Source organism: Curtobacterium sp. GC_Cur_3, from assembly GCF_026544205.1.
Taxonomy (GTDB): domain Bacteria; phylum Actinomycetota; class Actinomycetes; order Actinomycetales; family Microbacteriaceae; genus Curtobacterium.
Genome location: NZ_JALNUI010000013.1, coordinates 53,762 through 103,394, shown reverse-complemented (window position 1 = coordinate 103,394; position 49,633 = coordinate 53,762). Strand labels below are relative to the sequence as shown.

Sequence of the window (49,633 nt, the reverse complement as noted above, 5' to 3'; positions counted from 1 at the left end):
GTCGCCCCGACTGGCACGCCGCGACCGTCGCCGCCGTGAGCGCCGAGAGCCCGACCGCGCGCCGTCTGGTGCTCGACGTCCCGACGTGGCCGGGCAACGACCCCGGGCAGCACCTCGACCTGCGGCTCACGGCCGAGGACGGCTACCAGGCCACCCGCTCGTACTCCGTGGCGTCCGCCGGTGACGACCCGAGCGTGACCCTGGCGGTCGACCGGGTCGACGACGGTGAGGTCTCCCCCTTCCTGGTCGACGCGATCGAGGTCGGCGACGCCCTCGAGGTCCACGGCCCCCTCGGCGGGTGGTTCGTGTGGCGGCCGTCCTCGGAGTCGACACGTCCCGTGCAGCTCATCGCGGGCGGGTCCGGGATCGTGCCGCTCGTGGCGATGGTCACGGCGCACGCCGAGGCCGACGACCCGACGCCCTTCCGGCTCCTCTACGCCGTCCGCACCCCCGAGGACGTCTTCTTCCGGCCGGAGCTCGACGCCGCCCGCGCCGCGTCGGCCCCGCTCGACGTCACCGTCGTGTACAGCCGCACGGCACCGGCCGACGCGACCGTCCCGGCGGGTCGGCTCACGAAGGACGCCCTGGCCGCGGCGGTGCTGCCCCCGGAGGACGGCGCCCTGGTCTACGTGTGCGGGTCGACGCCGTTCGTCGAACAGGTCCTCCGGTGGCTCGGCGAGCTCGGGCACGACGTGGCGGACGTCCGCGCGGAACGGTTCGGAGGCAGCTGATGACCCTGCTCGACGGCAACGCCCTGGCCGGTGACCTGACCGACGTGCTCGGAGAAGACCCCACGACGGCACGGCTGCGCTGCACCGGGTGCGGGTCGCTCGGGTCCCTCGGCGAGACCCGGGTGTACCGCACGGCGATGGGGTCGGTCGCCCGGTGCCACGGCTGCGACACGGTGCTCGTCACGGTGGTGTCGGACGGGGTCCGGCGTCGCGTCGGGCTGCCGGGGGTCCGAGCGGCGTCGATCGCCTGATGTGCGTCACCAGCTCGCTTGACGGCGGGTACGCGCTTGCCTGACGGCCCTGGAACCAGAAAACCCCGACCGAGGTCGGGGTTGTCCAGGGGCCGGGTGGAGCCGGTTGTTCCCGAGCGGATGACGAGATTCGAACTCGCGACCCTCACCTTGGCAAGGTGATGCGCTACCACTGCGCCACATCCGCATGCGCTGCCTGACGGCCGCGCTCGGATGACGATACCAGTGTTCAGGGGTGCCGCCGTCGCACGGCCGGTGCCGGGCGTGTCCGTGTTGGATGGGGTGCATGAGCGACTTCGTGAAGGAAGTACCGGCGCACCGCCCGGACGAGCCCGACGCACACGGCGTGGACCTGGTGGACGGCGACGAACCGGCGGTGCGGATCCTGGTCCGTGGTCTCCTGCCCGCCACCCTCGAGCACGACGGCCGCACCTGGGCTGCGACGGACGAACGTCACGACGCCGGGGACGCCCCGGCGATCGCGGTCTACCGCCCGGCCTGAGCCAGGGTCGTCCCGGCTCAGGGCCGCGCGCTCAGAGCCCGGCTCGGGGTTCTGCGTCCTGCCGGACCCCGGCGGCGACGGCGACGGCGCGGACCCGGTCGGTGAGCTCCTCACCGCGGAGGGTCTTCGGGAAGCCCACGACCGTCCGGTAGACCGGCAGGTCGACCGCCGTCCACTGCCCGGTGTCGACGAGGACCCGCAGGGCGTCGACGGTGCCGAACGCGTACCGGCCGGCTGCCGAGGTCTCGCCGTTGCCGACCGACCGCACCGCGGACCGTGGGATGCCGAGCAGCAGGCGCGGGGTGCTCCCCCCGACGTACAGGCCGAGGCCCTGGTGGTCGGCGACGAGCGTGGCGAGACCCCGGCGTGGGACGTCACCGTCGGGCGTGGTCCCGAGCATCGCCGCGGTCCGACGGATCTCCACCACGAGGTCGCGCTTCAGCTGGACCGGAGCCAGGTGTGCGCCGGGGTGCAGCTGCGACAGGGCCGTCTCCCGCTGCCGGGTCCTGGCGTTCTGGATCCCCAGGATGATCTGCAGGACGATGAAGATGCCGGCCGCGTAGAGCGCCAGCGTGCCGATGACCCCCGCCGTCGACATGCCCTGCTCGTGCTCACGCCAGGCGAGGAACCCGAAGCGCAGCACCAGGTACCCCCCGACCACGAGCATCGTGATGAGTCCCCCGCGGCGGCCACTGCTGTTCCCGTTCCCCATCCTCGACACCCTAGGTCGCACGGCGCCGACGGACGCGCATCCTGCACGGGCTCTCAACCGCGGTCTGTCGGCGGCCACGCCACGCACGGCGAGCACCTGGTCGCGCCTCAGCGGTGGGAAGGCCTGACCGTGCTGACCCGCAGGTCCTCGAACGTGCTGGTGAACCCGGACCCGCCGAGCGAGATCAGCCCCACGCGGGGGCTGTCCCCGAGGTCGGCCGTCCACGTCCCACCGCGGACAAAGTGTCGGCCGTCGGCGCTCGTGTACGCGGTGTACTGCCCCTCGCCCGCCACGGTGCGGTGGACGATCCGGAGCGTCGTCGTGTCACCGACCGGGCCGACGACCATGTTGCCGTAGGTGGGTGCTCCTGCCGGCTGCCCGGACACCTGCTTGCCGAACTCCGTCTGCCGCGTGTTGAAGATCGAGTTCGACACGAGCCGGACGTAGTTGCCGTCGTCGCCGTACACGATCAGGCCGCCCTGGACGTAGTTCACGCCGTCGCCGGTGGCCGGGGTGTCGACCGCGACCGTCGTCTGCAGCACCCAGTCCCCGCGCGGTGCCGGCTCGGTGAGCACGGACGCGAGCGGCGTCTGCGGCGGGTGCAGGTCCGCGGCCTGGGTCTGCCAGCGGAACGTGCTGTCCCCGACGGAGTACGTCGAGGCATCGGGCTCGCGCGTCCACGTCAGCTGGGACGGCAGCGTCGAGCCGTCGAACCCGGTCGAGGCCGAGCGGATCAGCCGTCCCGGTTCGTCCACGGGCGCGCTGGTCGCTCGGTAGGTCGGTCGCTGCCCGGGCTGTGCGACCGGCCCCGGCTGCACGGTGTCGGACGGGCCCGCTCCCCCGCGGACGACGGGCCAGCCGCCCTGCCAGTCCAGCGGGTCGATGAGCACGGGACGCTTCGTGTAGGTCGCCTGTCCCGCGTAGTACGGGTCGTTGCGGTCCACGGCGTGGTAGATGATCCAGTCCTGCCCCGCGTAGTCCGTCACCACGGTGTCGTGGCCGGTGCCCACCCAGCGGTTGCCGTTCTGGGCGAGCAGGGGCGAGCCTCCGACCCGGGTGCTGGTGATCGCGACCCCGTCGCGGTCGACGAAGGGCCCCAGCGGGCTGCGCGACCGGGCGACGAAGACGCCGTAGCCCGTGAGCGAGCCGGCGCAGCAGTTCGTCGCCGACCCCATGAAGTACCACCACCCGGCGTGGCGCATCAGGTAGGCGCCCTCGTAGCGGTTGTCGATCGCGATCTGCCGCTCGCTCGTCGGGTCGGAGCGGAGCCCGTCGGCGCTCAGCGTCCGGACGTTCACGCCGCCGAAGTAGCTGCCGAAGTACAGGTAGGTGGTGCCGCGGTCGGTGATGACCTCGGGGTCGAACTCCCACCGGTCCCCGCCGGTCGGCCCTGAGCGCGGTGCCACGACCGGCGCTCCCGAGTCCGTCCACGGGCCCGTCGGGCTCGAGCTCGTCGCCACGCCGACGGCCGATCCGCCGCCGGTCGGACCCGTCGCACTCGGGGTGTCCGAGGCGGCGTAGTACAGGTACCAGGTCCCCGCGCGCCCGTGCGAGCCAGCGCGGTACACGACTTCCGGCGCCCAGATGCCGTTCGCGTCCCCGACCCACGCGGGCTTCGCGCTGAACGCGTCGCCGACGTAGGTCCAGTTCGTGAGGTCCGTCGACCGGTACGTCGGCACCGTGTGCTGCACGAGCGTGCCGTCGGGGTTCTTCTCCGTCGCCGAGAGGGCGTCGGTCGTGCAGTACAGGTACCAGTTCCGGTCGCGCCCGACACCGTGGATCGCGGTCGGGTCGGCGCAGCTCGCGGCCGTCTCCCCGTCCGGCAGGCGGAGCGCCATCGGGTTCTGGTGCGTCGGGGCGGAGTGAGCGCCGCGCGAGGCGATCGACGCTGCGGTGCCGGTGCCGGTGCCGGTGCTGGTGCTGGTGGTGCTGGTCGTGGTCGTTGCGGTGGTGGTCGCGCTGACGGCGGGTGCCGCCACGGCTGCAGCCGGGAGGCCCGGGGTCGCGACCCCAGCCAGTGTCGCGACCGCGATCAGTGCGGTGAGTGTTCGGCGCACAGGGGTCTCGCTCTCTCTCGTCGTTGAGGAGGTGCTTGGACACCGCACGGTGGCGGCGCTGCTGGGCGCGAGCGTACGCCCCGGCCGCAGCGACGACCAGGCGCACTGCGTCCTCCGACCCGGCGCTCCTCCTCGCCGCGCGGAACCACCCGCAACGCGCGGTTGCACCCATGACGCCCGCGATGGGAAGCGGTATCGCGCGTTGGTGGTGGGAACGAACGACCTCCCACGCGCGATCCGACCTGCCGAGCACGGGTCGACGCACCACGCGCGCAACGACCTCCAACGCTCGATCCCACCTGCCGAGCGCGGGCCGACGCACCACGCGCGGAACGACCTCCTACGCGCGGAACGACCTCCTACGCGCGATCCCACCTGCCGCGCGCGGGACGACGCACCACGCGCGGAACGACCCGCAACGCGCGATTCGACCTGCGGAGCGCGGGACGACGCAGCACGCGCGACCTCGCCCGCGAGCGCGGAACAACCCGCAACGCGCGGTGTCACCCATGACGCCCGCGGTGGGAAGCGGTATCGCGCGTTGGTGGTGGGAACGAACGACCTCCCACGCGCGATCCCACCTGCGCAGCACGGGACGACGGACCACGCGGTGAACGACCTCCTAGGCGCGATTCGACCTGCGGAGCGCGGGACGACGCGGCACGCGCGGGAGGACCTGCTGCGGCCGCGGCGGGACGTCGTCCCACTCCCCCCACCCCCGGGCGGCGGACGACGGAGTTCGTCCGGAGGCCTGACGGATCCGGTTGGCTCGGCCCGAGGTTCGCGGACCGGATTCGTCAGCGCGGAAAACGGGATCGGGTGTCCCGTCGCGATGACCCTCGAGTCAGACCCGAAGCGCCTCCGCGCCTGTCGACTCGCGAACGGGTACGGACTCGGGCGTCGGCACGACGACGGGGAGCGTGAGGACGAACGTCGTGTCCTCGCCGGGCGGGCAGAGCAGGTCCCCGCCGTGCGCTCGAGCGATGCCCCGGGCGATGGGCAGCCCGAGCCCGGCACCACCGCTCCGGTCGTCCCGCGCAGCGTCGAGCCGCACGAGCCGGTCGAACACGCGCTCGCGGTCGACCTCCGGGATCCCGGGACCGTCGTCGGTCACGCGCACGACCCCGTGCCCGTCCGCCGAGGTGACGACCACGGTGACGGCGCCGCTCCCGCCCGTGGCCCGCGCCGCGTTCTCGAGCAGGTTGCCGAGGACCTGCGCGAGCCGGTCGTCGTCGCCGGGGACAGTGACGGGACCGTCGGGCTCCACGACCTCGACCCGGAGCGCCGGGGCCCGGAGGAGGGCTCGCGACGCCTCGAGTCGGGCGACGGCACCGAGGTCCACGGGCGCCAGGTCGAGTTCGAGCCCGCGGTCGACCCGTGCCATGAGGAGCATGTCGTCGACGAGGCGTCCGGCACGCCCCGCCTGCCGGACGACGTGGACGGCGAGGTCCTCGCGTTCCGAGGGGTCGAGCGGCGTCCGCACGAGGGTGTCCGCCGCGGCACGGATGCCGGCGACCGGGGTGCGGAGCTCGTGTGCGGCGTCGGAGAGGAACGCGCGCATCCGGGCCTCGGCGGCGAGGGCCTGGTGCTCGGCGCCCTCGACGGCGTCGAGCATCTCGTCGAAGGCCACCGCCACGCGGCCGATCTCGGTGTCACGGCGAGCCGGGCGGAGGCGTCGTCCCCGGTCGCCGTGCGCGATCGACCTCGCCGCCTGCGTCATCGTGTCGAGCGGCCGCATCGTGCGCCGCACCACGAGGACCAGCCCGCCCGCGGCGACGAGCAGGAACACGGCGGAGGCGCCGAGCATCACCCAGCGGAGTTCGCCGAGGACCTCGTCGACCGACCCCGTCCCCGCGGTCAGCCGGATCGTCGAACCGTCACTCAGTCGGGAGACCAGCGTCACGAGCCGCCCCTCCTCGCGCACCGTGGAGGACGTGATCCTGACCTGCCCGGCCGCGGTCGTGGAGCCGGCCGCCCCGTCGGCGGTGGCCGACCCGCTGGCTGGTGTCGAGCCTCCCGGCCCGGCCGGACCGGACAGTCCCGGCGGCTCTGGCGGACCCTTCCGGAGCTGCTCCGGGGTGGGGCCGGCCTCGACCGAACCGCCGTCGCTCGTGGTGATCGTGACGGCGAGGCCCTGCATGGACAGGCGGTCGGCCAGGTCGTCCGCGTCCACGGTGCCCACGAGCGCGGCGGCCGCGGATGCCCGGTCGCGCAGGCGGTCCTCGATCTGGGTGCGGAGGCGCTCGCCGAGCGTCGCCTGCACCGCGACGGACAGCAGGCCGAGGAGCACCGCGAGCAGCACCAGCACGGCCACCACCGTCCGCGCGCGCAGTGACCCCGTCCGGAGCGGCCCGCTGCTCATGCGGCCACCGCGCTCATGCGGTACCCGAGCCCTCGGACCGTGTGGATGAGCCGAGGCCCGTGGGCCTCCATCTTCCGGCGGACGGCGCTGAGGTGGACCTCGACGAGGTTCGGGTCGACGCTGTCGTACCCCCACACCTGCGTCAGGATCTGCGTCTTGGAGAGCGTGCGCCCCCGGCTCTCGGCCAGGAACGCGAGCAGCCGGAACTCCGTCGCGGTGAGCTCGAGCGTGACCCCGGCGCGGCGGACCACGGCGGCGTCCGGGTCGAGCACCAGGTCCGCGACCTCGACCACGGACGGGATCCGGCCCCGGCGCCGCAGCACGGCCGTGACCCGCGCGACGAGCTCGGCCATCGCGAACGGCTTCACCACGTAGTCGTCAGCGCCCTCGGCGAAGCCGCGCAGCCGGTCGTCGACCTCGTCCCGTGCGGTGAGCATCACGATGGCGGCGTCGGACGTGGTCCGCACCCGGCCGGCGAGCTGGATGCCGCTCGCACCGGGCAGCATCCAGTCGAGGACCACCAGGTCGGGCACGAACCGGGCGAGGTCCCGCTGCAGGGCGTCCCCGTCGGGCGCGTCGAGGACCACGAGCCCCTCGTCACGGAGGGAACGAGCCACGGACAGGCGGATGGTCTCGTCGTCGTCGATGAGCAGGACGCGGGCAGGGGTGGACACGGCGGACACGGTGGTCGATCCGGCAATCACCGAGCATGGAGCCACCTGTGCAGCACCTGGGCTTCAGTCCTGCTTCAGATTCGACTTCGACCGTGGTCGTCACCGGCAGGACCGCCGGACCGGCACACCGCCGGACGACGAACTGGAGCGACCATGACCACGAACCACGACCACCACGACGACGACGCCGACCCGACCCGCGAGTACCCCCGCGACGGCTTCGGCCGTGACGCCCAGCCGACCGAGCAGTTCGCCGCGACCTCCGAGCACCAGCCGGGAGGCTCGGCCTCCGTTGCGTCGTCGGCCGCCGGCAGCGAGCGGGGTCGCCGGCAGGGCCTTCGTCGCCGACTCGGGATCGGCGCGGCCGTCGTCGCGGTGCTGATCGGCGGGGTCGGCGTCACCGCGGCGGTCGCCGCGGGCAGCGACGGCGGGGGCAGCAGTGCGATGGGGGCGCCGACCGGTGCTCCTTCCGGAGTGCCGAGTGGGGCACCAACTGGGGCACCGAGTGGAGCTCCCACCGGGGCTCCGACTGATGGCCCGGCCGCCGGAGGGCCGGCCGCGGGAGGGCCGGCCGCGGGAGGGCCGGCCGCGGGCGATGCCGCTGGTGGTCCTGCCGCCGGTGGTCCCGGCGCGACGTGCGGACCGGCCGGTGCGCCGCGTGGCGACGCGGCGCCGAAGCCGGGCGCAGCTGCTCCGGCCGCTCCGAAGGACGGGAGGGACGCGCCGGAGCCGCCGAAGCCGGGCAAGGACGCCCCGAAGCCGAGCGACGCGCCGTCGGCCCCGACCGAGTCCCCGACGTCCGGGTCCTGACCCGGGTCAGTACCAGTCGACGCTGCGCCGGAAGTGCCCGACGAGCACGGGCTTGCCGGCTCGTCGGGCCGCGACCATCGCGAGGTCGATCGCCTCGCGGCGGCCGGCCCGGGAGTCCTCGAACGGCGTCGGGTACGCCGGGTCGTCCGCCGACGCCTCCAGCAGAGGCCACAGGTCGTAGCCGGGCGTGGTGGACACCCTGCCGACCTCCACGATCGCGGCCCGTGGCTCCGTCGCCCAGGTGGTGACGCGGCCGTCGGGCTGCACGACCGCGACCTTCTGCCACACACCGAGTGCCAGTCGACCGTTCTGGATCTGGCCGCCCTCGTGCGTGACCCGCAGGATGTGGTCGGGATCGGGATGGCAGCCGCTCACCTGCGAGTTGCCCGTGACGTAGTACTGCACGGTGGGCGTCTCGTCGAAGAGGTCGGTGCCGTCCGTCGGCCAGTCGGCGTGGTCGCGGTACCGGTCCGTGTCGGCGAACAGCCGGTCGAACTGCTCGGGCGTCGGTCGGGATCGCATGCCGGAACGCTACCGGCGCCCGGCATCGCGCCGCTCGAACCAGCTGTCAGCCTGGTCCAGCTCAGCCTCGGACAGGAGCAGCCGGACCCGCGGCGAGCGGTCCCGGCCCGAGCAGTCGCGTCGTCCAGTCGGCGAGTGCGGCGACCGCGCGGCGGGAGACGACCGCGTGCGGCACCATGCTGGTGAACCCGTGGAAGGCCCCGGGCCAGACGTGCAGCTCGGCGTCGACCCCGGCAGCCCAGAGGCGGCTGGCGAAGGCGACGGTCTCGTCGCGGAACACCTCGGCGCTGCCACAGTCCAGGTAGGTGGGCGGCATCCCGCGCAGATCGGTCGCGCGTGCCGGTGCCGCGTGGATGGAGACCTCACCGTCGCGGTGGTCGCCGAGGTACGCGTCCCAGCCGAACCGGGTCATCGCCCGGTCGGCCACGCCGATGCCGTCGATCTGGTGGGTGGACGTCGTCGAGTCGCTGTCGTCGAGCATCGGCGAGACCAGGACCTGGGCGTGGACAGCGGGCCCGCCACGGTCCCGGGCGAGGAGCGCCGTCCCCGCGGCCAGGCCTCCGCCGGCACTCTGTCCGACGAGCACGATGCGTGTCGGGTCGATCCCGAGCTCCTCGGCGTGGTCGGCGGTCCAGACGAGTCCGGCGTAGCAGTCCTCCACCGGCACCGGGTCCGGGTGCTCCGGCGCCAGACGGTAGTCGATGCTCAGCAGGACCACGTCGTGGGTCAGCAGCCAGTCGTCGTAGGACTCGAGGTTGCCGAGGTGGTGCCCGAACATCATCCCCCCGCCGTGGATGGTGAAGAACGCCGGAGCTGTGCCCGTCCGACCGATGCGCTGGATGACCGCGAGGGCGATCGTCGTGCCGTCGTCGACGGGCACACGAACCGACCGGCGTTCGAGGCCGCGTTGCCGGAGCCGGTCGTCGAGTTCGGCTTCGGACACGTCCAGCGCTCGCATCGCCGGCAGCATCTCGCGTGTGAGCACGAACGGCCCGCGCGCATGGAGACGGTCGAGGAACCCCTGCAGCTCGGGGTCGAACGGGGGACGGGACATCGTGTCGGTCACGGCACACTCCTGGTGATCCAGAAGTGGCGGTCCACCCGGACCACGTGTCGCCGCGGCTGACGACAGCCGCGTTTTTCCCTCGCGCCGACGATACCTCACTGGAAGGCAAGCAGGCGCGAACCGCCGTGAGTCTCACTAGACCGACCCGGCTGTGTCCCGGGACACAGTTCGTCCTCGCGGCTGATGTGCGGGGCCGATCGCGGGGGCAGAGTGAGCCGTGGGATGGGGAATCCGGTCGACCGCGACCGCTGCCGTGGGGGCAGCGGTCGCGGCACGCCTCTCGTGGTCCGCCCGGACCGGGTCAGCCGTTCCAGGCGTCGCGGACGGCGTCGCTCAGACGTGTCCGGGTGTCGTTCCGCTCCGACTCCGACCGGAGCGCGTCGACGCCCAGGGTGCCGTCCCGCAGGGTGAGCTCCGCCCACGTCTCGGAGGGCTGCCCTGCCAGACGCACCTGCAACGCGGTCCCGCTCGGCACGACCGGCTTCAGCGCCGCGACGAGGGCCGGAGCGTCCTCCGCCGTCGGCAGCGTGACCGTGACGGAGGCGTTCGCGTCGGACAGGGACACGCGAGCGGGCAGGAACCCCGTGAGCTGGCGACCCACCGTGACCGAGTCGCCGAACCGCGACGCCGAGCCGCTCAGCAGCAAGCCGTCCTCCCCGCGGTCCTCGAGCGCGGCCTTCGACGAGCCGACCTCGAGGGTCTGGACCGGTGCCGTCGGGGACGCGGCGACGAGCGTCGCCGCAGCGCTGAGCGCGTTGTCGGTCCCGTCGGCGGTGACCGTCACCAGAGCCGGCCCCCTCAGGACGATCGCGGAGACTCCCGGACGGTCGATGGTGCGGGCGAGGCGGTTCGCTTCGCCGTACTCGCCAGGGTCGGCCTTCTCGCCGGCGTCGCCGGAGTCGTCGGTGGTGATGATGCCGCCGTCGACGAGCGCCACGGTGTCCGGTGCTGCCCGCTTGATCAGCGCAGCGGCATCGTCGATGTCCGCGCCGTCGGCGAGGTGGACGTGGATGCGTCCGGGCTGGACGGAGGCGCTGGTCACCGAGTGCGCCGCGCTCACCGCCCGGTACGCGGCGACCTCGGCGGACGGGTCACCGTGGACGTCCTCGACACGGCTGTCGGCGTTGGAGATGCTGGAGTCGGGGTTGTGCCGGCTGAGCGTGCTCTTCTCGGGCTTGTTCCAGGCTGCGGCCGTCAGTGAGACGTCCTTCCACCCCGCCGCGGCGGCGACCTCCCGCACCGCGTCCCAGCCGCGGACGAGGTCCGACGGGCGCTCGACGTCGAGCTGGATCGAGGAACTCCCCCGGCCGGACGCGTCCGGAGCGCTGACGCTGCCGCCGAGCCAGTGCCCACCCGAGCGGAGGTCGTCGACGACGCCGAGGACCTCCTTGCTCTCCGACGCGTGCCGGCCGACGAAGAACCCGAACCCGTCCGCTTCGACGCGTGCCGAGTACGACACGGAGGCTCCGGTGTGCTGCACTGCCCACCGGCCGACCGCGTCCGTGACGGTCTGCAGCTTCGTGTCCGACAGGTCGTCGTCGGTGACGACGAACGCCGTGACGGTGCCGGCGAACGGGAGGTTGTTCGTCCCCAGGCCGGAGACCGACCGCACGCCGTCGATCTTCGCCAGCGCCTGCTCCGCCTTCAGCGCGCCGGCCGAACCAGCGTCGACGTGGACCGAACAGCCGCTGACCATCAACACGGTAGCGACCCCCACAGCGGTCAGCACCGTCACCGAACGTGTCCGTCGTCTCCCCCAGAGCATGGCGGGAGCGTAACGCAGTCGTCTGACCGGACCAGACGGCCGTCCTGGAGGCTCGGTGGCGGACCCGGACCGAGCCTCCCGGCCCTGCCTGGTCGCCTCCACCACCGACCACGCGGTCAGCGCTGAACGGGAGCCGCGTCGCGCCACGATCAGCTCACTCCAGCCGCCGGCGCGGTGGGTGTGCGCCCCGCGTTCGCCGTCGGTCAGCGAGCCCGTGCCCGCTCGTCTGCGTCGACGAGCACCACGGCCGTCTTGGTCCCCCGGCCGTCGAGGCCGAGGAACAGGGTCACGCCCGCGCTCCGTGGTCGCCGTCGAGGGGGTGGATGACGACGCCCCGGACGACGCGGTTCACCGAGCCGTCGGGGAAGGGGTTGTCGGGCGTGCACCCGAGCCGCACGGAGGCGTGCAGGGCGAGGAGCTGCGCGACGGCGACGAGTGCGACGGCGCGGAGACCGTCGTCGAGTCCGTCCACCTCGGGGAAGGCGAGGTCGAGGTCCGACACTGGGGCACCCTCCAGCCCGTCGGCGCCGACGACCACCACCTGACCGGGCCGGTCGGCTCGGAGTTCGCGGACGATGTCGTCGTCGTAGCGCCGCACCGTCGGGTCGGCCGACCGGAGGACGACCACGACCGTCTCGTCGTCGAGCACGGCCTTCGGACCGTGCCGGAACCCGAGCGGGGTGTCGTGGAACGCCGCGATGCCGCCGGCGGTCAGTTCGAGCGTCTTCAGCGCGGACTCCTCGGCCAGCCCGGCGAGGGTGCCACCGCCCAGGAAGACGATGCGCCTCGGCGACACGTCGAGGATGCGCTGGAGGGTGTCCTCGGCACCGAGTGCCCGCTCCCCCGACGCGACGACCCGGTCGAGCGCGGCGGCGTCCGACGGGACGAACGCCAGGAGGGCGGCGAGCAGCATGCTGGAGAAGCTCGACGTCATCGCGAAGCCGGTGTCGTTCGTCTGCGGCGGCATCACGAGCACGAACGAGTCCGCGCGGTCGCGGTGTGCGACGGCAAGCGCACCGGACGGGTCGCACGTGACGACGAGGTGGTGGGCGACGGGTGCCAACGCGTCCACGAGCTCCGTCGCTGCGGCGCTCTCCGGGGAGTTGCCCGACCGGGCGAACGAGACGAGCAGGACGGGGAGGTCCTCGGCGAGCAGGGTCCGCGGTGCCGCGACGATGTCGGTGCTCGCCACGGCGTCGAAGCGGCGGCCGGACCGACCGCGGAGCGACTCGGCGGCGATGCGGCCGACGAACGCCGAGGTGCCTGCACCGGTGAAGACCACGCGGGTGCGCGGGTCCTCCAGTGCTCGGCCGAGGAAGGCGTCGAGGTCCTCCCGTGCCCGGTCGAGGAGCACGGCGAGGTCGCGCCATGCCTGCGGCTGCTGGTGGATCTCGCCGCGGGTGGAGCTGGCGGGGATGGTGACGTCTGCGGTCACGGTCTTCCTTTCCGGTGGTGGCGGGTGGCGGGAATCGTGGGCGCTCAGCCCTTGAGGCCCGCCGACGCCATGGTCGCGACGAACTGCTTCTGGGCGACCAGGAACAGCAGGATGAGCGGGAGCGTCGCGACGACGTTCCCCGCCATGAGCAACGACCAGTCGGTCCGCCGGGACCCCTGGAAGTTGGTGAGGCCGAGCTGGAGCGTGAAGGCGTGGTCGTTGTTGATGGCCACGAGCGGCCAGACCAGGTCGTTCCACGAGCCGAGCAGGGTGAAGATCGCCAGGGTCGCCAGGGCCGGGCGAGCCAGTGGCAGCACGATGCGGAAGAAGACCTGCAGCCGGGTGCAGCCGTCGATCATGCCCGCTTCCTCGAGCTCCGCCGGCAGCGACAGGAAGAACTGGCGCATCAGGAAGATGCCGAACGCGGATGCGAGCCACGGGACGATCGCCGCGCCGAGGTGGTCGACCAGGTGGAGGCGGGCGAACATGACGTACGTCGGGATCATCAGCAGCTGCGACGGGATCATGATCGTCGCCAGGATCGCGAGGAAGCCGAAGGTGCGCCCCGGGAACCGCAGCCGCGCGAAGCCGTAGCCGGCCAGCGAGCAGAGGACGAGGTGCGAGACGATCGCCGACGCCGAGACGATCACCGTGTTGAGCAGCCAGTGCAGGATGTCCGAGTCGGCGAAGAGCCGCGCGTACCCGCCGAGGGTGAACTGCGTCGGGAGGAAGGACGGCGGGAACCTGTTGATCTCCGACGCTGGTTCGACGGACGTCAGGAACATCTCGACGAACGGCAGCAGGAAGAGCAGCGACACCGGCAGGAGCAGCAGGTGCCAGGGGCTGAAGGGCCAGCCGCGCCGGCGGCGGACGGCGCCGTCCGACCGGGACGACACGAGGGCGCCCTGCCGGAGCGGGGTGTCGAGGACCTGGGTCTCGGTGGACATCAGAAGGAGCTCCTTCCCGCGCGGCGCTGCACGAGCGTGACGACGACGGTGGCGACGAGCGTGGCGAAGAACATCCCGTAGGCGATCGCCGAGCCGTACCCGAACTGGAGGTTCTGGAACGCGGTCTTCCAGAGGTAGTAGACGATCGTCTGCGTGGCGTCGAGGGGCCCGCCGCGGGTGGTCGCGTAGACGAGGTCGAAGAGCTGCACGGCCTGGAGGGTCTGGTAGATCGCGACGAACGCGGTGACCGGGCCGAGGTGCGGCCAGACCACCCGCCAGAACGTCTGCCAGGCGTTCGCGCCGTCGATCCGGGCCGCCTCGATCACGTCTCCCGGGACGTCCTGCAACGCCGCGAGGTAGATGACGGTCGTGAACGCGGCCTGGCCCCAGAGCGACATGATGACGATCACGAGCATGGCCTCGCCGCGGTCCTCCAACCAGCCCTGCTGTGGCAGGTGCAGGACCCGCAGCACGTTGTTCACGATGCCGAACTGCGGGCTGAAGAGGTACGTGGTCAGGATGCCGGTGGCGGCTGCCGACGCGACGAACGGCACGAATATCGCGGTGCGGTAGAGCCCGATGAAGCGGATGCGTCGGTTCAGGGCGACTGCGAGCGCCAGTCCGAGCAGCAACGAGGCCGGCACGAACAGCACGGTGTAGAGGACCGTGTGCACGACGGCGGCGCGGACGCCCTCGTCGGTCACCAGGTCGGCGTAGTTCTGCCCACCGATGAACGTCGCCGGGCTGAAGCCGTCCCAGCTCTGGAACGACAGCACCAGGGCCCACACGCCGGGGAAGACGGTGAGTCCGAGGACGATGAGGAGCGCGGGGCCGACGAAGCCCCACCCGGCGAGTCCTTCGCGGACGGACGCGGCGGACCGACGGCGACGTCGGGCCTTCCCCGGGTCGTCCGGGCGCTTCGCGGGTTCGGTGGGGCGGAGTGCGAACGTGGTCATGGGTCCTCCTAGCCTTGGCGGAGTGCCTTGTCGGCGGCGACGCTCGCCTGCCGGAGTGCGGTCTTCGGGTCGCCCTCGCCCTGGAGGACGTGTGCGACGGCGTTGCCGAACGCCTCGGACAGGCCGTTGTAGCCCGGGACGGTCGGCCTGGTCTGCTTCGCGTTCGCGGAGTTCGCCTGCATGGCGTCGAGCCCGGGGAGCGCCTTCGCCTGCTTCCGGAACGCCTCGCTCGTCGCCTCACTGGAGCGCAGCGGCAGGTTGCCCACGGCGACGTTGAAGCGTTCGTCCTGCTCCTTCGCCGTCAGCCACTTCGTGAACTCCGTCGCCCAGTGCGCGCGGTTCACGTCGTGGTTGTCGAAGAGGGTCCAGAGGTCGGGCCCGGACACGGTCTGGTGGTCGCCGTCGGTCCCCGGGAGCTGGACGACGCCGTAGGAGGTGCCGGCGGTCTTCAGCGCGGAGAGCTCCCACGGTCCGGAGGTGATCATGCCGATCCGGTCGCTCTCGAACAGCTGCGCGAACTTCGTGTCCGTCTGGTCGAGGTAGACGCTCTTGTCCTTGACGGCCATGTCGCGGAGGGAACCGAGCGACTTCACCCCGGCCGGGGAGTCGAACGCGGCCCGCTTGCCGTCCTTCGACAGGATCGAGCCGCCGTCCTGCCAGAGGTGCGGCCACATCTGCCAGGTGGTCTCCTCGCTGCCGGACACCGAGTACCCGTAGCCGAACGTGTTGCTGTCCTTGTCGGTGAGCTGCTTCGCGGCCTTCCGGAAGTCCGCCCACGTCCAGTCAGCCGTCGGGTACGCGACGTGGGCGCGGTCGAAGACCGTCGTGTTGTACAGCAGCGAGATGTTGTCCACCACCGCCGGGAACCCGATGACCTTGCCACCCGTCGGCTGCGCGGTGTTGCGCGCGGCGGCGGTGAACTCGTCCCAGTGCACGCCCGGCTCGGCGACCGTGTCCCGGAGGTCGAGCGTGCGGTCCGACCGCTCGAGCTGGCTCGCCCAGGACCCGAAGGTGTACGAGATGTCGGGCGAGTCGTTGCCCGCGAAGGACGCCGCGAGCTTCTGCAGGAGCTCGTCCGTCGACGAGGCACCCGGGGACATGTCGATCGTCACGTTCGGGTGCGCGCGCTCGTACTCGTCGACCAGGGCCTGCAGCAGCTTCTCGGCCTGGTCGCTCTGCCCGGACCACATCGTGAGGTGCACGGGCGCGGACGTGTCGAGCGTGGTCGCGCCCGGGGTGGCGCAGCCGGCGAGTGCCGACGCGGTCACCGCCAGGACGGCGGCCGCCCCGATCCACCGTGCGCGCCGGCGACGGCCGGCCGCGGCCCGGCGGGTTCCTGTTCTGGTCACTGCGGACTCCTTCGTCATCGCGTCAGAGGAGGTCGGCCAGCAGCCGTCGCGGGAACACGACACTGCCGGCGCGGATGGAGGCGACACGGGTCATGCTCAGGAATCCTGGAACCTCAGGGGTGAATCGACCAGCATTGCGAGCGAAACGATCAGAATGACTGACCGCTACGCTCGCTCTCATGTTCGACGACTCCGTCTCCGCGCTCGCGTCGGCGTCCCCGGCCTCGGGCTCGGGCAAGCGGTCCCGCCGCATGCTCGCGATCCTCGAGCTCCTCACCGACCAGGGCGCCGTGACCCTGCAGGACCTCGTCGCCACACTCGGGGTCTCCCCGGCGACCGCCCGCCGCGACCTCGCCGACCTCGAGCAGCAGGGACTGCTGGCGCGGACGCACGGCGGCGCACGCATCGCGGTGCCGACGTCGGAGATCCCGGTCCGCCTGCGGGAGGGGCAGTCGCGCGGCCTGAAGCAGCAGATCGGACGGGCTGCGGCCGCACTCCTTCCCGACGGTCCCTTCGCCGTGGCGATCGGTGGCGGCACCACGGCCGCGTCGGTCGCCCGGTCCCTGGTGTTCCGGAACGGACTGACCATCGTGACCAACTCGCTCACGACCGCCAGCGAGATCGGTGCCCGACCGAACCTCCGCGTCGTGATGACCGGGGGCACCATCCGGCCGCACTCGTTCGAACTCGTGGGGGTGCTGGCCGAGAACGCCTTCGCGGCCATGAACGTCGGCGCGGCGATCGTCGGCATGGACGGGGTGAGCGCCGTCGGCGGTGCCACCACCCACGACGAGACCGAGGCCAGGACGAACGCGGCGATGATCGCCAACGCGCAGCGGACCATCGTCGTGGCCGACTCGTCGAAGATCGGCCGGACGACGCTCGCACCCGTGGTCGGCATGCGTGGCGTACACGACCTCGTCACGGACGACGGCGCCGACCCGGCGGAGCTCGAGCGGATCACCGACCTCGGGGTGCGGGTGCACGTGGTCGAGCGTCGCTCGCGGGCGACGGACTGATGCGGCGCACCACGACGACGACGTCGCCGTCGGCTCCCGTTCCCGCTCCCGGGCGCGCCCCTCGTCATCGGCTCGACCTCCTCTGGCGCTCGAGCGCGCTGGTCCTGCTCCTCGCGTCCACCTGGCTCATCGTCGGCGCCGCACTGCACGACGCGAGCACGGCCGTCGTCTCGGCCGGTCGGACGGTCTTCACCGTCGGCCGACTGTCCGCGCTGAGCTGGTGGACGACGGCACGGGCGACGAGCAGCGCCGCGAGGACGCCCGCGCCCGACGTCCGCAGCGGTTCCGGACCGTACCGCTGGTGGCAGCTCGTCCTGCTCGCACTCTCGGGTGTGAGCGCCTACACCGTGTGCTCCACGGTCGCGATCGCGTTCGCCGGACCGGTTCTCCCGACCCTCGTCCTGGCACTGACCCCGGCCACCGTGCTCATCGCCGAGAGCGTCATGACCCGCGCCGCGCCGTCCCTGTCCACAGGCATCGGCACCGTGCTCGCCATCGGCGGCGCCGTGCTGTACGTCCTGCCCCGCCTGGACGGCACGCTCGGAGGAGACGTCCTCATCGGTACCGTCTCCGCGCTCGCCGCGATGGGGTCGATGGCCTTCTACGGTGTCTTCTTCGCGCGGGTCAACCGTGGACACGTCGGGCCGATGGCGCCGCGGATCCTGCCGGTCTTCGCGGTCGGCAGCATCCCGCTGGTGCTCTGGGCGGCCACGGCGGTCGTCGGCGGAGACCGGGTCAGCTGGAACGTCATCGGGATGCTCGCCGTGCTCGGCGTCGTCGTGTACGTGCCCGTCTACCTCCTGCAGCACCGCCTGATCCTGACCGCGGGGGCGTCCTGGTCGGCGCTGCTCGGCCTGGCCGTCCCACCGCTGGTCGGGGTCGGGTCGGCGCTGCTCCACCTCGCACCCGTCCCGATGGCCGTGCAGCTCGCCGGCATCCTCGTCACCGTCCTCGGCATGGCCCTCGTGATCCGGGTCAGGCGCGCCCCTGTGCCGGAGACCGCCTGACCCGGAGGTCCCTCCTACTTCAGGAGCCCCTCCTTGGTCAGCCAGTCCTTCGCCGCGGTCGTCGCCTGGGCCTTCTCGCTCCCCTCCACGCGGTTGCGCAGCGCGATGAGGTCGTCCGTCGTCAGCTTCGCGGAGATCTTGTCGAGCACCGAGGCGAGCTTGGCGCTGTAGATGTCCTTGTTCAGGAACGGCAGGACGTTCTGGGCCGCGATCAGGTTCTCGGGGTCCTTGAGGACCTGCAGCTTCTCCGTCGTCAGGTCGGGCGACGTCGTGTAGATGTCAGCCACCTGTACGGTGTCGTCGACGAGGGCCTTGACCGTGTCGGGCCCGCCGTAGTCCTCGATCGACTTGAAGGTCACCTTGTCGACGCCGTACGTCGACCTGAGCCCGGGGATGCCGTACGGCAGTGTGCCGAACTGCGGGTTGGCGCCGAGCGTGAACGGCTCGATCTTCGACAGGTCGGCGATCGACGTCAGGCCCTTCTCCTTCGCCATCGCCTGGGTCACGACGTAGGCGTCCTTGTCCTGTGCCGGCGACGGTTCGAGCACCTGGAAGTCGCTGGGGACCTCCTTCTCGAGTGCCGCGTCGACGTCCGCGGTCGTCTTCGCGGCGGCCTTGGTGTCATAGAAGAACAGCAGGTTGCCGTTGTACTCCGGCATCAGGTTGATCGACCCGTCCTTGAGCGCGGGGATCGTGGTCTGCCTGGGGCCGAGGTTGAACTTGGTCGTCACGTCGAAGCCGGCGTCCTTCAGCGCCAGCGCGTACATGTTGCCGAGGATCTCGCTCTCCGGGAAGTTGAACGAACCGACCACGATCGGCGTGCCACCGGATCCGGAGCTGCTGGCCGGATCTGCCTTCGTGGGGTCGGAGGTCGAACATCCCGAGAGCGCCACGATCGCTCCGATCGCCACCGCCCCCGCGAGGATGCGTGTTCTGGTGCCTGCTGTGGACATCAGTGGTTCCTTTCGTCGAGGGTGGGTACGGTCACCGCGCGGCGCCGGAGGGGCAGTGCGCGGACGCGTGTGCGACGGCGGCGGGTCTGGCCGTGCAGGCCGCGTCGTGTGAGGAGCTGGACGAGCGCGAACAGCCCGTCGATCACCAGAGCGAGCGCCGTCACGAGCAACGCTCCGCCGAGGATGAGGTCGTTGTCGTTGAGGCTGATGCCGGTCGAGATGATCGCTCCGAGGCCGCCGAGCGAGACGTACGACGCGATGACGACCGTCGCGATGACCTGCAGGACCGACGCGCGGATCCCACCGATGATCAGCGGGAGCGACAGCGGGACCTCCACCTTGAGGAGGATCTGCAGCTCGGTCATCCCGACGGAGCGCGCAGCGTCGACCGTCACCGGGTCCACGGACTCCACCCCCGCGTACGCCCCGGCGAGGATCGAGGGGATCGCCAGGACGACGAACGCGATCACGGACGCGATGAAGGCGGTCTGCGTGAACGGCACGGTGAACCCGATGACGACGAAGAGCGTGCCGAGGAGGCCGAGTGTCGGCAGCGCGCGCATGGAGCCGCTGAAGGCGATCACGAAGCCGCGCCCCCGGCCCGTGTGCCCGATGTACAGCCCCAGTGGCAGCGCGATCACGGCGGCGATCGCGACCGAGACGACCGTGTAGAGGAGGTGCTCGACGATGCGGTCCTGGATCGGCAGCGGACTCTGGAGTCCGGCACGGTAGTTGGCCGGGTCGAGGAGCCAGGCGACCGCGCTGAGGAAGAACTGCATGGTCAGGCCCCTCGCTCGACCGTGACGAGTGCCGCTCGACGCCGCGGCTGTCGCGGAGCCCGACGCGACCACGGCATCAGGACGCGACCGATGAGCACCAGGACGGTGTCGAAGACCAGGGCGATGACGAGGCTCGCCACCACGCCGACGAGGATCTCCTCGAGGAACTGCCGCTGTCGCCCGTCGGTGAACAGGAAGCCGATGTTCGCGGAACCGACCAGGGCACCCACCGAGACCAGGGCGACCGTGCTCGCGGAGACCACCCGCATCCCAGCGAGGAGGACCGGCCCCGCCAACGGGAACTCGACCGCCCAGAACCGCGTCCACGCCGAGAAGCCCACCGAGGTCGCCGAGTCGATGACGTCCGCCGGGACAGCGGCGAACGCGTCGGCGGTCAGGCGCACCATGATGGCGACCGCGTAGACGGAGAGCCCGACGACGATGTTCACGGGGTCGGTGATGCGGGTCCCGAGCAGGTAAGGAAGGATCACGAAGAGCGGCAAGGACGGGATCGTGTAGAGCAGACTGCCGCCGCCGACGATGACCGCTCGGACTGCCGGCCAGCGGTTCGCCACCCAGCCAAGCGGCACCGCCACGGCGAACCCGAGGACGACGGGGACCGCAGCGAGCGCGGCGTGCGTGACGGTGAGGCCCCAGATGAGACCGAAGTTCGCGATGATCCAGTTCAGCTCAGCATCCCAATCCGCATCGGACAGCCGCGAGCGGGACCGTCGTTCCGCCGGAATGCTGCTTGACCCTCAGGGTAGCCGCGAAGCGCGGATCTGGCCGAGGAGGATTGCGAGCTGCTCCAGACGCCGCCCGTGCCGTCATCAGGTGGCTGTGGACGCCTGGTCCGACAGGATCCGGCCGGCCCGTCGTCGGGCGGCCCGATCACCAGCAGGATGATGTGTCCGCAGGCACAGGCCACCCCTCTGGCTGGCCTGTCGGCCCCGGGGTCGCGGCACAGTGGTGTCCATGTGGAGAATCCGGTGGGTCGCGGCCGCTGCTGTGGGGGCAGCCGTCGCGGCAGCCCTCTCCGGATGCTCCGGCACCGGCTGGTGCGCCCCGTTGGACCCCGGACCGTCAGTGACAGCGCAGTACGAGCCGACGTCGGCTCGTCTCGAGGCGCTGCCCGGCGTGACCCGGGTACGCGCGCGGTTCTGGCAGCCGGATGACTCCCACTGTGCCTCCCGCAAGTACCTGCGAACGGCGCCGTGGTCAGCGGACTTCACCGTGCACGTCCGATCCGGGTTCACGCTGGAGCAGGTCCGCGCGGTCCGCGCGACACTCGGACCGTCAAGGGGAACGGTCAGCGCGGCTGCAGGCGGCGACCTCTCCGCGTGGGAACTGGAGCTGTCCAACCCGTCCGGTGCGACACCGTCACCGACTGCTGCGCCGCTGCTGGTGGACGACCAGGGGTACGGGGTGGCGACGGAGGCAGCGGCCCTGCCCGGGGTGACCGTCGCGCAGGTGGACGGAGGCTCCACGACCGTCCGCGTTCAGACTCCAGGATCGGTGATGGCTGCCGCGGCCTGGCTGCGGGCGCACTTCGATGACCCGGCGGACACGTGGGTGTACGTCGGGACGGCGAGGAACTGGTCGATGTCCACCGGCGTGACGGGACTGTTCGGAGCGTCGGACACCACCATCGCCACGGCAGCGCGGGTCGTCTCGGCCCACCCGGGCGTCCACCGGATGGAAGTCAGCGGAACAGGGGTGACAGCGGTCGTCGCGACGAGACGGCAAGCGCAGCAGGTCGTCGCCGCGTTCGAACAGACACCCCGGGACGAGGACGGGCAGACCGTGTCCGTGTGGTGGCCGGACGGCAACGGGACGGAGGTGTCCGGTGTGGTCGGCTCTCGCCGTTGACCTGTCGGAAGGCCGTGCCACGCTTGGCTCCATGACGACTGACCTGGTGTCCCTGGCCCATGATGTGGCGACCCGCGCGCATGCCGGGCAGGTGGACAAGGTCGGCCGGCCCTACATCGAGCATCCGACCGCAGTGGCGGAGCGGCTCACCACCGACGACGAGCAGGTCGTTGCGTTCCTCCACGACGTCGTCGAGGACACCGACATCACCCTCGCCGAACTCCGAGCGATGGGGTTCACCGTGGAGCAGGTCCTCGCTGTCGACGCGGTGACGAAGCGCCGTGGCGAGACGCTCGAGCAGTCGATCGCTCGGGTCGTCGCCGATCCGTCGGGCATCGCGCTCCGGGTGAAGCGCGCCGACGTGAGCCACAACGCTGACCCGAGTCGGCTCGCGACGGTCACGGGCGAGGACACCCGCGCACGACTGCAGCAGAAGTACGAACGGACGGCGGCGCTGCTGGGGACGACGCTCGGCGACGTGCTCGACGAGTTCGGAGTGCCGCGGTAGAGCGACGTGTCACCGGCCGTCCAAGCCGCTCGTGCGCTCTCGTCGGTCGAGTTCGGTGAGCATCGCCGCCGTGTTCCGCAGGACCTTCGGGGTCTGCACGAGCGTGACGACGAGCATCACGACGAAGAACGCGGCGGCCAGCCAGAACAACGGACGGCCCGCCACTGCGAGCGAGGCCTCGAGCACGAGCGCGACGACGAACACCGCCGGCCCGAGCCGCCGCTGCCGCCGGTACAGCTGCTGGTAGTGCGTGAGCGCCTGCCGCCATTGGTCGACATCGGCGTCCGCCGGGAGTTCGCCGCGGCGGATCGCCCTCCCGAGGACGCGTTGGTCGGCAGCGGCGCCGATGCCGCGTCGTTGCCGTCCGAGCCAGAGTCCGAAGAAGACGCCGAAGAGGGCGCCGGTGATGAGGCCCCCGAGCGCGCGGATGCCCGCGGGAGTGTCCGACGGCATGAAGATGAACGTCGACAGGTACCAGGACCCGCCGAACGCGACAGCGAGGACGACCATCACCGACCACAGCGGCCACCTGCTCATCCCCTGCATGAGGCCAGCCTGCCACTCACTCACTCACTCGCCTCGGCTGTCGGCAGGACCGACGAACGTCCGCGAGAGCCGGCTGCCCCCCCCCCCCCCGAAGTCAGTCGGCGAATCGCCGGATGAGGTGTGCCGGCGTGGCCGCGATGACGGACTTGACGAACCTCGGGCCTCGCCACCACTCGTCGGCGCGGACGTGGAAGGCGTTCCCGTCGGCGTCGACGACGGTCACACCGCCGTCACCGCGCGTACCGACGACAGCGGCTTCGCGCAGGTCGAGGATCCTCGCCTCGCTTCCGCGCGGCTTGATGACGAGCTCATGGCCGTGGATCTCGACGTGGACGGATGCCCAGCCAGGGAGGAACGCATCCCGGTACGAGTTCCGGCTGCGCTTCGGGAGCCGGACACCCTGCTGGAGCGGCCGTCCCGGTTCGGACGAGCGATGACTCAGCCCGTGGCGCTGTGCGAGCGTCGGGAGGTCCACCTCGGCGTCCTCATCGACACAGACCACGAGCGTGGACAGCGCTGGTGTGAGCGCTGCGCGGAGTTCGTCCACCTCGACCGTCGAGACGGCGGTGTCGAACCGGACAGGACGTCCGACCCCACGCAGCCGCTCCGTCATCGACGCCCAGATGAGAGCGTCGGCCCGGGCAGCCTGGTCGAGATGGTTCAGCGCACGGGCGGCGTCGATGGCCGCTATCGTCTGATCGCTCGGGCCCTGTGCTGCAACCCGGTGGAGGGTCTCGATGACCAGGTCGGTCGCTCGAGCCGCGTCATCTGACTCCGTCTCCGCGACGACCGCCACCACGGCCGTCTCGCGGTCGACGTCGAGCGTGTGTGCTTCGACGGCATAGGCAAGGCCAGCCGTGATCCGGAGCGACGCGAACAGCTCGTGTTCGACCACAGCTTCGAGCAGCCTCGCCACGGGAGCCGCGACCACGACCGAGGCCGCGATCCCGCTCAACTGGGACGCAGCGAGCACGCGGTCGCGCGTCGATCCCGTTCCGTTCCCGACCGGCCCCGCCGGCTCCCCGGACGGCAGTCGGAGATCGATGGCTGAAGCGGGAGCGCGGCCTCCGGCCACGGTGACCACGGCGTTCTCCGCCACGAAGCGTTCCGCGACCCATCGGCGGAGCTCCGCGGCGGTGGTCGCTGCCACCGCCGCTGAGCCAGCACCTGCCCGTCCGAGGCCCGCCGGTCCGAACCGGACCGTGTGCACCGACGCCACCTGCTCGTGGTAGCGGAGTCGGTCCTCGCCCGCGAGGATCTTCCGTTCGTGGGTGACGTCGTCGTCCGACACCTCGAGGAGGCCACCGATCGAATCGGCGAGGCGTTGCAGGGCCGTCATCGCCTGGTCAGTCGTCGTCGCTTGGACCTCGAAGACGGTGACGTGGTCAGCCGTCGTGGCGTTGTGTGGGAGCGCAATCGGCAGAGCGCCACGAACGGCCAGGTGCTCCACGAGATGCGTGATGCCCGCCACCGTGACTGGTTCGTCGCAGGACCCCACTCCGAACGCGAGCCGGGCGACGACGACGCCGTCTGCTGGTTCGTGGAGGACGGAGACCGGACGTTTCTGTTCAAGCACATCGAAGTGTCGCATCCCGGCGCGCACCACCGACGCGAGCACGCGGGGTGTGGCTCAGGGAGCGTGCTCGGCGTACCGCCGGTCGAACGCACGAGTGTCGTACCGAGCGAGCTGTCGGCTGGTGCCGTCGAGGAACGCCGGGAGTTCCGGCAGCGGCAACCACGTGCCGTCCAACGGCTCCGGCGCGAACACCCCGTCGTGTCCGCCCCGGAGCAGCGCCTGCACGGCGGCGTGCTTGGGGTGGAAGATCTTCGAGACGTGGACGTTCGCACCGCCGAGTCCGCGCACCTGGTCGAGGGCGTCCCGCTTGCTGGTCGCGACGAGCACGACGGTGACGCGGAACGGATCAGACATCGACACCTCCACAGCGATGCGGCCGTCGGGCAGCGCAGTCGAGTACTGGGCGAAGGGCTTGCCGGTCCGGGACACGTCTCGATCGTACGGACCGCCCGGCTGCACGCGGCCGACGCCCGACCGAACCTCCTGCAACGACGAAAGCCCCCGGCCGGACCTGGTGGTCCTGCCGGGGGCTTCGTGGTGGTGGGCGATACTGGGATCGAACCAGTGACCTCTTCCGTGTCAGGGAAGCGCGCTACCGCTGCGCCAATCGCCCAGAGAGTCCCTGCAGACCGAGGTCCGACAGAGTCTTGGAGGTGGGGACGGGATTCGAACCCGCGTGGACGGCTTTGCAGGCCGCTGCCTAGCCTCTCGGCCACCCCACCATCGAGGTTCACGTCTCCGTGAGTACCCGAACGGTGGGATACCCTCTGGTGAGAAACTGGCCCCCGGGGGAACCAGTACTCGAGCGGATGACGAGATTCGAACTCGCGACCCTCACCTTGGCAAGGTGATGCGCTACCACTGCGCCACATCCGCATGTCGTTGTCCGCTCTCGCGGCGACTCGTAAACACTATCCGACTCGGGGCCCTTTCTCCAAAATCATTCCCGTTCACCGGGCGTGTCCCCCGGGTTCATGCGGATCGGGGCCCTCGCACGGTGCTCGGTCGCTCAGGTGGAGCGCCGCAGACCACTCCGTGCGAGCTCGTGGGGCAGCACGGAGTGGCCAAGCTCGCACCGAGCGGAGCAGCGCGGACCAGCGCGGAGCAGCGCGGAGAAGAGCCGAGCAGCGCGACCAACCCCGCGAACCGCGACGCGCGCGACGGCGACACGCGGTTCGGCACACCGCCGCGCATCCGCTACTATCGATCCGCACGCAAGTGCGAGGGGCGATTGGCGCAGTTGGTAGCGCGCTTCGTTCACACCGAAGAGGTCATCAGTTCGAGTCTGGTATCGCCCACGTACCCACCCAGTGCCTGAAGAACACCATCAGGGCTGAAGAACACCAAGAGAGCCCGACGCAGCCGCGTCGGGCTCTTTGCATCCCACGACCAACCAGACCACGACCAACCAGACCACGACCCGACCGACCACCAGGGGCAGCATGACCGACGTCGACCTCGAGTACGCACGGGTCCGTGCCGTGCTCGACCGTCCGACGCTCCGGCTGATGTCCCGCCCGACGAGCGGTGTCGTGCTCGCCGTCTTCCGCACGGTGTTCGACCGCGACGTGCAGTACGTCCCCGCCGACCGGATGCACCTGCAGGTCGAGGAACACGTCACCCGCCTGCAGGCCACGGGCGCCCGGGTCCCCGCGAGCGAACAACCAGCACCACAAGTACAAGTACAAGTACAAGTACAAGTACAAGTACAAGCACAAGCAACCGACGAGAACCGCCCCAACGGCCGCGCCCTCTGCCGCGAGTGGGTCACGGCGCAGTGGCTCGTCCGCTCGAACTCCCCCGACGGTGACGAGCAGTACTCGTTGACGTCCCACGCGCTCGAGGCCCTCAGCCTCGTCGACGCACTGTCCTCCGACCGGGCACTCATCAGCGAGAGCCGCCTGGCGATGATCGTCGATGCCGTGCACCGCTGGGCTGCCCGCGCCGAGCCCGACCCCGCGGTGCAGATCCGCCGCTTGGACGCCCAGATCGCGGAACTCCAGGCCGAGCGCGACCGTCTGGCCTCCGGCGACGAGCCCGCCGTCGTCGACGCCGACCGGATGCGCGACGGCTACACGAACATCACCGACCTGATCCGGCAGCTGCCGAGCGACTTCAAGCGCGTCGAGGAAGCGGTGGCGTCGATGCACCGCGAGATCGTCGAGGACTTCCGCAACGAGGTCCGTCCGATCGGCGAGATCCTCGACGACTACCTCGCCCGCACGGACACCCTGATGGAGGCCACCCCCGAGGGTCGGGCCTTCGAGGGCGCCTTCGAGCTGCTCCGCGACGACGCCCTGCTCCTGCGCCTCCGCGACGACATCGCGACGATCCTCGAGCACCCGTTCGCCGCGGGCCTCACCAGCGCGGAACGCCGGACCTTCCGCAACACGGTCAGCATCCTGCGCCAGGGCATCGAGGACGTGCTCGCCCAGCGGCGGCTCCTGACGGGCACGCTCCGCGACCAGATCGTCGCGCACGACGTCGTCCGGGACCGCGAGCTCGACGCCGTCCTGCGCAGTGTCAACCGTCGGCTCGCCGCGCTCATGGACGGCGGCGGCGCCCGGGACCGCGTCCCGCTGGAGCTCCTGCCCCCGGTCGCCGAGGTCGGCACCCTGCGCGAGCGCTTCTACGACCCCGACACCGAGGCGGTCCCGCCGCTCATCGAGGAACCCGACGACGACGTCTTCGAGGAGCTCGACGTCGAGTCCCTCCGACGCCACGGCGGCCCGCTGCTCGCGGAGCTCCGCACCGTGCTGCGGTCGGGCACCGCCGAGTCGAGTGACCGCGCCTTCCACGGGCTGCCGCCCGAGCACCGCCGCCCCGTCGAGCTCTTCGGCCTGGCACACCTGCTCACCGGGCGCCCCGACTTCGAGACCGCGGCCGCCACCGTCCCGCACCACACGGTGCGCCCGGACGGCACCGCGGTCACCTTCACCATGCCGACGGCGGACCTGGCAGCACCGGTCCCGTCCGGCGACGACGACGACGACACCCTGGAGGCCCGGTGACCGACACGACGCCGGCATCCGTCGACGAGACGGACGAGTTCGACGGCATCGACCCCTTCGACGACGCCGCCTCCGTCCCCGAGGACGACCGCGACGAGTCGAGCTTCGCCCTCTTCGAGGGCGACGAGGGTCGGCTCGACGACCCGCAGCGCCGCGCGCTCGTCGCGCTGCTGCGGCACTCGTACGTCAGCGCGCGGACGCACGCCGACGAGTGGCGGGCCGTGCTCGACGCCGAACACCAGCTGCGGTCGCGCCTGAACGACCTGTTCCTCGAGCTGCACGTGGACCGGGACCGCGAGGTGGCGTGGAAGCGCCAGGCCCGGTCGGAGAGCCAGCGCCGGGGCTTCCCGACGCTGCTCCGCGACGTGCCGTACACCCGCGAGGAGACCATCGTCCTCGTCTGGCTCCGCATGCGCCTGCGCGCCGACGGCCGGCCGGGCCCCGACCAGGTGGTGGTCGACCGGTCCGAGATCCTCGCGCACGTGGCGGGGTTCCGACCGGCCACCGCGACCGACCGCACCCGCGACGAGGGCCGCGTGGCGAAGGCCGTCGAGCGGCTCGTCACCGCCCGGGTGCTGCTCAGGACGAGCGACCCCGACCGCTTCCGGATCGCGAGCGTCGTGGAGGTCCTGCTCCCCCTCGAACGGCTGCTCGAGCTCGACACGTGGTTGGCGAGCGCGACCACCGGGGGCGGCGACGCACCTGACGGACCCGGGCCGAGCCTCCCGGCCGACCTCGACCTGGACCTGGACGCCGAGACCGACGACACCGAGGAGGAGTCCGCGTGAGCGACCACCGGATGGACAGCGGCGGCATCCCCGCGCTGTTCGACACCGTCGCGCAGTGGCGCGCCGAGTCGATGCAGGTCGTCAACTGGGGCGGCTTCCACGGCCACCGGCAGATCGAGCTGTCCGGCACCGCGACGCTCATCTCGGGCGCCTCCGGAACGGGCAAGTCCACGCTGATGGACGCCTACCTCGCCGTGATGATGCCGTCGGACGTGCCGTTCAACGGTGCCTCGAACGACGCGACCACCGGTCGGGCGCGCAGCGCGGACCAGCGCAACCTGCTCACGTACCTGCGCGGCAAGGTCGACACCCGTCGCGACCCGGAGTCGGGCAGCCTCCGCGACGTCAACCTGCGCGGCGACGACACGACGACGTGGGGCGCGGCTGCGGTGACGTTCCGCAACGACGACGAGCGCCAGTTCACGGTGCTGCGCGCGTACATCGTGCCGAAGCGGGCGCGCGGGGTCGGCGACATCCAGATGACGATGGCGACGGTCGACGACGCCTTCGACCTGCGGCGGCTCGAGGACTTCGTGCCGTCGCGCTTCAGCCACCTCGAGCTCACCGGCCGGGTGCCGGGGCTCGTGATCCGCGACACCTACCAGGAGCTCGCGTACACGCTGCAGACGCGGCTCGGGATCGGCGACTCCGGCGGGGGCAACCGTGCGATGCGCCTGCTCGCGCGGATCCAGGCCGGGCAGCACATGCCGACGGTCGACTCGCTCTACAAGTCGCTCGTGCTCGAGACCCCCGGCACGTACGAGGCCGCCGACCGGGCGCTGGCGCACTTCGCCGCGCTCGACGACGCGTACGAGGCGATGGACACCGAGGAGCGGAAGGTCCGCATCCTCTCCCCCATCACCGAGCTGCACCTGGAGATCGAACGTTCCCGGGCGGCGGCCGACGCCCTCGGTGGGATCGCCACCGGGTCCGAGGTCTCCCCGTTCGCGCACTGGACGGCGTCGCGGAAGCGCGAGCTGCTCGACGACGAGGTCGCGCGGAACGGCCGGGAGCGCACGGCTGCCCGCGCCGAGGTCGAGGCGGCATCCGCCCGGCACGCCGCCGTTGAGATCGAGCTCCGCGAGGCCGAGGCCCGGCTGCGCGACTCCGGCGGCAACGCCCTCGCGCAGCTCGAGGACCGGATCGACCGCCGCACGCGGGAGCGCGACGTCGTCGTGCGCGCCCGGTCCACCTTCGACGACCGGACGGACGTGCTCGGGGCGCCGGTGACGTCCGAGCAGGAGTTCGTCGAGGCGCAGCGCGCGTCCCACGAGTTCCTCGGCACCTTCGCCGCAGCTCGTGACGACCTCGACGCCCGGCGCGACGCCCTGACGCGCGAGGAGTACCCGCTCCTCGACCGTGAGCGGTCGCTGCGCCAGGAGCGCCAGTCGCTCGAGCACCGCCAGGGCGCGATGCCGCTGCCGATGCACGAGGCCCGGGTCGCGATGGCGCGCGCCGCCGGGATCGACCCCGCCGACCTGCCCTACGTCGCCGAGCTGCTCGACGTGCTGCCCGGTGAGGAGCGCTGGCGCACGGCCATCGAGTCCGTGCTCGCGCCCGTCGCCCGCACACTGCTCGTCGACCAGGACCGGCTCGACGACTTCAGCGCCGCGATCGACGCCCTGCAGCTGAGCGTCCGCGTGCAGTTCGAGGGCGTGCCAGCGGGTCCGCACCTCGACGTCGACGGCGACCCCGCGATGGTGTCCGGCAAGCTCGCCATCAAGGACTCCCCCTTCAGCACCTGGGTGCGCTCCCGGATCGAGTCCGACCGGATCGACGCCAGGTGCGTGGCGTCCGCCGCCGAGCTCGGTGGCGGTGGCCGTCGGGTGACCGAGTCCGGACAGCTCCGGGACGGCCGACGCGGCGCGCACGGCGACCGGCGCCAGGCCAACGTCATCGGGTTCACGAACGAGGCACGGGTCGTCGCGGTGGAGGCCGAGCTCGCCTCGATCGCCCAGGACCTCGCGACGCTCGAGGCCCGACGCACCGACGTCGCGCAGGACATCGCCGCGCTCGACGCCCTCCGTGCGGCGCACCAGCACCTGGTCGACACCACGTGGGACGGCATCGACGTCGCCGGCGTCGACGCGTCGCTGGCGCGGCTGTCGGCAGAGCGGGACGCGGTGCTCGCGGCCGACGACGGCCTGCGGACGCTGCGGGCCTCGGTCGCCCGGCTCCGTGGCTCGCTCGACGAGGCCGCTGACCGCCGGGCCGCCGCACGCCTGTCCGTGCAGCGGCTCGAGGACCGGCACGGCGTGCTCGTCGACGGCCAGGACGCCGCCGCGGAGATCCTGTCGCGCTTCGACGACGCCCCGGCGGCGCTGCCGGACGACGAGCAGGCGCGCCTGCTGGCCGAGACGTTCGAGGAGGTCGGCGCCCCGTCGGGGATCGACGGCTTCGACGACGCCACGAAGCGCCTGCGCCGTCGACTCGAGGAGCGGCTGACCCAGGCGCTCGACGGGGCCGCCTCGGCGTCCCACGCGCTGACCCTGACGTTCCAGCGGTACCAGGACGCCTGGGCCGACCCGAACCTCGGCACCGGGGTGGCGTCGTACCCGGACTACCGCGCGATCCTCGACCAGATCGTCGCGACCGGCCTGCACGCCCGTCGCAGCGAGTGGCGCCGACGACTGTCCCAGTGGAGCGGCGAGGACCTCGTCCCGCTCGCCGGGGCCTTCGACCGGGCCGTCGTGGAGATCGAGGAGCGCCTGGAGCCCGTCAACGAGATCCTCCGCGACCTGCCCTTCGGTGCGAACCGGGACCGCCTGAAGATCGTCATCCGCCGGGTCACGCGCGAGGACGTCTCCCAGTTCCGCCGGGAGCTCCGGGCGCTGTCCGCGTCGGTCGACACCGAGCTGACCGACGACGTGCTGGAGACCCGGTTCCGCCGACTCCGGCGCTTCATGGCCGTCATCCGGGTCGAGCCGGACGCCGCCCGCGGCCGGACGACCCAGCGCGACGCGGTGCTCGACGTCCGCCGGCACATGGAGATCACGGCGGTGCGCTACGACACCGAGGGCAACGACCTCGGCGTGTACTCGTCCCTCGGCGACAAGTCGGGCGGCGAGACGCAGGAGCTCGTGGCGTTCATCGTCGGGGCGGCACTGCGCTACCAGCTCGGCGACGAGACCCGGCCACGGCCGCGGTTCGCGCCGGTGTTCCTCGACGAGGCGTTCATCAAGGCGGACTCCGAGTTCGCCGGTCGTGCCGTGACGGCGTGGCTCCGGCTCGGCTTCCAGCTCGTGGTGAGTGCGCCGCTCGACAAGGTCACGGCGCTGGAGCCGTCGATGGAGCGCCTGCTCTCGATGCGGAAGCACCCCGACACGGGCCACTCGTCCGTGACGGAGATCCGTCGGGAGCCCGCGCTGGTGTCGTCGACCGCGTGAGATCGCACTTCGTGTCGCCTCGTCGTCCGGCGAGCCGACACGAAGTGCGATCTCAGCGGGGCAGGGGGCGCACGGGGCGCACGGGGGCGCGCGGTACGGTCGACGGGTGATGTGGAACCGGAAGAAACGCCCCGCGGCCGAACAGCAGCACGGGGCGCTCGGCATCGGCGCCCTGGTGCGGGTGGTCGACGCGGCGTCCGGCGGGGAGCAGTGGGTGGACTCGATCGGGTCGAGCGACGTCGTCGGGGTCATCGTCGCACCCGGCGGCAACCAGCTGGTCGGCTACCCCGGCGTCGGGGAGCCGCTGTCGTGGACCGTCGCCTTCGACGAGCACGTGTACACGAAGGACGGCCGCGGCCCCTTCGAGCGCGCGACCGTCCTGAGTCGTCAACTGGTCCCGGTGGAACCCGAGCAGGCTGAGGCCTAGTACTCGTCCCCACCGCTCTTGAGCATGGCCGCCATGGCCATGCAGGTCCCGACGCCACCGATGACGCCGATGCCGATGATGACTGCGCCGACGAGTTCGAGCATGGTGGTCTCCTGGTTCCGCGGGGCCGATGAGGTTCGTGTCCAGGCTACCGGAAGCACTCGAGGATGCCGCGCAGCAGACGCCGCACGGGCGTGGTCGTTGGAGGGTTCCCACGAGCCGCCGCGCACCGGCAGCAGCGGGGGTTGTCGTGCCGGTACCGCTCTCGTGCGGCTCACGGCCAGGGTGCATAGCGTGGCGTGCAGGAACGTCGTCCTGCGCGCCACCGCGCGGGCGACACCGGACAGTGCAGTTCAGGAGGCACCCCCGATGGTCGACATCGCACCCGACACGAAGCAGACCGACCGTGCGCAGCGCGCCACGAGCCCGAAGGCCGACGCGACCGGCGACCCGGCAGGCGGGACACCGACGGCCGGCACCGACCGTGACGTCCGCATCGACGTCGACCTGCTCGCGGAGCACCTGCTCGGACGCTGGGCCGAGGACCGCAGGATCTCCCGTCGGCTGGTGCTCGACCCCGCGCTGCACAAGACCGAGGGGCTCGGCACGATCGAGCACCGGCAGCGGGCGTTCGAGCAGCTGCAGATCCTGGTCGACGCCGGGGCGATCCAGCGCCCCTACCCGCTCGAGCTCGGCGGCCAGGACAACCACGGCGGCAACCTCGCCGCCTTCGAGGAACTGACGACGGCGGACCCGTCGCTGCAGATCAAGGCCGGCGTGCAGTGGGGCCTGTTCGGCTCGGCGGTGCACCACCTCGGCACGGCGAGGAACCACGACGAGTTCCTGCCGGGCATCATCCGCTTCGACGTGCCCGGCTGCTTCGCGATGACCGAGACGGGTCACGGCTCGGACGTGCAGAGCATCGCCACGTCGGCGACGTACGACCCGGAGACGCGGGAGTTCGTCGTGCACACGCCGTTCCGCGGCGCCTGGAAGGACTACATCGGCAACGCCGCCCTGCACGGCAAGGCAGCCGTCGTGTTCGCGAAGCTCGTCACGCAGGGCGTCGACCACGGCGTGCACGCGTTCTACGTCCCGCTCCGCGACGACGACGGGGAGTTCCTGCCGGGCGTCGGCGGGGAGGACGACGGCGTCAAGGGCGGCCTCAACGGCATCGACAACGGGCGGCTGCACTTCGACCACGTCCGGATCCCCCGCACGAACCTGCTGAACCGCTACGGCGACGTCGCCGAGGACGGCACCTACAGCTCCCCGATCGACTCCCCCGGTCGCCGGTTCTTCACGATGCTCGGCACGCTGGTGCAGGGGCGCGTGTCGCTCGACGGCGCGGCCGTGGTGGCGCAGAAGATCGGGCTGCAGATCGCCCTGACCTACGGCATGGAGCGTCGGCAGTTCCCGACCGGCGGCGGCACCGAGGGCGTGCTGCTCGACTACGGCCGGCACCAGCGCCGGCTCATCCCCCGCCTCGCCACCGTGTTCGCCCAGTCCTTCGCCCACGAGCAGCTCCTCCGCACGTTCGACGACGTCTTCAGCGGCCGCCTGGACACCCCGGAGCGCCGCGAGGACCTCGAGACCCAGGCGGCGGCGTTCAAGTCCCTCTCGACGTGGTCAGCGCTCGACACCCTGCAGGAGTGCCGCGAGGCCTGCGGCGGTGCGGGCTTCCTCGCCGAGAACCGGCTCACCAGCCTGCGCGCCGACCTCGACGTCTACGTGACGTTCGAGGGCGACAACACCGTGCTGCTGCAGCTCGTCGGCAAGCGCCTGCTCACCGACTTCCGGAAGAAGGCCCCGAAGGACGCGGCCTCGACCGCGAAGTTCGTCGCCGCGCAGGTCGGCGCCAAGCTCGCGGACGCGTCGGGCATCCGCCGCCTGGGCCAGACGGTCGCCGACCGCGGGTCCCTCGCCGCGAGCGTCACGGACCTCCGCGACGCCGGCACGCAGCGGACGCTGCTCGCCGGTCGCGTGGACACGATGGTCGCCGAGATCGGCATGCGGCTGAACACTGCCGGCAAGGACCGCGCCCGCGCCGCCCTGCTGCTGAACCGCTCGCAGCACGAGCTCATCGAGGCCGCCAGGGCCCACGCCGAGCTCATGCAGTGGGATGCCTTCACGGCCGCGATCGACGAGGTCCCCGAGGGCGACACCCGCCGCGTGCTCGTCTGGCTCCGTGACCTGTTCGCCCTCGGGCTGCTCGAGCAGCACCTCGAGTGGTACCTCGTGCACGGGCGGCTCTCCGCGCAGCGTGCCCGTGCCGTCTCGGCGTCCATCGACCGCCTGGTCGCCCGGCTCCGCCCGCTCGTGCCGCAGCTGCTCGACACGTTCGGCTACGAGCCCGGACACGTCCGCGCCCCGATCGCCCTCGGCGAGGAGCGCGCGCGCCAGGAGGAGGCCGCCGCGTGGTTCGCCGCGGAGCGTGCCGCGGGACGGCTGCCGGAGCAGGAGAAGAAGCCCCGCCCGTAGGGTCCGGCGCTAGGCGCTCGGGTCGTCCGTGGGGGCGGGCGACCCGCCGAGCGCCGCACGCAGCCGTGCTTCGGCGTCGTCGGACGCCGAACGGGTGGCCTCGACGTTGGCCTCGGTCACCGCGCGGACCACTTCCTCGCGCTGGATCTTGACGCCGCGGGGGGCATCGATGCCGATGCGGACGCCGTCGCCTCGGGAGTCGAGCACCGTGATGACGATGTCGTCCCCGATGAGGATCCGCTCGCCGACCTTCCGCGTGAGTACCAGCACCGGACCAGCCTAACCACGATGCCGGTGTGGCTCGTCCAAAGCGCGGCGCTCGGCCGACGGGACGCCGGTTTCCCATGCGGGACGTGACGGATCCGGTCGGCGAACCCCGACGATCGTGAGCCGGATCCGTCACGGCGCGAACGGAACCCCCGGTCACCGAGCGAGGGCACCGGGGCCGCCGAACTGCGACCAGCCGACGACGAGCGTCAGCGCGGCCGGACCGGCAGCCCGAGCTCGTGCACACTGTCGGGCGTGGTCGTCTCCCGGGTCCCCACGGCGAGCACCCCGGCGACGGGCACCACCGCGGCGACGGCGTGCACCATGACGAGCGAGTCCTCGTGTTTCCGCCCCGCGTCGACGACGACCCACACCTGGTCCGGCGCCAGGCCCTCGAGCGCGGCGTGGTCGTCCCACGCGACGGCACCGAGCAGGGCGTGGCCCGCGCGGACCCCGTCGGCCCGTGCGAGGATCCCGCCACGGCGGTCGAGGGCGTCGGTCTCCCGCAGGTCGTGCCGCGCGGCGAACGCGGCACGGGCGGCATCCACGTCGGCGCCGCGCCCGACCAGGAGCACCAGGTCACCGTCACCCGACAGGACCGGCGGCACCGGAGGCCGCCCCGCGGCCAGCGCACGCCGTCCGCGACGGGTGGTGAGGTCGTGGACGGGAGCCGCGCCTCCAGTCCGTCCGGCCAGGAGGACCGGCGTGGCATCCAGGGGCGGGCGCGACCCCGAGACGGGGTCGGGGGCGAACGGGAGGGCCTCGGGAGCTGCGACGGGCGCGGGGCCGGTCGCCGGGCCGATCGCGAGGACGGGGACCGGGCCGGTCGGCGCGGCCGGGGCGATCCCGTCGGCTGCGAACCCGTCGAGCACGGACGCGAAGGCGTCGGCGCGTGCCTCGCGCGTGCCGTCGCCGCTGGCGATCCGGGCCTCGGCTTCGTCGGCGTCGGCGAGGAGCGCGGCGATGCCGATCCGGGTGGCGGGACCGTCGGCGATGGCGACCCGGGCGGTCGGCACCTCGTCGGGCTCGAGCACCTCGACGGTGGCCTCGACGTGGGCACGGCGGAAAAGGCCACCGACACCGCCGCTGGTGACGCGCTCGGCGGCGATGATCCTGGCTCCGGCGCCGAACTCGGCTCGGACGGCGTCGCGGACGTCGTCGAGCGTCGCGCCGCTACGCTGCAATCGGGTCGGCGGCACGGACCACTCCCACGGTCTCGATGGTGGAGCCCGCCGCCGTTGCCTCCTGGTAGGAGAGCACGGGGAGGCCGTCGGACTGGGCGGACACCATGCGGTGCACGGCCGGGCGGAGCTGCGGGGCGCAGACGAGCACGGCGGACAGGCCCTGCTCCTCGACGCTCATGACGGCGTCCCGCACGGAGCCGAGGACCTGCTCGATGCGGTGGGCGTCCAGGACGATCTGCGTGCCCTGCTCGGACGGCCGGAGCCCCTCGAGCATCGACTGCTCGAGGAGCGGGTCGATCATGATCACGCGGAGGACGCCCTGGTCGAGGTGTCGTGCCGGCAGCGCGGGACCGAGTGCGGCGCGGGCGGCCTCGACGAGCCCCTCGGGATCGGTGGACACCTTCGCACGGAGCGTCAGCGCCTCGCAGATCCGGCCGAGGTCGTTGATCGGGACGCGCTCGACGAGCAGCCCCTGCAGCACCCGCTGGAGCTCGGCCATCGAGAGCATGCCGGGGACGAGCTCCTCGACGGCGGCGGGGTTGACCTGCTTGACGCCCTCGGCCAGGACCTTGACGTCCTCGCGGGTGAGCAGGCGGGCGGCGTTGTCGCCGATGACCGCCTGCAGGTGGGTGACGAGCACGGACACGCGGTCGATCACGGTCGCACCGGTCATCTCCGCCGCGTGCCGGAGCTCGGCGGGGACCCACTTGCCGGCCAGGCCGAACACGGGCTCGACGGTGGCGTCGCCCGGCAGGCCGTCGAGCTGGTCGCCGAGGGCCAGGACGCTCCGCGCGGGGGCGGTGCCGCGACCGGCCTCGACGCCGGCGATCCGGATGGCGTACGTCGACGGCGGCAGCTCGATGCTGTCCCGCGTGCGGACGGGCGGCACGACGATGCCCATGTCCATCGCGATCTTCCGGCGGAGGGCCCGGACGCGGCCGAGCAGGTCGTCCGAGGCGCCGGAGACCATGTCGACCAGGTCCGGGGCGAGCTGGATCTCGAGAGCGTGCACGCGCATCTGCTCGACGAGGTCCTCGGTCGTGTCACCCGACGGTGCCGCGGCGGCGAGGGCCTGCTGCTCGGCCGCGGTGGCCTCGGCCTTCGCGGTGTTCTGCCCGATGCGCCAGCTCGTGAACAGCAGCGTCGCGCCGACGAGCAGGAACGGCACGATCGGCATCCCGGGGATGAAGCCCATCGCGATGGCGGCCACGCCGGCGATCATGAGCGCGTTCCTGGACTGGCCGAGCTGCTTCGTCGCGGAGGCGCCCATCTCGCTCTCGGCACCGGAGCGGGTGACGATCATGCCCGTCGAGACGGCCATCAGGAGCGCGGGGATCTGGGTGACCAGGCCGTCGCCGATCGTCAGGATGCCGTACTTCGACAGCGCGTCCGTGACCGAGAGCCCGTTCTGCAGCATGCCGATCGCGATGCCGCCGATGAGGTTGATGACGATGATGAGGATGCCGGCGATGGCGTCGCCCTTGACGAACTTCGACGCACCGTCCATCGCGCCGTAGAAGTCGGCCTCGGCGGACACCGCCGCGCGGCGCTCCTTGGCCTCGGCGTCGGTGATGAGCCCGGCGTTCAGGTCCGCGTCGATCGCCATCTGCTTGCCCGGCATCGCGTCGAGGGTGAAGCGCGCCCCGACCTCGGCGACGCGCTCGGCGCCCTTCGTCACGACGACGAACTGGATGACGATGAGGATGAGGAAGATCACCGCGCCGATGATGATCGACCCGGAGACGGCGACGTGACCGAACGCCTGGATGACGTCGCCGGCGAAGCCCTCGCCGAGCACGAGCCGGGTCGACGCGACGTTGAGCCCGAGCCGGAACAGCGTCGCGACGAGGAGCAGCGACGGGAACACCGAGAAGTCCAGCGGCTTCTTCACGAACAGCGTCGTGAGCAGGATCACCAGCGCCAGCAGGATGTTGCAGATGATCAGGAAGTCCAGCAGGAACGACGGCACCGGCAGGATCAGCAGCAGGATGATGCCGACGATGAGCACCGGGACGGCGAGCTTCGGCAGGTCCTTGAGCTTCATGCGGGGACTCCCTGGGTGGTGGACGCGGCGGGCGTCGGGTTCGTGGTGGGTCGGGGCGTGCGGAGCTTGCGGGGTCTGAGGTCCCCGGTGAGCGTCGCGGGGTCGAGCACGGTGGCGACCTCGTCGGGCGTGGTGGGCCGGGGCGGTGCGTGCGTGCCGGCCGCCGCTCCCCTGGCCTTGAGCGCCATCACGAAGGACAGCACCCGGGCGACGGGCGTGTAGAGGTCGACGGGGACCTCGTGGCCGAGCTCGCACGCGGCGTGCAGGGCGCGGGTGAGGGGCACGTCGCGGACGATCGGCACGCGCGACTCCTCGGCGCGGGCACGGATGACGTCGGCGACCGGCCCGGCCCCCTTCGCCACGACCCGCGGCGCGGACTTGCCCGGCTCGTACTTCAGCGCGACGGCGTAGTGCGTGGGGTTCGTCATCACGACGTCCGCGTCACCGACGGCCTGGATCATCCGGTTGCGGCTCATCGCGAGCTGGCGGGAGCGCCGCTGGCCCTTGACGTGCGGGTCGCCCTCGGCGGACTTGTTCTCGTCCTTGACCTCGCGCTTCGTCATCATCGTGCGCTTGCGGTTGCGGCGGATGACCACGAACACGTCGAGCGCGGCGAGCACCAGGCCCGCGACGATCGCGGCGCGGAGGAGCGTCCCGGCGCCCTCGCCGGCGGCGCTGAGCACGGCCGACAGGGGCAGCGATCCGCTCGTCATGAGCACGGGGACGAGTCCCTGCACGGCGAACCAGAGCACGAGGCCGACGACGGCCGTCTTCACGAGGGCCTTCACGCCGTTCCAGAGCGCCTGGGTGCCGAAGACCCGCTTGAGGCCCTGCACGGGGTCGAAGTGCTCCGGCGTCGGGGCGATGGAGCGGAAGTGCACGCCGCCCTGCGCGACGGCGGTCGCGGCGACGGCGACGAGCACGACGAGGAGCAGCGGGCCGAGCGTCGCCGCCAGCGATCCCATCGCGTCCTCGAAGACCCCGCGCATGGTGCCGATCGACGGGTCGGCGATGACCGTCTTCACGGCGTCGAGCTGTTCCTGCCCGGCACCGGCGGCACGGCCGATCGTGGCGGGGATCATCAGCGCCGCGACGGCGATGCCGATCCACGCGCCGAGGTCCTGGGACCGGCCGAGCTGGCCCTTCCTGTGGACCTCCTTCATCCGCTTGGAGGTGGCCTTCTCGGACTTCTCACCGCTGTCGGACACGGGTCACCCCCTCCCGGTGATCGCCTGCACGGCGTCACCCGTCAGGCTGGACACGACGGAGGGGAGCGCCATGAAGAGCGCCCCGGCGAAGATGACGGTCAGGCCGATCTTGATCGGGAAGCCCATCTGGAAGGCGTTGAGCGCGGGGGCGACGCGGGTGAGCAGCCCGAGGCCGACGTCGGCGAGGAACAGCACGACGACGAGCGGGCCGGCGATCTGCAGCGTCGCGAGGAACATCTGCGACAGCGCCGCGACGAGGAGCCCGGCGACGCCGCCGAACGCCATCGTGCCGACGTGCCCCGTGCCGTCGACCAGCGGCACCGCCTCGAACGAGCGGACGATGCCGGCGACGATGAGCTGGTACCCACCGCTCGCGAAGAGCAGCGCGAGCGCCGCCATCTGGAACAGGCGCGTGAACTGCGCGCCGTTCACCTGCGACTGCGGGTCGTACGCCTGCGCGAGCGTGAAGCCGCCGAACAGGTCGATGAGCGCGCCGGCGGACTGCACGGCGGAGAAGACCAGGTAGACGAGGAACCCGAGGACGAGTCCGACGCCGAGCTGCGTGACGAGCGCGACGAGGAAGGCACCGGTGTCGAGCGAGGTGTACCCGGCGGTGACGCGCGGAGCGACCCCGACGGCGAGCCCGAGCGCCAGGATGAGCTTGGCCGTCGCGGGGAACGCCTTGTACGAGAACGGCGGCGCGATCATGAAGAACGCGATGAGCCGGACGCCGGCGAGCATCGTGCCCTCGAGCCCGTCGAAGTCGATCGCGAGCTCCATCAGGCGGCCCCGAGCAGCTTCGGGATCTGGTCGAATGCGAAGTGCGTGAACCCGATCATCTCGGAGATCATCCAGTTGCCACAGACGACCAGCGCGACGGCGACCGCGAGGGCCTTCGGCACGAACGACAGCGTCACCTCCTGGATCTGGGTGACGGACTGGAAGAGCGAGATCGCGAAGCCCACGACGAGCGACGTGATCAGCACGGGCGCCGCGAGCTTGCCGGCGACGACGAGTGCCTGGAGGACGAGGTCGATGACCGCCTGCTGGTCCATCAGTGCACCACCTGGTAGCTCTCGATGAGCGACTTGATGATGAGCCCCCATCCGTCGACGAGCACGAACAGCAGCACCTTGAACGGCAGCGAGATCATCACCGGCGGGAGCATCATCATGCCCATCGACATCAGGGCCGCGGACACGACGAGGTCGATCACGAGGAACGGGATGAAGATGACGAACCCGATGATGAACGCGCTGCGGAGCTCGGAGATGATGAACGCGGGGATGACGGTGGTCATCGGCACGTCGGCGAGCGTCTTCGGGTTGTGGAGGCCGGCGGCGCGGGTGATGAGCGCCACGTCCTCCTCGCGCGTCTGGTGCAGCATGAAGGTGCGCAGCGGCTTGGTGCCGATGTCGACGGCCTGCTGGAAGTCGAGATGTCCGGCGAGGTAGGGCTGCAGCGCGTCGTCGTTGATGTGCCCGATCACCGGGGCCATGACGAACAGCGAGAGGAACAGGGCCAGGCCGGCGATGACCTGGTTCGGCGGGATCGACTGCAGGCCGAGCGCGTTCCTGGTCATGGCGAGGACGACGAAGATCTTCGTGAACGACGTCATCATCAGCATCAGCGCCGGGGCGACGCTGAGCAGCGTGATGCCGATCAGCGTGACGACGGCGGACGAGGGTGCCCCGTCCGGGCCGTTCACGTTGACCGAGAAGCCGCCGCCGGTCGGGGCGGAGGGGGTGGCGGGGGTGGTCGGCTGGACGACGCCGGCCGCGTGGGCGCCGGTCGCGGTGAGCATCAGGAACCCGGCCACCACCGCCACGCCGAGGATCGCGAGCAGGACGAGCCTGGCACCGCGCGCGGCGGTCACCCGGCCCGCCGGGAGCGCAGCGCGGCGGCGGCCTGCCGCCAGGTGTCGGCGGACAGGAGCGAGCCCTGCAGCTGCGCGGACGTGGGGACGACGGTGCGCTGGGGGCGACGGTCGCGGTTGCGCGGACGCATCGGGAGCGGCTCCGCCGCCGGGGCGGACGGGAGGCTCGTGGCGGCCTGGTCCTGCAGCGCGAGTTCCTGACGGAACGCCTCCGCCGACGGCGTCGGGACCGAGGTCGTGGTCGGAGCCGCGGTCGTGCTCGGGGTGGGAGCCGCGGCCGCACGGACGGGCAGCTGGACCGGTCCGGTGACGATGGTGAGCTCGGGCGCGGGGGCCTCGCCGCTCGTGAGCAGGCTCACGCCGTGCTCGGTGACGCCGAGGACGAGGCGCTCGCCCTCCACGTCGACGACGACCACGCTGGCCTTGCCGCCGATGCCGGTGCGGCCGACGACCTCGATCGCGGCGGAGCGACGACCCCTGGCCTTCGCCCGGCCGAACTGCCCCTTCGCCATGCGGCGGTGCAGCACCCACATCAGGGCGAGCACGACGCCGAGCGAGAGCGCGACGCGGAGGGTGATGACGAGGGTGTCCACGCGGGTCAGACCGTCTCGGCGACGTCGAGGATCTTGGTGATGCGGACGGCGTAGTCCTGGTCGACGACGACGACCTCGCCGTGCGCGATGAGTCGGCCGTTCAGCAGCACGTCGGCGGGCGCACCGGCGGAGCGGTCGAGCTCTACGACCGCGCCGGGCTCCATGCCGAGGACGTCGCGGACGGACATCCGGGTCCGGCCGATCTCGACGGTCAGCGTCATCTCGACGTTGTTGATCCGGCCGAGGTTCCCCGCGGGGATGCCGAGGGCGGGCGCCTGGGTCGTGGCACCGACGACGCCGTTCTCGCGGATGCGCACGGCGAACCAGCCGCCGGGCACGCCGCCCGCGGTGAGCTCGAACACGACGGTGTCGGGGTCGGCGAAGAGCGAGGCGGCCGACTCACGGCGGGCCTCGCCGAGGACGCCGACGCCGAGGACCGACGACGCGGCCTCGAGCGACGGGCGGAGCACGTCGGTGACGTCGACCAGGCCGTGGTCCGTGCCGCCGGCGGCCGTGATGCCGTCGAGGTCGGTGAGGACCAGCGCGAGGTCCGCGGAGAGCTCGCCGACGTACGACGCGACCACGCCGTCGACCGCGGCCTGCATGCCGGCGGGGGTCGCGCCTCCCGGCAGGACCGATGCGTGCAGCGGGACCGTCGTCGGGAGCTGACCGACGAGTGCCTCGGCGGCGCCGGTGTGGAGGGTGGTGGTGGCGGTCATGCGGGCTGCTCCGATGTGGTGGTGACGACGATGCCGGCGAGGCGCGAGCCGTTCGAGCCGACGGCGGCGGTGCCGACGGGCTCGCCGTCGACCGCGATGGTGAGGGGACGGTGCTGCGGGTGCGGCAGCGGCAGGACGTCGCCGACGGCGAGCCGCAGCACCTGCGACGGCAGCACGGTGGCGGGCGCGAAGTGCAGGGCGACGCCGACGGGGACGCCGGCGAGCTGCACGTCGAGGAGTGCGCGGGCGTCGGCGGACGACACCGTCGCCGCGGCCTCGCCGAGCTGCGGCAGGACGGCCTCGGCGGGCAGGGCCAGCGTGCCGGGGGCGACGCGCTCCCCCACGCGGATGTCGAACGAGGCGACGATCATCAGGTCGCCCTTCTGCGCGGCCTGGGCGAACTGGCTGTTGTACTGGAAGCCGCTCACGCCGACGTCCTGCGCGAGCAGGCCGCCGAACGAGTAGCGGAGGTCGTCGAGGGCGTCCTCGACGAGCTTGCGGACCAGGGCCTGCTCGATCGGCGTGAAGGTGCGGTCGGGGGCGGGCAGCGGGCGCGAGGCACCGAGCGCGTGCGACACCCAGGTCAGGGCGGCGTCGAGCGGGACCTGCAGCACGCCCTTCGGCGCGGTGTCCACGATCGGCAGCAGCGCCATGCCGGTCAGTGCGGGCAGGGACGCGGCGTACTCGTCGTACGTCATCATCTGGACCTGCTCGCACGTGACCTGGCTCACGACGCGGACCTTCGCGGTCAGCTGCGTGCCCCACTGTCGGGCGAACGTCTCGAAGGCGAGCTCGAGGACCCGGGCGTGCTCGCGGGCGAGCGTCGAGGGGCGCGCGAAGTCGTACACCTCGGGCGCGGGCAGGGTCTCGGTCACGGAGGCGTCTATCGGCCGCCTGAGTGTCCTCCGTCAGTGCTGTACCCCGTAGTGGGGCGGCGGGTGCTCAGTGGCCGGCATCGCTCCCGGTGTCGCCGTGGGTGTCGGCCGCGGCGGTGTCCTTGGTCGTCGTCGTGGTCTTCGTCGTCGTGGTCTTCGTCGTCGGGGCGGCGGCGGCACCGGTGCCGCCGGTCCCGCGGGCGTGGTCCTGCGCCGCGGCCAGCGCCGGCATCAGCGAGCTGACGTCCTGGTCCTGGTTCGACAGCACCACGATGTCGACCCGGCGGTTCAGGGCGAGGTCCGCGTCGGTCTCCCCCTTGGACAGCGGGCGGCTCGACCCGAACCCGACGCTCTGCACGTGGTCGCCCGGCATCCCGCCGCGCTCGACCAGGTCCCGCAGCACCCCGGTCGCCCTGGCCGAGCTGAGCTCCCAGTTCGTGGCGTACGGGGCGGTCGAGTTCCGCTGGTCGGCGTGCCCCTCGATGCTGACGTCGTGCCCGGCGGTCTTCAGCACCGGGGCGATGGCGTCCATGATCGTCTTCGCCTGCCCGGAGAGGTCCGCGCTGTTCGTGCCGAAGTACGTCTCGCTGCCGACCAGGCGCACGATGAGCCCGCGGGCGTCGACGGTGAACGTGACGTTGGCGGTCTGACCGGCCTTGTCGAGGTTGCCCGTGATCGCCTTCTGGATGGCCTTGAGGTCGTCGAGCTCCTGCTCCGCCGCAGCGAGGTCCTTCTTCGTCGCGGTGACGGGTACCACGGTCGAGGCCGGGTCGACGTTCGTGTCCTTCGCGCCGGACGCGGCCGTCGAGTGGTCCGCCTGGGCCTTGTCCGTGGAGTAGCCGGAGCCGTCCTCGACCTGGTCCTTCGTCACGACGGTGCCGCTCGCGGTGTCGACCTTCTGCGACTTCACCTCGCCGAAGCCCGTCGCCAGGGAGTTCTTCAGGGCGATGTACTTCTCCTGGTCGACCGTCGACATCGCGAAGAGCACCAGGAACATGCACATCAGCACGGTGATCATGTCCATGTAGGACGCCATCCACCGCTCGTCGGGGTGCTCGGCGTCGTCGTGACCGCCCTTCTTCCGACCACGCCCGCGGCCACGGGGGTTCGCGCTCATCGTCAGGCCGCCAGCTGCTGGTCGTCGGCCGTCGCGCCCTTGGCCGCCTTGCCCTTGCCGCCGGTCTCGTTGCGGGCGGCGGGCGGGACCATGGCCTTCAGGCGCTCCCCGAGCAGGCGTGGCTGGCTGCCGGCCTGCACCGCGAGCAGCCCCTCCATCAGGAGGGTCTGCCGGTCGGACTCGAGCTGCGCGAGCTTGCGGAGCTTGCCGCCGATGGGCAGCCACATGAAGTTCGCGGTGAGCAGGCCCCAGAGCGTCGCCACGAAGGCGCTCGCGATGAGGGGGCCGAGCTCGTCCGGCTTGCCGAGGTTGGCGAGCACGTGGGTCAGCGACACGACGGTGCCGATGATGCCGACGGTCGGGGCGAACCCGCCGAGGCCCATGAAGAACGAACTCGCGCTGCGCATCGGGGCGGCGTTCGACTCGATCTCGTCCTCGAGCAGGATCCGGAGCTCGTCGCCGTCGGTGCCGTCGGCGATGTTCTGCAGCGCCTTCTTCATGAACGGGTCGTCGTGCTTGTCGGCCTCCTGCTCGAGCGCCAGCAGGCCGTTCGAGCGGGCGACCTCGGCCAGACCCACGACGTCCTCGATGACGGACGCCGGCGGGGTGACCTTACCGGTGAAGGCCTTGGGCGCGGCCTTGAAGCTCGCGATGGCGTCCTTCAGCGTGGTGCTCGCGATGCCGGCGCCGATGGTGGCGCCGAACACGAGCATGATCGGCGCGGGGAGGAACAGCCCGCCGAGCTCGACGTGCTCCATCTCGATCATGCCGAAGAGGGCGCCGAAGGCGAGGAGGATGCCGACGATCGTCGCGATGTCCATGTCAGCGACCCCCGTCCTGCGTCCGGGCTGCTGCGTGCAGGGCGGGCGCCGCGTGCAGGGCGGCGACGGGAGCGAGCGTCGGCTGCGGCCCGGTGACGGTGCGCGGCTCGGTGCCGTAGGCCATGGTGACGATGCGGGCGCGGTACGCGGCGATCCGCTCGATGACCTCAGCCATGGACTCGCGGACGATGTACTTCGCGCCGTCGACCATGATGAGGGTCGTGTCCGGCGTCTCCTGGATGCGCTCCACGAGGTCGGGGTTGACAGCGAAGCCGCTGCCGTTGAGTCGTGTGACGACGATCATGGGGTCCGTCCCTGGGGTGTCTCACCTGCCACCGTCCGTGGGGCAGGTCGTCCGACCACCCGTCCGTGGGTGGTCAGTGCGCTCTATCGGCCGTCGCCGTGTCCCCGTTAGTGCCCACAGACGGGAGGCTCGTTGCGGGAGCGTGGGGAGCCTCCCGTCCGGCAGTTCCCGGGTGGGTGCATCCGGACAGGCACTCCGGGCGGTAGTGGTGGTGGGTGTCGATGACGACGCCCACCCGACCCGGCCCTGAGGGCCGACCTGGAGGCACACCATGCGCAAGAACCTCGTGACCGGCATCGGCGCCGGCGCACTGCTCGCGGCGTTCGCGATCGCGGTCCCCGCGACCGCGGCGACCGCTGCACCTGGCGACGCCACGCTCAGCGTCCTGCACGCCGTCCCCGACACCACGGTCGACGTCTGGCTCGACGGCGCCCGGGCGATCGACGACTTCACGCCCGGCACCATGGCCGGACCGATGTCCGTCGCCGCCGGAGCCCACACGCTCGCGATCACGGCGAGCGACGCCACCGACGACTCGAAGCCGATCATCGGCCCGGCCGACGTGTCGTTCGCCGCCGGCAGCAACTCCACCGCGGTGGCCCACCTGAAGGCAGACGGCACCCCGACGGCGACCGTGTTCACGAACGACACCTCCGCGGTCCCCGCCGGGCAGGGCCGTCTCGTCGTGCGGCACGTCGCAGCGGCACCCGCCGTGGACGTCCTCGCCGGCGGGAAGGCCGTCGTGTCGAACCTGTCGAACCCGGACGAGCAGGCGCTGGTGCTGCCCGCCGGCACCGTGTCCGCCACGGTCGCGGCGACCGGGACGACCGCTCCGGTCATCGGCCCGGCCGACGTCGCCGTCACCGCGGGTTCCGACACGATCGTGTACGCGTGGGGCAGCCTGGAGGACAAGAACCTCATGCTCGCCACGCAGACGATCAGCGGCCTCGGCGGTGACCCGAACGGCGTGCCGGCCGGCAACGCCGGACTCGTCGCGACCAACAGCACGGAGACCGCCCCGCTCGTGATCGGCGGCGCTGGCGTCGTCCTCGCCGGCCTGGCGCTCCTGGTCCTCCGACGTCGCGCCAGCGCCGTCCGAGCCGCACGGCGCTGACCGTGCACCACCGGGTCGGGGCGGCGGTGGCGGTCCCCCTCGCCGCCACCGTCGCCCTGGCCTGCCTGACCGGGTGCTCGTCGGCGGACCGTGTCCCCGGCGGGCGCCCGCTCTCGGGGGACGGTGCGTCGTCCGCTCCGGCCGTGCCCGTCGCGCCGACGCCGGCGCCGTCGGCGTTCTCGACCGCCGTGCCCCTGCGCGACGCGGCGCTCCCGACCGAGGTGCCGGCCGTGGTCGCCCCCGTGCGTGTCGCCGTCCCGAGCCTCGGCATCGACCAGGCCGTGCGACCGGAGGGCGTCGACCCCACCGGCGCGATGGCCCTCCCCCCGGACCCGGCCGTCGCCGGCTGGTGGCGCTTCGGCTCGACCCCGGCCTCCGCGGTGGGCTCCACCGTCCTCGCCGCCCACGTGGACGCGGTCGGGTACGGGATCGGCCCGTTCGCACACCTCGTGGACGTGCCGGTCGGCACGCGGGTCACCGTCACGAGCGCGGACGGCACCACGATGCGGTACGCCGTCGCCACGGTCGACCTGCTCGCGAAGACCGGCGTCCCCTGGGCGAGCGTGTTCGACCACGACGGACCCCGGCGTCTCGTGCTCGTCACCTGCGGCGGCACGTTCGACACCGCCACGCACCACTACCGCAGCAACCTCGTCGTGACCGCGACGCCGCTGTGACCGATCCCCGACTCCCCACCACGACCCGGCCGCGCGCCCTACCATCGGGGCAGGGGTCCCGAGCGGCCCCCGGAAGGCACCACGACGACGTGACGACCAACCAGCCCGACGAGAGCGACCTCGCCGACGCCTTCGGCAGCGGTGACGAGCGCGTCCTCCGGGCGGTCTACGAGCGGTGGTCGTCCCTCGTGTACACGCTCGCACTGCGCTCGCTCACCGACGTCGCGGCGGCCGAGGACGTCACCCAGCAGGTGTTCGTCCGGGCCTGGCGAGGGCGGCACACGTACCGTCCCGACACGGCCCCGCTCGGCGCCTGGCTGGTCGGCATCACCCGGAACTGCGTCGCCGACGCGCTGGCCGAACGGGCACGGCAAGAACGGCTCGCCCACGCCGTCGCCGACGAGGAACGGAGCGCTCCCGCCGAGGACCCGCACGACGGGATGGCGGAACGCGTGCTCGTCGCCGGGGAGCTCGACCGGCTCGAGGACGTGCCCCGCACGGTGATGCGACTGGCGTTCTTCGAGGAACTCAGCCACCGTGAGATCGCGGAACGGCTCGGGCTGCCGCTCGGCACCGTCAAGAGCCACATCCGTCGAAGTCTGGCTCGGCTCCGAACACGTCTGGAGGTGATCGAATGAACCACATCGACGAGGAGACCCTCGCGCTGCTCGCCATCGGCGACGACGCGCCCTCCGGTGCGGCCGCCGAGCACCTCGCGGCGTGCCCGGCCTGCCGCGCCGAGCTGGCCGACCTGCGGCACGTGGTGACCGTGGCGAAGTCCGCGCAGGACGTCGAGCTCGCGCAGCCGTCCGCCCGGGTGTGGGACCGGATCGCGACGGACCTCGGGTTCGACGACCGGTCGGCCGTGCCGGCAGCGGAGCTCGCGCCTGCGGCTGCGGTGGCTGCTGCGCCTGCTGCTGCTCCTCCTGCTGCTGCTGCTGAGCACCTGGTGCCGCGTCGCCGGTCCCGGGTGCGTCGGCGCACCGCGCTGCTCCTCGCCGCGGCGGCGGCCGTCGTGGGACTCGTGCTCGGCCTCGGCGGTGGCTGGTACCTGTTCACCGGTGGCCCGGGCAGCGGCGACACGGTGGTGTCCCGCACGGCGCTCGACCCGCTGCCCGGCTGGTCCGGTGTCCGCGGGTCCGCCGAGCTCGAGCGGGACGGGGACGGTCGACTCAGCCTGGTCGTCGACCTCGACCACCGGGCGGCCGACGGCGCAGCACCCCTCCGCGAGGTGTGGATGATGCGCTCCGACCTCAGCGGGCTGGTCAGCGTCGGGTTCCTCGACGGCGACACCGGCCGGTTCGTGGTGCCGTCGGGCGTCGACCCGTCCCGGTACCCCGTCGTGGACGTCTCCGCCGAGTCCGACGACGGTGACCCCACGCATTCGGGCGACTCCGTCGTGCGAGGCACCCTCCACAAGCGGGCCTGACGCCCGGGTTCGGACGCGTGGGCTCGGCCGCGCGTGCGCCGACGCGCGGGCGCGGTGCGCACCTCGCACCGTGCGCGCTCGCTCGGCTGGTGCGAGGTCGCGCACTCCGTGCGGCCCTGTCCCCGCGCACGGGGTGCCCAACCTCGCACCACGTGCGACGAGCCACCGCCGACAGGTCCACGCAAGGGGGGACGGGCCGTCACCCGACCGGGTGAACCGACCCGGTCCTCCCGGCCGTTGCCCAGGCCGACCACAGCACCAGCGCAGGTCGGGAGCGCTCCATCGAGGCATGGCCAGATCCCTGCTGACCGTCCCCCTGTCCCTCACCGTCGTCGCCGCCGCGCTCGCGTGGATCGTGCTCGGTCCGGCCGCCGCGCTCGCGTTCGTGGCGCTCGCGCTGCTCGAGATCGCGATGGCGGCCGACTCCTCCGTGCCGATGGCCGGCATCGCCGGGCGCCTGCACTCCCCCGCCAGGCGATTGTTCCTGTCGCTCGGGATCGTGGCCGGCGTCCTCGCGATGCGGCTCATGCTGCCGCCCGTCGCGGTCGTCGTGGGTTCCGCCGAGGACCCGACCGCCACCGTCGGCGAGGCCGTCTTCGCCCCTGGCGCCTTCGCCGCCCACCTGCAGGAGGTCCGGCCCGCCCTCGCCGCCTTCGGCGCCGCGTTCATCTGGCTGGTGTTCGCGGAGTACCTGTTCAACACGGACCGCGCGTCGCGACGGTCCTGGCTCGGCCGCCTGGAGGCTCGACTCGCCGCCGTCGCGCGCCCTCGCGTCTGGTCGCTGGTCACCGCCACGGCCGGGGTCGCGCTGACGAGCGTCCTGGTCGCCTCCGCCGCCGCGTGGCAGTCGTCCGAGGTCGTGCCGGTGGTCCTCGGCGGCGTGCTGGGCATCGGCGCGTACCTCGGGTCGAAGCGG

General features: G+C 72.1%; 48 protein-coding genes and 5 tRNA genes (1 of these 53 only partly in view). 19 read left to right on the top strand and 34 right to left on the bottom strand.

The window, feature by feature from the left end:
• Both OXR63_RS08955 and OXR63_RS08950 read left to right on the top strand, forming a co-directional pair.
• Positions 1-731 (top strand): ferredoxin reductase (locus OXR63_RS08955; RefSeq protein WP_276589242.1); only part of this gene is annotated, 731 nt, incomplete at its 5' end.
• Positions 731-982, top strand: coding sequence for a DUF6510 family protein (locus OXR63_RS08950; RefSeq protein ID WP_267422076.1), 252 nt, complete (start codon positions 731-733; stop codon positions 980-982). The genes OXR63_RS08955 and OXR63_RS08950, both read left to right, overlap by 1 nt.
• Positions 983-1,097: 115 nt before the next feature.
• Here the strand turns inward: OXR63_RS08950 and OXR63_RS08945 are convergent.
• Positions 1,098-1,169 (bottom strand) — tRNA-Gly (locus tag OXR63_RS08945).
• Between the two features lie 99 nt (positions 1,170-1,268).
• Between OXR63_RS08945 and OXR63_RS08940 the strand changes: the two genes are divergently transcribed.
• Positions 1,269-1,484: a hypothetical protein gene (locus OXR63_RS08940; RefSeq protein WP_267422074.1), complete on the top strand. Its 216-nt coding sequence runs from the start codon at positions 1,269-1,271 to the stop codon at positions 1,482-1,484.
• A 31-nt stretch (positions 1,485-1,515) separates the two neighbouring features.
• On the opposite strand, the gene OXR63_RS08935 is transcribed toward OXR63_RS08940, so the two are convergent.
• The 4 genes from OXR63_RS08935 to OXR63_RS08920 form a co-directional block, all read right to left on the bottom strand.
• Positions 1,516-2,196 carry a hypothetical protein gene (locus tag OXR63_RS08935; RefSeq protein WP_267422073.1) on the bottom strand — a complete coding sequence of 227 codons (681 nt, stop codon included), beginning with the start codon at positions 2,194-2,196 and terminating at the stop codon, positions 1,516-1,518.
• Positions 2,197-2,303: 107 nt separating this feature from the next.
• Positions 2,304-4,175 (bottom strand): family 43 glycosylhydrolase, encoded by a 1,872-nt coding sequence (locus OXR63_RS08930; protein ID WP_267422072.1) that lies wholly within the window; start codon positions 4,173-4,175, stop codon positions 2,304-2,306.
• Positions 4,176-5,097: 922 nt separating this feature from the next.
• Positions 5,098-6,615, bottom strand: a complete 1,518-nt coding sequence (locus OXR63_RS08925) for a sensor histidine kinase (protein ID WP_267422071.1) — start codon at positions 6,613-6,615, stop codon at positions 5,098-5,100.
• Positions 6,612-7,289, bottom strand: coding sequence for a response regulator (locus OXR63_RS08920; protein WP_267422070.1), 678 nt, complete (start codon positions 7,287-7,289; stop codon positions 6,612-6,614). Before OXR63_RS08920 ends, OXR63_RS08925 begins: the two co-directional genes overlap by 4 nt.
• A gap of 153 nt (positions 7,290-7,442) precedes the next feature.
• Between OXR63_RS08920 and OXR63_RS08915 the strand changes: the two genes are divergently transcribed.
• Positions 7,443-8,099, top strand: coding sequence for a hypothetical protein (locus tag OXR63_RS08915; RefSeq protein WP_267422069.1), 657 nt, complete (start codon positions 7,443-7,445; stop codon positions 8,097-8,099).
• A 6-nt stretch (positions 8,100-8,105) separates the two neighbouring features.
• Here the strand turns inward: OXR63_RS08915 and OXR63_RS08910 are convergent, their stop codons facing one another.
• The 7 genes from OXR63_RS08910 to OXR63_RS08880 all read right to left on the bottom strand — a co-directional run bounded on the left by OXR63_RS08910 (position 8,106) and on the right by OXR63_RS08880 (position 16,139).
• Positions 8,106-8,621, bottom strand: coding sequence for a hypothetical protein (locus OXR63_RS08910; RefSeq protein WP_267422068.1), 516 nt, complete (start codon positions 8,619-8,621; stop codon positions 8,106-8,108).
• 61 nt (positions 8,622-8,682) lie between these two features.
• Positions 8,683-9,687, bottom strand: coding sequence for an alpha/beta hydrolase (locus OXR63_RS08905; protein ID WP_267422067.1), 1,005 nt, complete (start codon positions 9,685-9,687; stop codon positions 8,683-8,685).
• A 301-nt stretch (positions 9,688-9,988) separates the two neighbouring features.
• Positions 9,989-11,383, bottom strand: a complete 1,395-nt coding sequence (locus OXR63_RS08900) for a hypothetical protein (protein WP_267422066.1) — start codon at positions 11,381-11,383, stop codon at positions 9,989-9,991.
• Positions 11,384-11,738: 355 nt separating this feature from the next.
• Complete coding sequence (locus OXR63_RS08895; protein ID WP_267422065.1) at positions 11,739-12,887, bottom strand: SIS domain-containing protein; 1,149 nt, start codon at positions 12,885-12,887, stop codon at positions 11,739-11,741.
• Positions 12,888-12,931: 44 nt separating this feature from the next.
• The gene (locus OXR63_RS08890) at positions 12,932-13,834 is read right to left on the bottom strand and encodes a carbohydrate ABC transporter permease (RefSeq protein ID WP_267422062.1); all 903 of its coding nucleotides are present in this window, start codon (positions 13,832-13,834) and stop codon (positions 12,932-12,934) included.
• Positions 13,834-14,790 carry a carbohydrate ABC transporter permease gene (locus OXR63_RS08885; protein ID WP_267422060.1) on the bottom strand — a complete coding sequence of 319 codons (957 nt, stop codon included), beginning with the start codon at positions 14,788-14,790 and terminating at the stop codon, positions 13,834-13,836. The genes OXR63_RS08890 and OXR63_RS08885 overlap by 1 nt, the downstream gene beginning before the upstream one ends.
• A gap of 8 nt (positions 14,791-14,798) precedes the next feature.
• Positions 14,799-16,139, bottom strand: a complete 1,341-nt coding sequence (locus OXR63_RS08880) for an extracellular solute-binding protein (protein ID WP_267422058.1) — start codon at positions 16,137-16,139, stop codon at positions 14,799-14,801.
• Between the two features lie 179 nt (positions 16,140-16,318).
• On the opposite strand from OXR63_RS08880, the gene OXR63_RS08875 reads away from it, so the two are divergent.
• Positions 16,319-17,158: a DeoR/GlpR family DNA-binding transcription regulator gene (locus OXR63_RS08875; RefSeq protein WP_267422056.1), complete on the top strand. Its 840-nt coding sequence runs from the start codon at positions 16,319-16,321 to the stop codon at positions 17,156-17,158.
• A complete protein-coding gene (locus tag OXR63_RS08870) occupies positions 17,158-18,165 on the top strand; it encodes a DMT family transporter (RefSeq protein WP_267422054.1) in 1,008 nt (335 codons plus the stop codon). Before OXR63_RS08875 ends, OXR63_RS08870 begins: the two co-directional genes overlap by 1 nt.
• Positions 18,166-18,179: 14 nt before the next feature.
• Here the strand turns inward: OXR63_RS08870 and OXR63_RS08865 are convergent, their stop codons facing one another.
• Genes OXR63_RS08865 through OXR63_RS08855 form a run of 3 tightly spaced genes read right to left on the bottom strand, consistent with a single transcriptional unit; the run spans position 18,180 to position 20,493 of the window.
• Positions 18,180-19,118 (bottom strand): ABC transporter substrate-binding protein, encoded by a 939-nt coding sequence (locus OXR63_RS08865; RefSeq protein ID WP_267422052.1) that lies wholly within the window; start codon positions 19,116-19,118, stop codon positions 18,180-18,182.
• Positions 19,118-19,897, bottom strand: a complete 780-nt coding sequence (locus OXR63_RS08860) for an ABC transporter permease (protein WP_267422051.1) — start codon at positions 19,895-19,897, stop codon at positions 19,118-19,120. The genes OXR63_RS08865 and OXR63_RS08860 overlap by 1 nt, the downstream gene beginning before the upstream one ends.
• 2 nt (positions 19,898-19,899) lie before the next feature.
• Complete coding sequence (locus OXR63_RS08855) at positions 19,900-20,493, bottom strand: ABC transporter permease (RefSeq protein ID WP_308202157.1); 594 nt, start codon at positions 20,491-20,493, stop codon at positions 19,900-19,902.
• 490 nt (positions 20,494-20,983) lie between these two features.
• On the opposite strand from OXR63_RS08855, the gene OXR63_RS08850 reads away from it, so the two are divergent.
• A complete protein-coding gene (locus OXR63_RS08850; protein WP_267422050.1) occupies positions 20,984-21,766 on the top strand; it encodes a hypothetical protein in 783 nt (260 codons plus the stop codon).
• Positions 21,767-21,797: 31 nt separating this feature from the next.
• The gene (locus OXR63_RS08845; protein ID WP_267422049.1) at positions 21,798-22,274 is read left to right on the top strand and encodes a phosphohydrolase; all 477 of its coding nucleotides are present in this window, start codon (positions 21,798-21,800) and stop codon (positions 22,272-22,274) included.
• A 9-nt stretch (positions 22,275-22,283) separates the two neighbouring features.
• On the opposite strand, the gene OXR63_RS08840 is transcribed toward OXR63_RS08845, so the two are convergent.
• The 6 genes from OXR63_RS08840 to OXR63_RS08815 form a co-directional block, all read right to left on the bottom strand.
• Positions 22,284-22,811, bottom strand: coding sequence for a hypothetical protein (locus OXR63_RS08840; protein WP_267422047.1), 528 nt, complete (start codon positions 22,809-22,811; stop codon positions 22,284-22,286).
• A gap of 103 nt (positions 22,812-22,914) precedes the next feature.
• Positions 22,915-24,411, bottom strand: a complete 1,497-nt coding sequence (locus tag OXR63_RS08835; protein WP_267422045.1) for an insulinase family protein — start codon at positions 24,409-24,411, stop codon at positions 22,915-22,917.
• Positions 24,412-24,450: 39 nt separating this feature from the next.
• Positions 24,451-24,825 (bottom strand): hypothetical protein, encoded by a 375-nt coding sequence (locus tag OXR63_RS08830; protein WP_267422043.1) that lies wholly within the window; start codon positions 24,823-24,825, stop codon positions 24,451-24,453.
• A 109-nt stretch (positions 24,826-24,934) separates the two neighbouring features.
• Positions 24,935-25,009, bottom strand: a tRNA-Val gene (locus OXR63_RS08825).
• A gap of 35 nt (positions 25,010-25,044) precedes the next feature.
• A tRNA-Cys gene (locus OXR63_RS08820) sits at positions 25,045-25,118 on the bottom strand.
• An 82-nt stretch (positions 25,119-25,200) separates the two neighbouring features.
• A tRNA-Gly gene (locus tag OXR63_RS08815) sits at positions 25,201-25,272 on the bottom strand.
• A gap of 349 nt (positions 25,273-25,621) precedes the next feature.
• On the opposite strand from OXR63_RS08815, the gene OXR63_RS08810 reads away from it, so the two are divergent.
• The 6 genes from OXR63_RS08810 (at position 25,622) to OXR63_RS08785 (ending at position 34,489) form a co-directional block, all read left to right on the top strand.
• Positions 25,622-25,694: transfer RNA gene (locus tag OXR63_RS08810), tRNA-Val, on the top strand.
• A 144-nt stretch (positions 25,695-25,838) separates the two neighbouring features.
• The gene (locus OXR63_RS08805; protein ID WP_267422041.1) at positions 25,839-27,407 is read left to right on the top strand and encodes a DUF3375 family protein; all 1,569 of its coding nucleotides are present in this window, start codon (positions 25,839-25,841) and stop codon (positions 27,405-27,407) included.
• Positions 27,404-28,195, top strand: a complete 792-nt coding sequence (locus OXR63_RS08800; protein ID WP_267422039.1) for a DUF4194 domain-containing protein — start codon at positions 27,404-27,406, stop codon at positions 28,193-28,195. The genes OXR63_RS08805 and OXR63_RS08800 overlap by 4 nt, the downstream gene beginning before the upstream one ends.
• Positions 28,192-31,581 carry an ATP-binding protein gene (locus tag OXR63_RS08795; protein ID WP_267422034.1) on the top strand — a complete coding sequence of 1,130 codons (3,390 nt, stop codon included), beginning with the start codon at positions 28,192-28,194 and terminating at the stop codon, positions 31,579-31,581. The genes OXR63_RS08800 and OXR63_RS08795 overlap by 4 nt, the downstream gene beginning before the upstream one ends.
• Positions 31,582-31,687: 106 nt before the next feature.
• A complete protein-coding gene (locus tag OXR63_RS08790; RefSeq protein ID WP_267422031.1) occupies positions 31,688-32,008 on the top strand; it encodes a hypothetical protein in 321 nt (106 codons plus the stop codon).
• A gap of 369 nt (positions 32,009-32,377) precedes the next feature.
• On the top strand, positions 32,378-34,489 hold the full coding sequence (locus tag OXR63_RS08785) for an acyl-CoA dehydrogenase family protein (RefSeq protein ID WP_267422028.1): 2,112 nt from the start codon (positions 32,378-32,380) through the stop codon (positions 34,487-34,489).
• Positions 34,490-34,498: 9 nt separating this feature from the next.
• On the opposite strand, the gene csrA is transcribed toward OXR63_RS08785, so the two are convergent.
• The 13 genes from csrA to OXR63_RS08720 form a co-directional block, all read right to left on the bottom strand.
• Positions 34,499-34,759 (bottom strand): carbon storage regulator CsrA, encoded by a 261-nt coding sequence (csrA, locus tag OXR63_RS08780; RefSeq protein ID WP_267422025.1) that lies wholly within the window; start codon positions 34,757-34,759, stop codon positions 34,499-34,501.
• Between the two features lie 206 nt (positions 34,760-34,965).
• Complete coding sequence (locus tag OXR63_RS08775; protein WP_267422022.1) at positions 34,966-35,955, bottom strand: hypothetical protein; 990 nt, start codon at positions 35,953-35,955, stop codon at positions 34,966-34,968.
• The gene (locus OXR63_RS08770; RefSeq protein WP_267422020.1) at positions 35,930-37,984 is read right to left on the bottom strand and encodes a flagellar biosynthesis protein FlhA; all 2,055 of its coding nucleotides are present in this window, start codon (positions 37,982-37,984) and stop codon (positions 35,930-35,932) included. The genes OXR63_RS08775 and OXR63_RS08770 overlap by 26 nt, the downstream gene beginning before the upstream one ends.
• On the bottom strand, positions 37,981-39,192 hold the full coding sequence (locus OXR63_RS08765) for an EscU/YscU/HrcU family type III secretion system export apparatus switch protein (RefSeq protein WP_267422017.1): 1,212 nt from the start codon (positions 39,190-39,192) through the stop codon (positions 37,981-37,983). Before OXR63_RS08765 ends, OXR63_RS08770 begins: the two co-directional genes overlap by 4 nt.
• 3 nt (positions 39,193-39,195) lie before the next feature.
• On the bottom strand, positions 39,196-39,972 hold the full coding sequence (locus tag OXR63_RS08760; RefSeq protein WP_267422014.1) for a flagellar biosynthetic protein FliR: 777 nt from the start codon (positions 39,970-39,972) through the stop codon (positions 39,196-39,198).
• A complete protein-coding gene (fliQ, locus tag OXR63_RS08755) occupies positions 39,972-40,247 on the bottom strand; it encodes a flagellar biosynthesis protein FliQ (RefSeq protein WP_071275559.1) in 276 nt (91 codons plus the stop codon). The genes OXR63_RS08760 and fliQ overlap by 1 nt, the downstream gene beginning before the upstream one ends.
• Positions 40,247-41,068 (bottom strand): flagellar type III secretion system pore protein FliP, encoded by an 822-nt coding sequence (fliP, locus tag OXR63_RS08750; protein ID WP_374116098.1) that lies wholly within the window; start codon positions 41,066-41,068, stop codon positions 40,247-40,249. The genes fliQ and fliP overlap by 1 nt, the downstream gene beginning before the upstream one ends.
• On the bottom strand, positions 41,065-41,661 hold the full coding sequence (locus OXR63_RS08745) for a FliO/MopB family protein (RefSeq protein ID WP_267422013.1): 597 nt from the start codon (positions 41,659-41,661) through the stop codon (positions 41,065-41,067). Before OXR63_RS08745 ends, fliP begins: the two co-directional genes overlap by 4 nt.
• A 5-nt stretch (positions 41,662-41,666) precedes the next feature.
• A complete protein-coding gene (gene fliN, locus OXR63_RS08740) occupies positions 41,667-42,380 on the bottom strand; it encodes a flagellar motor switch protein FliN (protein WP_267422012.1) in 714 nt (237 codons plus the stop codon).
• Entirely contained in the window at positions 42,377-43,255 is an 879-nt protein-coding gene (locus OXR63_RS08735; RefSeq protein WP_267422010.1) for a flagellar motor switch protein FliM, read from the bottom strand. The genes fliN and OXR63_RS08735 overlap by 4 nt, the downstream gene beginning before the upstream one ends.
• A gap of 67 nt (positions 43,256-43,322) precedes the next feature.
• Positions 43,323-44,372 carry an OmpA/MotB family protein gene (locus OXR63_RS08730; RefSeq protein WP_267422007.1) on the bottom strand — a complete coding sequence of 350 codons (1,050 nt, stop codon included), beginning with the start codon at positions 44,370-44,372 and terminating at the stop codon, positions 43,323-43,325.
• A 2-nt stretch (positions 44,373-44,374) separates the two neighbouring features.
• Entirely contained in the window at positions 44,375-45,193 is an 819-nt protein-coding gene (locus OXR63_RS08725; RefSeq protein ID WP_267422006.1) for a motility protein A, read from the bottom strand.
• 1 nt (position 45,194) lies between these two features.
• Complete coding sequence (locus OXR63_RS08720) at positions 45,195-45,497, bottom strand: flagellar FlbD family protein (protein ID WP_194625765.1); 303 nt, start codon at positions 45,495-45,497, stop codon at positions 45,195-45,197.
• A 271-nt stretch (positions 45,498-45,768) separates the two neighbouring features.
• Between OXR63_RS08720 and OXR63_RS08715 the strand changes: the two genes are divergently transcribed.
• From OXR63_RS08715 to OXR63_RS08695, 5 genes are all read left to right on the top strand, one after another.
• On the top strand, positions 45,769-46,611 hold the full coding sequence (locus tag OXR63_RS08715) for a DUF4397 domain-containing protein (RefSeq protein WP_267422002.1): 843 nt from the start codon (positions 45,769-45,771) through the stop codon (positions 46,609-46,611).
• Positions 46,612-46,637: 26 nt separating this feature from the next.
• On the top strand, positions 46,638-47,288 hold the full coding sequence (locus tag OXR63_RS08710) for a class F sortase (RefSeq protein WP_267422000.1): 651 nt from the start codon (positions 46,638-46,640) through the stop codon (positions 47,286-47,288).
• An 89-nt stretch (positions 47,289-47,377) separates the two neighbouring features.
• Complete coding sequence (locus tag OXR63_RS08705; RefSeq protein ID WP_267421998.1) at positions 47,378-47,926, top strand: RNA polymerase sigma factor; 549 nt, start codon at positions 47,378-47,380, stop codon at positions 47,924-47,926.
• Positions 47,923-48,717, top strand: a complete 795-nt coding sequence (locus tag OXR63_RS08700; protein ID WP_267421996.1) for an anti-sigma factor — start codon at positions 47,923-47,925, stop codon at positions 48,715-48,717. The genes OXR63_RS08705 and OXR63_RS08700 overlap by 4 nt, the downstream gene beginning before the upstream one ends.
• A gap of 289 nt (positions 48,718-49,006) precedes the next feature.
• Positions 49,007-49,633: the 5' portion of a DUF475 domain-containing protein gene (locus OXR63_RS08695; protein WP_267421994.1), read on the top strand. 531 nt of this gene lie beyond the right edge of the window; only the first 627 of its 1,158 coding nucleotides appear in the window; the start codon lies at positions 49,007-49,009; its stop codon lies beyond the right edge, outside the window.

What these genes read in the sequence shown, in the direction of transcription:
- OXR63_RS08950 (WP_267422076.1), top strand. Translation starts at nt 731, where the DNA reads ATGACCCTGCTCGACGGCAACGCCCTGGCCGGTGACCTGACCGACGTG.
- OXR63_RS08940 (WP_267422074.1), top strand. Translation starts at nt 1,269, where the DNA reads ATGAGCGACTTCGTGAAGGAAGTACCGGCGCACCGCCCGGACGAGCCC.
- OXR63_RS08935 (WP_267422073.1), bottom strand. Translation starts at nt 2,196, where the DNA reads ATGGGGAACGGGAACAGCAGTGGCCGCCGCGGGGGACTCATCACGATG.
- OXR63_RS08925 (WP_267422071.1), bottom strand. Translation starts at nt 6,615, where the DNA reads ATGAGCAGCGGGCCGCTCCGGACGGGGTCACTGCGCGCGCGGACGGTG.
- OXR63_RS08915 (WP_267422069.1), top strand. Translation starts at nt 7,443, where the DNA reads ATGACCACGAACCACGACCACCACGACGACGACGCCGACCCGACCCGC.
- OXR63_RS08910 (WP_267422068.1), bottom strand. Translation starts at nt 8,621, where the DNA reads ATGCGATCCCGACCGACGCCCGAGCAGTTCGACCGGCTGTTCGCCGAC.
- OXR63_RS08900 (WP_267422066.1), bottom strand. Translation starts at nt 11,383, where the DNA reads ATGGTCAGCGGCTGTTCGGTCCACGTCGACGCTGGTTCGGCCGGCGCG.
- OXR63_RS08890 (WP_267422062.1), bottom strand. Translation starts at nt 13,834, where the DNA reads ATGTCCACCGAGACCCAGGTCCTCGACACCCCGCTCCGGCAGGGCGCC.
- OXR63_RS08885 (WP_267422060.1), bottom strand. Translation starts at nt 14,790, where the DNA reads ATGACCACGTTCGCACTCCGCCCCACCGAACCCGCGAAGCGCCCGGAC.
- OXR63_RS08875 (WP_267422056.1), top strand. Translation starts at nt 16,319, where the DNA reads ATGTTCGACGACTCCGTCTCCGCGCTCGCGTCGGCGTCCCCGGCCTCG.
- OXR63_RS08870 (WP_267422054.1), top strand. Translation starts at nt 17,158, where the DNA reads ATGCGGCGCACCACGACGACGACGTCGCCGTCGGCTCCCGTTCCCGCT.
- OXR63_RS08865 (WP_267422052.1), bottom strand. Translation starts at nt 19,118, where the DNA reads ATGTCCACAGCAGGCACCAGAACACGCATCCTCGCGGGGGCGGTGGCG.
- OXR63_RS08860 (WP_267422051.1), bottom strand. Translation starts at nt 19,897, where the DNA reads ATGCAGTTCTTCCTCAGCGCGGTCGCCTGGCTCCTCGACCCGGCCAAC.
- OXR63_RS08845 (WP_267422049.1), top strand. Translation starts at nt 21,798, where the DNA reads ATGACGACTGACCTGGTGTCCCTGGCCCATGATGTGGCGACCCGCGCG.
- OXR63_RS08840 (WP_267422047.1), bottom strand. Translation starts at nt 22,811, where the DNA reads ATGAGCAGGTGGCCGCTGTGGTCGGTGATGGTCGTCCTCGCTGTCGCG.
- OXR63_RS08835 (WP_267422045.1), bottom strand. Translation starts at nt 24,411, where the DNA reads ATGCGACACTTCGATGTGCTTGAACAGAAACGTCCGGTCTCCGTCCTC.
- OXR63_RS08805 (WP_267422041.1), top strand. Translation starts at nt 25,839, where the DNA reads ATGACCGACGTCGACCTCGAGTACGCACGGGTCCGTGCCGTGCTCGAC.
- OXR63_RS08785 (WP_267422028.1), top strand. Translation starts at nt 32,378, where the DNA reads ATGGTCGACATCGCACCCGACACGAAGCAGACCGACCGTGCGCAGCGC.
- OXR63_RS08770 (WP_267422020.1), bottom strand. Translation starts at nt 37,984, where the DNA reads ATGAAGCTCAAGGACCTGCCGAAGCTCGCCGTCCCGGTGCTCATCGTC.
- OXR63_RS08760 (WP_267422014.1), bottom strand. Translation starts at nt 39,972, where the DNA reads ATGGAGCTCGCGATCGACTTCGACGGGCTCGAGGGCACGATGCTCGCC.
- fliQ (WP_071275559.1), bottom strand. Translation starts at nt 40,247, where the DNA reads ATGGACCAGCAGGCGGTCATCGACCTCGTCCTCCAGGCACTCGTCGTC.
- fliN (WP_267422012.1), bottom strand. Translation starts at nt 42,380, where the DNA reads ATGACCGCCACCACCACCCTCCACACCGGCGCCGCCGAGGCACTCGTC.
- OXR63_RS08730 (WP_267422007.1), bottom strand. Translation starts at nt 44,372, where the DNA reads ATGAGCGCGAACCCCCGTGGCCGCGGGCGTGGTCGGAAGAAGGGCGGT.
- OXR63_RS08725 (WP_267422006.1), bottom strand. Translation starts at nt 45,193, where the DNA reads ATGGACATCGCGACGATCGTCGGCATCCTCCTCGCCTTCGGCGCCCTC.
- OXR63_RS08720 (WP_194625765.1), bottom strand. Translation starts at nt 45,497, where the DNA reads ATGATCGTCGTCACACGACTCAACGGCAGCGGCTTCGCTGTCAACCCC.
- OXR63_RS08715 (WP_267422002.1), top strand. Translation starts at nt 45,769, where the DNA reads ATGCGCAAGAACCTCGTGACCGGCATCGGCGCCGGCGCACTGCTCGCG.
- OXR63_RS08700 (WP_267421996.1), top strand. Translation starts at nt 47,923, where the DNA reads ATGAACCACATCGACGAGGAGACCCTCGCGCTGCTCGCCATCGGCGAC.